This window comes from Lysinibacillus halotolerans (assembly GCF_003711845.1).
Classification (GTDB): domain Bacteria; phylum Bacillota; class Bacilli; order Bacillales_A; family Planococcaceae; genus Ureibacillus; species Ureibacillus halotolerans.
This window is the reverse complement of sequence record NZ_RHLQ01000024.1, coordinates 1-52,405: the sequence shown is the minus strand read 5'-3', so window position 1 is coordinate 52,405 and position 52,405 is coordinate 1. Positions and strand designations below refer to the sequence as shown.

Sequence of the window (52,405 nt, the reverse complement as noted above, 5' to 3'; positions counted from 1 at the left end):
GAACCAGTTTTTGGATTCTTGAAGGCTAATTTGCGTTTCACTCGATTTTCTGTACGAGGAAAATCGAAGGTAGAAAACGAAATGGGCCTCGCATTAATGGCTGTGAATTTAAGAAAATTCACGGCCATTAACTAAAGAAAAAAAAGAATTTACACACAAAAATAGCGAAAGGTGAATTTGAGTTTCCTCAAATTCACCTTTCTCACTATTTGAAGCTAGTTATGTCCCAGCCTCTTTTTATACCTAAAAAGCCCCCAACGTACAAAAAGCCGAAGGCTTTAATCGGCGCGTTTAAGGACAATCAAAAATACAGAAGGAAAACCTCGAGAAGTGGGAGGACCGAGGAAAACAAGGAATCAAGGAGGACCGAAGCGCAGTGTACTTGGTACATGAGCATCGGACTGACGCAGATGACGCAGTTTTCCGACGTGTCATCGCGCTTCGCAGAAAGCGTCGATGGTAGTTGAGGGGTACCCCCTGTGAGAGTAGGACGTTGCTAGGCAACAGAGACCACTGAAAATTCAGTGGTCTTTTTTATACCTAAAAAGCCCCCAACGTACAAAAAGCCGAAGGCTTTAATCGGCGCGTTTAAGAACAATCAAAAATACAGAAGGAAAATCTCGAGAAGTGGGAGGACCGAGGAAAACAAGGAATCAAGGAGGCCCGAAGCGGAGTGTACTTGGTACATGAGCATCGGACTGACGCAGATGACGCAGTTTTCCGACGTGTCATCGCGCTTCGCAGAAAGCGTCGATGGTAGTTGAGGGGTGCCCCCTGTGAGAGTAGGACGTTGCTAGGCAACAGAGACCACTGAAAATTCAGTGGTCTTTTTATACCTAAAAAGCCCCAATAATTAGAAGTTTCAGTACGCCGATGATTACAAAATAGAGAAAATTAAAGATAAAGGATTCTTCTAAAATACATTCAAAATCGTGCGTGAATTCTATAGAAGCACTATAATATAGAAAGAGAAATGAACGGAGTGAGACAATGAAAAGGGAAAGACCGATCGTTACGGCTTTACAACATTTCGTAGAACAAAAGCCGTTAAGTTGGCATGTTCCAGGACATAAAAGCGGTTTGTTATCGTCATTACCAAATGAAATAAAAACTGCCCTTACATATGATTTAACAGAATTAACTGGTTTGGATGATTATCACCATTCTGAAGAAGCGATAAAACAAGCCGAGATTTTATTAGCAAAAACTTATGGTGCTCAACGTAGCTTTTTTTTAGTAAATGGTTCAACAGTTGGTAATTTAGCAATGATATATGCAACGTGTAAAAGAAATGACAAAATCATCGTACAGAGAAACGCGCATAAATCTATTTTCCATGGGTTGGAGTTAGTCGGTGCTAAAGCAATATTTGTTGCTCCTAGATGGGATGAAGTGTCTTTAACAGCAGGAGAAGTACCAACAGCCACTTTACAGGAGGCATTGCAACTTCATCCTGATGCCAAAGCGGTTTTACTAACCTATCCAACTTATTATGGGGTAGCGGGAGAAGAAGCATTAAAACAGCAAATAGATATGTGCCACGAAATGGACATTCCTGTATTAATTGATGAAGCCCATGGTGCCCATTTAATAGCGAGTAAGAGTTTTCCTACTTCTGCTTTACAATTAGGTGCTGATGTTGTTGTGCAATCAGCCCATAAAACATTACCTGCTATGACAATGGCCTCCTTTTTACATGTAAATTCACAACTGATTGATGTAGAAAAAGTGAATCATTATTTAAGAATGTTACAATCTAGTAGTCCATCCTATTTATTACTGGCTTCACTGGATGATGCTAGAGATTATATAAGTAGTTATTTAGAGAGTGATGCCGTATATTTAATGGAAAAACGTAATCAATGGATTGAGGCATTACGCTCACTACATCCGCTTCAAGTAATTGAAGTGGATGATCCATTAAAACTTTTAATTCGTATACCTGGTAAAAGCGGATTCCAATTAAAGGAGGCACTTGAGCAACAAGGTATTTATGTAGAACTAGCAGACCTATATCAAGTGCTCGTCATATTACCGTTATTAAAACATGAACAGCCATATTCCTTTGCAGATGCTCGCATACGTTTTAAAGAGGCGTTATCAACATTAAAAAAGGAAAATGAGACGCTAATTCCATCAGTAGTACCTAGTCATAATCATACGACAGTTTCCATTCCAGAATACTCTTATGACGAAATAGAACAGTTAGAAAAGGAATGGGTGCCTTATATGCGTGCCATTGGAAGAGTATCAGCAAGTATGCTTATTCCGTATCCACCTGGAGTGCCATTATTTTTGCCTGGAGAAAAAGTTACTGTATCAAAATTAAGCCAATTAGAAGAGTTACTTGCAGTAGGTGCAGCTTTTCAAGGACAACATCGCCTAAATGAAAAGCTCATATACGTCATAAAGTAGCAGCCGGAGGAATATAGAAATGAAAAGAAACTTATTTATAACGTTTGAAGGTCCAGAAGGGGCAGGAAAAACGACGATTTTAACTAAAATAGTGGAACGTCTCGAACAACTAAAGATCGACATAATGGCAACAAGAGAGCCAGGGGGTATTGAAATTGCGGAAAAAATACGTGAAGTTATATTAAATCCGGAGCATACCGCTATGGACGAAAGAACAGAGGCTTTATTATATGCTGCTGCAAGAAGTCAACATTTCTTTGAAAAAGTTGAACCAGCAATCCAAAAGGGAAAGCTTGTATTATGTGATCGTTTTATTGATTCATCCTTAGCCTATCAAGGATATGCCCGGGGAATTGGAATAGATGAAGTTTTAGCAATAAATGAATTTGCCATCGGAAAACGAATGCCGGATTTGACAATATTGTTTGATTTAGAACCGAAAGTAGGACTAGCCCGAATTCATTCACACAATGACAGGGAAGTGAATAGACTTGATGTAGAGAGCTTATCTTTTCATGAAAAGGTAAGAGAAGGTTATCAACTATTAGTAAAGCGTTATCCTAATAGAATTAAAGTAGTTAATGCTGACCAGCCTATAGATAAAGTAGTAGAAGATGTTTGGCATCTTTTAAGTGAGACTTTAGAGGAAAGTAAATGAAGTAGGCATACTATGTATGCTATAATAAGAACACCAATTCAATATATGGGGAGTGAGTACGGATGAAGTTAGTTGTTGCAGTCGTTCAGGACCAAGATAGTAACCGTTTGTCTAGTGCATTAACAAAGAATAATTTTCGTGCGACAAAATTAGCAAGTACTGGTGGTTTTTTACGATCAGGAAATACAACCTTTATTGTTGGAACAGAGGATTCATCGATTCCTCAATTACTTGATATTATTCGAGATAATTGCCGTTCCCGTGAACAAATGGTGTCACCTGTATCTCCGTTAGGTGGTAACGCAGACTCTTATATCCCGTATCCCATTGAAGTTGAAGTTGGGGGAGCTACAGTTTTTGTATTACCTATTGAACAGTTCCACCATTTTTAAACCTATTCAGTTATAAAGATTGAAGGAATGAATAGGATTGGCTAGACTGGCTTAGATTCATGATTTTTTAAATCGATATCTCTGCTTTATATACTAGCCTTTTATGAGATTGGGTGGAGGCGAAAGGTATTGAAGATAGATCAAAATTTACGTGTAGGTTTAAAAGCGAATCCTAATGAGTTAAAACATATGCACCAATCAGGGAATCGTTTTGGTGAGATTCTTGTTAAACAAGGTTCGAAATTACAAACGGAACAGTTAACAAGATTAATGGGCGATATTTCTGCTGCTGGTGATCGTGTTGCTAGATCTCGTAACTTACGGGAACTTACTCGTTTTAAAATGCTCATCAAACGTTTTTTACAAGAGGCAGTTGAATATGGATTAGATATGAAACAGTCTCATACTTGGAATCGTTTTGGAGAAGGGCGCCGTCTAAAAATTGTGGAAACAATAGATGAACGTCTAGTTGAACTTGCACAAGATATTTTAAGTGAAGAGAAGGATACAATCGATTTGCTTGATAAAATTGGAGAAATTAAAGGATTGTTAGTTAATTTATATATGTAGAACCCGTGTCTTCTTTCCTGTATGGGACACGGGGTTTTTTCTAAAAGAAATAAAAAAGTAGAAATAGTCGTTTAAGAAAAAAGGTGAAAGAAATGGCAGGAAATGTGGAAGAACTGAAGGTGTTACAACCAGTAGTGATGAAGCAATTACAAACGATTTTTGAAAAAAATAGAACAGGCCATGCGTATATTTTTGATGGGGAAAAAGGAACAGGAAAAAGGGAGTTCGCAATATTCTTCATAAAACTATTATTGTGTCTGAACCCGTCGAAAAATGTTCCATGTGAAACATGTCGAAACTGTAAACGTATTGATACTGGCAATCATCCAAATGTAAAACAGTTAGAACCAGACGGACAATTTATCAAAATCGACCAAATTCGAAACCTGATTTCCGGTATGACGAAAACAAGTATTGAAGAAGGACGTAAGATTTATGTTCTTCACCATGCAGACCGTCTAAATATAGCTTCTGCTAATACATTACTGAAATTTTTAGAAGAGCCTGAGGGTGAAGTAACGGCTTTATTGCTAACGGAAAGTTATCAGTCTATTCTTCCAACCATTCAATCCCGTTGCCAGCATATAAAATTTGCTTCCATTCCGCGAAATATTTTATTAAAGCAACTACAGGAACAAGGTATCACTTTCTCAATGGCTTCAACAGTTAGTATGGTTACCAACAGTTTAGAAACTGCCATTTCATTAGCTAATGATGAGCAGTTTGCACATACAAGAAAAACAGTGTTAAAATTAGTAGAGACAGTAAGAAAAAATGTACACGAAGCTTTACTCGTTGTGTACGAAGATTGGATACCTTCTTTTAAAGAAAAAGAAGAGATGGAGCAAGCGTTAGATTTACTACTTTTTGCATATCGTGATATTGTAGCAATAAAGGCGAATCCTGAAAGTTCTTGTACATATCCGGATATGTTACAAAGCTGGAAGGAGCAAGCGTTACATACAACGTATAATCGCTTATCTAACCAAATGCAAGCAATATTGCAAGCAAGGCAAAATTTAGGGCGCAACATGAATCGAACGCTTATGATGGAGCAGTTAATGCTTAACCTGCAGGAGGGGTATACATTTGTATAATGTAGTTGGAGTCCGCTTTAAAAAAGCGGGTAAAATATATTATTTCGACCCCGGCGTATTTCTACTGGAAAAAGGGCAATATGTCATTGTAGAAACTGCAAGAGGGGTTGAATATGGAAAGATCGTCGTGCCAATGAAGCAAGTGGGAGAAAATGATGTTGTTTTACCTTTAAAACAAGTACTACGCCCTGCTGATGAACGAGATCGCATTCAAGTTGAGGAAAACACACAAGAATCACAACGAGCTTTTGAACTTGCTAGTACAAAAATTAGCGAACATAACCTTGAAATGAAACTTGTTGATGTTGAATATACATTTGATCGTAATAAAATTATTTTTTACTTTACTGCTGAAGGAAGAGTTGATTTCCGTGAGTTAGTAAAGGATTTAGCTTCTATTTTCCGCACACGTATTGAATTACGTCAAATCGGTGTACGTGATGAAGCAAAATTACTTGGCGGGATAGGTCCTTGTGGAAGAATGTTATGCTGTTCAACATTTTTAGGAGACTTTGATCCCGTTTCGATTAAAATGGCGAAAGACCAAAACTTATCGCTTAATCCAACAAAAATTTCTGGTCTTTGTGGACGCTTAATGTGTTGTTTAAAATATGAAAATGACGATTATGAAGTGGCTAAAGAAGGTATGCCAGATATCGGAGACTCTACGATGACGCCTGATGGCCCAGGTAAAGTAGTAGGGATAAATGTTTTAGAACGATTAATTCAAGTGTTTTTAGAAGAGCAGGAACGAACTGTTGAATATACATTAGACGAAATTATTGAATGCGAGAAAAATTTGATATAGATGAACAAGTGGGGTGGTTTTGAGTGAAGGACCGCAATTTCTTAGATTCGGTTATGGAATTCGAACGACAGCTCGAATCGCTACAGCAACAATATAATGACTTAAAAAAATATGTTGCACATATGGTGGAAGATCATCAGGCAATTCAAACGGAAAATCTTCACCTTCGTAGACGTCTAGAAGAGCTATTATCCAACGATACTTCTGATGAACGTAGCGAAAATGAAAAAATGAGCTTGTTAGATATTGGAGAAGGATATGATAATTTAGCGCGTCTTTACCAAGAAGGGTTCCACGTTTGTCACGTTCATTTTGGTAGTTCTCGAAAAGGTGAAGATTGCTTGTTTTGTCTATCGTTTTTAAATAAACAAAATGCTTAAACTTTATCCATTACAAAACCTAAAAAAGTTAGTAGTGTGGATAATGGTTAGTTTGGTGATGTCATAGATAACTATCTAGAGGCATACATAAATGCATCAAAGCGGTGCCGATACACCAAAGATTTTGTTCAAAAGGCTGATACCACAAATGTGGTTTTCAGTCTTTTCTTTTGATAAGAGTATTTTTGAATGGAGGATATTTTGTGGAGCAATGGTTAAAGGATGATGAGCGGCTGGATTATTTATTGGCTGAAGATTTAAGAATTATCCAAAGTCCGTCCGTCTTTTCTTTTTCATTAGATGCAGTGTTATTATCAAGATTTGTTAGTGTTCCAGTAAATAAGGGTAAAGTAGTGGACTTATGTTCGGGAAATGGTGTAATACCTCTATTTTTAAGTGCGCGTACAAAGGCAGACATTATAGGAGTAGAATTGCAGTATCGACTATATGATATGGCTGAGCGGAGTATAAAGTACAATGGGTTAGAAGATCAAATTAAAATGATTCAAGGTGATGTGAAAGAAATTCCACCCCAGTTAGGTATTGAAAAATATGATGTGGTTACATGTAATCCACCGTATTTTTTAGCCCATGAATTAAGCGATAAAAATGTTAGTGAACATTATGCCATTGCTAGACATGAAATTCATTTAACTTTAGATGAGGCAATCGAATCTGCCAGTCGGTTGTTAAAGCAAGGCGGAAAAGCTGCATTTGTTCATCGTCCGGGAAGACTTTTAGATATTGTTACTTCAATGAGAGCTCACCGTCTCGAACCAAAACGAATCCGCTTTGTGTATCCTAAATTCGAGAAAGAAGCAAATACTTTATTAATAGAAGGCATAAAGGACGGGAAACCTGATTTGAAAGTATTACCACCATTGTATGTATATGATGAGAATAATCAATATACGGATGAAGTGAGTGAAATTCTTTATGGAGACAAAAAATAGTCATATTTTTTATGTTTTAGAATGTGCAAATCAATCTCTTTATGCTGGCTATACAAACAATTTGGAGAAACGATTAGCAACCCATAATGCAGGAAAGGGTGCGAAATATACGAAGGCCCATCGCCCTGTTAAGTGTATCTATTTTGAAACTTATGCTACAAAGCAAGAAGCAATGCGAGCCGAGTATGCCTTTAAACAGTTAAAACGAAGCGAAAAATTGAAATATATTGGGAGAGACGTTTGATGAAATCACAAAAGAGCAGTCAACATGAACAGGGAAGCTGTCTTTATTTAGTTGCAACCCCTATAGGGAACTTAGAAGATATGACAGTACGAGCGTTGCGTATTTTAAAAGAAGTAGATGTCATTGCAGCTGAGGATACCCGTAATACAAAAAAATTATGTCATTACTTTGACATTCAAACCCCATTAGTAAGTTACCATGAACATAATTTAGAGAAAGGTGGGGAGAAACTTTTAGGGTATTTACGGGAAGGGAAATCGGTTGCTTTAGTAAGTGATGCAGGTCTTCCATGTATTTCGGATCCGGGAGCAGATATTGTTATGAAAGCTATAGAAGAGGATTTTGCCGTTGTTCCTATACCTGGTGCCAATGCAGCTTTAACAGCATTAATTGCATCAGGTATTACACCGCAGCCATTTTATTTCTTTGGATTTTTAAATCGTCATAAAAAGGAACGTCGACAACAGTTAGAAAAATTGGCGAAGCGGGAAGAAACAATCATTTTCTATGAGGCTCCACACCGTTTAAAGGAAACTTTAAAGGATTTGGAACTTATTCTAGGAAATCGAAAGATTGTGTTAGCCCGAGAGCTCACGAAAAAATTTGAAGAGTTTTTGCGCGGTACAATTTCAGAAGCAGTCCAATGGGTAAGTGAAAATGAAATACGTGGAGAATTTTGTGTCATTATTGAAGGGAATATAATTGGTGAAATCGAAGAGGAGCAAGAATCTTATTGGACAAGTTTATCTCTAGTAGAACATGTGGACTATCTAATAGAAGAAAAACAAATGAATTCAAAAGAAGCCATTAAAGAAGTTGCTAAACTTCGAGGGCTAGCAAAAAGAGATGTTTACCAGGAATATCATGTATAAAACAGTATGATAAAAATAAAAAAAGCGTATGCTATTTTTAATGATTTAAAAGTTAGCAACGCTTTTTTATAGTTCTTACTTAGAAATATGTTGTTGGATTTCTTTCATTAAAATTTCTGCACCTTCTGGACTTAAAATTAATTTGCCTCCAGCAAGACGGAAGTTTTCATCGGAAACTTCACCAGTTACAGCACAAGTCATGTTAGGCATATATTTTTTAAGAATGATTTTATCGTCATCAACGTAAATTTCTAACGCATCTTTTTCTGCAATGCCTAATGTACGACGAAGCTCGATCGGAATAACTACACGTCCTAATTCATCGACTTTACGAACGATACCTGTTGATTTCATGACAATATTTCCTCCTATGGATTGTTTATTATATTATTTTCTTTTGTTTCGCCAAAATTCGACATTATTCTCTGTCTGATTAGAATCATACCAAGTAATGCCATAAACGTCAATTATTTAGCATTAATGGTTTAATATTGATGTGAAATAGTTGTGAACATTTGATACATAAACGGGATTTCTGATTTAAAAATATAGATTATTAATATAAAACGTTCAATTTAGTTGGAAAGTTCCACCAAATTTACACCTTTTACTAATAGTATTTTTCGACAACATTCTGTAATAATATTCTTTCATTGAAACAATTTTCTTACTTCGATAAAATAAACACTATACAGTTTGACAATGGAGGCCATTTTAAGTGAGTGAAAAGAATACATTTTATATAACAACCCCAATTTATTATCCCAGTGGTAAGTTTCATATCGGTACAGCATATACAACTGTGGCATCAGATACGATGGCACGATATAAACGATTAAGAGGATATGATGTTCGTTTTTTAACGGGTATGGACGAGCATGGTCAAAAAATTCAAGAAAAGGCATCTGAAGCAGGGAAACATCCGCAGGAGTACGTTAATGAAATTGCAGATGCAGCAAAAAAACTTTGGTCTTTAATGGATATTTCTTACGATGATTTTATTCAAACTACACAAGAGCGCCATACAAAAAGTGTAGAAAAAATCTTCCAAAAATTCCTTGATAATGGAGACATTTATAAAGGGGAATATGAAGGCTGGTATTGTACACCTTGTGAATCTTTTTACACTGAAACCCAGTTAGTAGATGGAAACTGTCCTGATTGTGGACGTCCGGTTCATAAAGTAAAAGAGGAATCATATTTCTTCAACATGAAGAAATATGCGGATCGATTATTACAATATTACGAAAAAAATGTTGAATTCATTGAGCCAGAATCTCGTAAAAATGAAATGATAAATAACTTTATTAAACCTGGTTTAGAGGATTTATCTGTTTCAAGAACTTCATTTGATTGGGGTATTAAAGTACCTGGAGATCCAAAGCATGTTATTTATGTTTGGGTGGACGCTTTATCAAACTATATAACAGCTTTAGGATACGGATCAGATAATGAAGAATTATTCAATAAATACTGGCCAGCTGATGTACAAGTTGTAGGGAAAGATATTGTTCGTTTCCATACAATTTATTGGCCAATTTTCTTAATGGCTTTAGATTTACCATTACCTAAAAAAGTATTTGCCCATGGTTTTATCATGATGAAAGATGGAAAAATGTCGAAATCGAAAGGGAATGTCGTTTATCCAGAAATGTTAATTGAACGCTATGGATTAGACGCAACGAGATACTTCTTACTTCGCGAGCTACCTTTTGGTGCTGATGGCGTATTTTCTCCAGAATCATTTGTTGAAAGAACGAATTTTGATTTAGCAAACGACTTAGGAAACTTATTGAATCGTACCGTTTCAATGATGAACAAATATTTTGATGGTATTATTCCAACGAAAAAACTAGTAGAAACTGAGTTCGATGCTGCCCTTAAAGTACACGCAAAAGAAACTCGTTTAATTTACGAGCAAAATATGGAGAAAATGCAATTTAGCGTTGTATTATCCGATGTTTGGTCCCTTGTTTCTCGTACGAATAAATATATTGACGAAACACAACCTTGGGTATTGGCAAAAGATGAAGAAAATAAAGGTAAATTAGCGTCAGTCATGTATAATTTGGCTGAAAGTTTACGTCATATTGCCGTAATGTTACAACCATTTATGACGTCAACACCTAAACAAATTGTCGAACAATTAGGTTTAGACGAATCTTATTTAAATTGGGAAACAATTGAAACATTTGGGAATGTTATTCCGGAAAATATAAAAGTGGTAGAAAAAGGAATACCAATTTTCCCTCGTTTAGATGTTGAAGTTGAAGTTGCTTATATTAGAGAACAAATGAGAGCTTCGGTGAAAACACCTCAAGAAGAGGAGAAAAAGACAGAAGTTGAAGTTTCAGATGTTCCTGAAATTTCAATTGATGATTTTATGAAAATCGACTTAAGGGTTGCAACGGTAACAGCTTGTGAACCAATTCCTAAAGCAGATAAATTATTAAAGCTGCAAGTGGATCTTGGATATGAACAACGTCAAGTTGTATCGGGTATAGCTCAATATTACAAACCTGAAGAGTTAGTTGGGCAAAAAGTCATAGTTGTAGCAAACTTAAAACCAGTTAAGCTACGTGGTGAGCTTTCACAAGGTATGATTTTAGCAGGTTCCCATGATGGTGTATTAACCCTTGCTACCGTTGATCCGAAGTTGCAAAATGGAGCGAAAGTTAAATAAGGATTTTAACTTTTCAAGCCTGTTGAACAAGATAAGTTCAACAGGCTTTTCACTAGAAAAATTGTGACTTTAAAACTATATTGTCATAATAAAGGAGAAAACATAATCTGTCGAAATAGGTAAATTCTATCAAAAAAATGTAATGTAAAAATTGTTTTATGACATAAAAAGATATCCGTGTAACAAATCTGTAATTTGAATGTCAACTAAGAAATATTTTATTCCAATAAAATGAGTGAGGAGATTGAAGATGTTTATAGATACACATGTCCATTTAAATGCAGATCAGTATGAAGAAGATTTGCAACAAGTAATCGAGAGAGCAATTGAAGCGAAAGTTGAAAAAATGGTAGTAGTCGGCTTTGATCGAAAAACAATCGAAAAAGCCATGAAACTAGCAGATGAGTACGAATTTATTTATGCAGTAATTGGATGGCATCCTGTTGATGCAATTGATTGCACACCAGAAGATTTGGAGTGGATTGAACAACTTGCCGCTCATCCTAAAGTAGTCGGTATTGGAGAAACGGGTTTAGATTACTACTGGGATAAATCACCTAAAGATGTGCAACAAGAACTATTTCGTAAACAGATTCATCTAGCACAAAAGTTAAAACTGCCAATCGTTATTCATAATCGCGAAGCAACTGGGGATGTTGTAAAAATATTACGGGAAGAAAATGCTGCGTCGGTTGGGGGCGTTATGCACTGTTTTAGCGGTAGTGTTGAAACAGCTCATGAGTGCATTGCAATGAATTTCATGATTAGTCTAGGTGGTCCTGTCACATTTAAAAATGCACGCCAGCCAAAAGAAGTTGCAAAAGAAATCCCATTAGAGCATTTAATGATTGAAACAGATGCTCCATATTTGGCACCCCATCCTTATCGAGGTAAGCGGAATGAACCGTCCTATGTACCGTTAGTTGCTGAAGAAATTGCTCGTCAAAAAGAGTTAACAGTTGACGAAGTTGCAAGAGTGACAACTTCAAATGCTATTAAATTTTTTAAACTCGATGAATAAGAATCCGAAACGTCTCCAATACTGCGTTTAAGACGGATTAAAATAAATGGACTATTTTTTATAAAAATTTAATTGGTTGACAGCTAAAAAAGTAGCCCGTATAATCCAACGAGTGTCAAGGAGGCGTTTTTCATGTCAAAAATTTCCATGAAAAACTTGTTCTCAGGATCATTGAGGAGTAAGCGAACAGTGGTAGGAATTATATCTCTTATCCTGTTTGTTTCAGTAGTTTCTTTTGTTGCTTATCAAGGAACAAAAGAGTCGGTTGTTGTAAATGCAAACGGTAAAGAACAAGAATTATTAACACACGCAAATACAGTAGGCGAACTTTTACAACAAGAAGGTATTGCCGTTTCTGAATATGATAAAGTATCACCCTCACTGAACACCAAGATCGTCAGTGGAATGACGATTGATTGGGAACAAGCTAAAGAAGTAACTATTTCAGTTGACGGAAAAGAGTCAAAGGTTTGGACAACTGAAAGTAAAGTGAAGAACATTTTGGAAGAAGCAAATATCGAAGTAACAGAGCATGATAAATTATCAGTTGCTTTGGACGCAGAAGTAGGAGCAGATAACAAAATCGATATTCAAAAGGCGTTTCAGTTAACGCTTGTCGATGGTTTAGAGGAAAGACAAGTTTGGTCCACTTCGACTACGGTCGCTAACTTTTTGAAACAACAGGGAATTCAGCTTAATGAGTTTGATCGTGTTGAAAATGATTTGGAGGCTGTTATCACTCCAGAGGATAAAATCACAGTTGTTCGTGTAGAAAAGGTTACCGATGTAGTGGAAGAATCGGTTGATTTCGCAGTAGAGACGAAATCAGACTCTTCGTTACTAAAAGGAAAAGAAAAGGTAGTCACAGAGGGCGAGGAAGGAAAAATAGCTCGCACTTATGAAGTTACGAAAGAAAATGGTAAAGTAGTAGATAAAAAGCTAAAAACAGAAGAAGTTTTGAAAGAACCAAAAACAGAAGTTGTCGCAGTTGGTACAAAAGTAGTAACAGCTACAGTTTCTCGTGGTAATAGTTCTTCTTCAAAAAATAGCAAAGAATTTTATGTAACGGCTACTGCTTACACTGCAGACTGTAAAGGATGTTCAGGCGTTTCTGCCACAGGTCTTAACTTAAAAGCCAATTCTGGTATGAAAGTTATTGCGGTTGACCCAAATGTAATTCCATTAGGATCGAAAGTTTGGGTTGAAGGGTATGGTAATGCGATCGCTGCAGATACGGGTGGATCCATCCAAGGAAATAAAATTGATGTCTTTGTAAGCTCGAAACAAGAAGCCAATAATTGGGGACGGAAAAAAGTCCGCATTAAAATTTTAAATTAAGTCTATTAAGCTTTCAAAAGATTAGTTGATCAACCAAAATGTTTAAAAGAGTCTTCCTGTCTGTAAATGGGAAGACTCTTTTATTTTTTGGATGCATTATATACGTTGGTTATGAATTATAAATAAAACGACGTTTACACTATTGTATGTTATTATAGTCACAGATTGTTTGAAAAGAGGGGTATATTTTTGAATATACAAGAAATCATCGTTGTAGAAGGAAAAGATGATACAACGGCCATTAAACGTGCTGTTAATGCTGATACAATAGAGACAAACGGTTCGGCTATTTCGGAGGAAATCCTTCGACGTATTGAGCATGCTCAACAAAAACGGGGCGTTATCGTTTTTACAGATCCAGATTATCCAGGGCGGCGTATTCGTGCCATCATTGAGGAGAGAGTACCAGGAGTAAAGCATGCATTTTTAGCTAAAGAAAAAACCATTGCAAAAAACGGCAAAGGACTTGGAATTGAACATGCCCGGGATGAAGATATTCGAGAAGCATTAAGTAATGTTTATACACCGAATGCTCAAGGTCATATAGAAGCCGAAATTACGATGGAAGATTTATTAGTTGCTCGATTAATAGGACACCCCCAATCTAAAAATCGTCGCTTAAGATTAGGTGAAATTTTGAATATAGGAATGACAAATGGCAAACAATTGCATAAACGACTTACCATGTTTCAAATTACTGTTGAACAATTTGGTCAAGCAGTAGCCCAACTAGATCAGGAGGAGCAAAATGTATAAAGATATCGCAACACCTATTCGTACAAAGGAAATTTTAAATAAATATGGATTTTCATTTAAAAAAAGTTTAGGACAAAATTTTTTAATTGATCCGAATATATTACGTAATATTGTAAGTCATGCTAATTTAACGAAAGATAGTGGTGCGATTGAGATTGGACCTGGTATCGGGGCATTGACTGAACATCTTGCGCGGGCTGCCAAAAAAGTTGTATCTTTCGAAATCGATCAACGTTTACTACCGGTATTAGAGGATACATTAAGTCCGTACGATAACATTAAAATTATTCATTCCGATATATTAAAAGCAGATGTAGAAAAAGTAATAAAGAAAGAGATGCCAGGTATTGAAGATATTATGGTTGTGGCAAACTTACCTTATTATGTGACAACACCTATTTTAATGAAATTATTAAACGATCGTTTACCAATTCGCGGCTTTGTTGTCATGATGCAAAAGGAAGTAGCTGATCGTATAACAGCAAAACCTGGTACGAAGGAATATGGCTCCTTATCAATCGCTATTCAATATTATGTAAAAGCAGAAGTGGCAATGGTTGTACCAAAAACGGTATTTATGCCTCAACCAAATGTAGACTCTGCTGTCATTCGATTAATTAAGCATGATGAACCTCCAGTTAAAGTAATCGATGAAGATTTCTTATTTGAGGTTACCCGTACATCCTTTGCACAACGTAGAAAAACGATTTTGAACAATCTGCAATCGGGTCTTCCTTCAGGAAAGGAAAAGAAGCAACAAATATTAGATGCCCTTGAACAATGTGGTATTGAACCGGCAAGAAGAGGGGAAACTTTATCTATCCAAGAGTTTGCAAAATTAGCAGATGCACTTTATTCTCATTTTTGCAATACACAATAATATGAAACGTGTCATTTTTTTATTAAATTCCAATACTTTTTTATGCAAAAAAAGTTGACAACAATTTTATCTGCTGATAAAATATTATAATTTGTTGACAAGTAACCAATAATGGGCTATACTAGGTATAGTGAGGTGTATGCGAAAATGCCAAAAACGTTAGCTGACATTAAAAAGTCTCTAGATTGTCATTTGGGTAAACGTTTGCGATTAAAAGCAAACGGAGGTCGCAAGAAAACGGTTGAGTGTGATGGAGTACTTAGTGAAACTTATCACGCAGTATTTGTAGTTGAGCTCGATCAAGAAGATAACGCTTGTAAACGCGTTTCTTATAGCTACACAGATATTCTAACTGAAGCAGTAGAAATAACATTTTTAGACGATGTGCAAGTTGCCATTGCCAAATAGTTTTATTTGTATTTTTAAAACACTCATTTTTGAGTGTTTTTTGTTTTCTTTCGCACATACTACAGTTGTTAACCTACTTATTTTGAAGGAGGAATAACTGCATGGCCAGAAGAAAAGGAATCATGTCGAGTCGTCTAAAAGAAGAGATTGCCAAGGAACTCGGATTTTATGATGTAGTCGAACGTGAAGGCTGGGGCGGAATAAAATCACGTGATGCAGGTAATATGGTAAAGCGAGCAATTGAAATGGCCGAACAAGGTCTAGCACAGCAAAACCAAAACAATCAAAAGTAAGTAGTAGTTAACATTTTGCCAATAAATCCTGAAATGGATTTATTGGCTTTTTCATTGATAACTATTGAAAAAAACGTTTAAACTATTTCGTAACACGGGTTTGAGACACTTTTGATTCCGTTATGGTAAAATATATGGAAGTAATGAGACTGTCTACATAAGGGACCTTTTTATGGTTAACTTATACTAATTTTTAAAATGAAAACAAAAAGGGTTTCACTATAGATTTGGTTGCCAATTGAGGAGGACACGGTATGCTTTATGTGAAAGCGCCAGCGAAAATAAATTTAACTTTAGATGTTTTATATAAACGTCCTGATAATTACCATGAAGTAGAGATGATTATGACTACGGTTGACTTATCAGACCGTATTGGACTAGAGTCCCGTAAGGATGGGCAAATTAAAATCAATTCTACTAATGGATTTATTCCAGATGATAATCGAAATTTAGCTTATCAAGCTGCCCAATTAATTAAAGATACATATGGGATAAAAGAAGGCGTTACAATTGTAATTGATAAAGAAATTCCGGTTGCAGCTGGTCTTGCTGGTGGCAGTAGTGATGCAGCTGCAACGTTAAAAGGATTGAACGAGCTTTGGGGTTTAAATTTATCTATTGATACGTTAGCTGAATTAGGCGCTAAAATTGGTTCGGATGTATCCTTTTGTGTTTATGGGGGGACGGCATTAGCAACTGGACGGGGAGAAAAAATTCATCACCTTCCCGCACCACCAACATGCTGGATCGTTTTAGCTAAACCGAAAATTGGCGTATCAACAGCACAAGTTTATGGTGGACTGAATGTTGATGAGATTGAGCACCCTAATACAAAGCAAATGATTGAAGCGATAGAAAAAAATGATTATTTCATGATGTGTGAATCGGTAGGGAATGTTCTTGAATCCGTTACCTTTGAACTTCATCCAGAAGTTGTCATGATTAAAGAACAGATGAAACGTTTTGGCGCGGATGCAGTTTTAATGAGTGGAAGTGGTCCAACTGTATTTGGATTAGTTGATAACGAATCAAGACTTCCTCGTATTTATAATGGTTTACGAGGTTTTTGTGATGAAGTTTTTGCAGTTCGTTTATTAGGGGAAAGAAATTCACTTGCTTAAATGCGTACATTTATGATACTTTTTCTATAAATTATTCGTCTATTGAAAGTTGCTTGATTAATAAAAGTATGGGTATAAAAAATCAAAAAAGCTTGAAGTACAAATTTAATGTTTAGGAGAGGATCGCATGAAATGGAAGCGAAGTGAACGGCTAGTTGATATGACTTATTATTTACTTGAGCATCCACATCAGCTGATCCCGCTAACTTATTTTTCTGAAACTTATCAATCGGCTAAATCCTCAATTAGCGAAGATTTAACGATTGTAAAAGAAACGTTTGAAGAAAAAGGAATCGGGTTGTTGGTGACAGTACCTGGTGCGGCAGGTGGGGTAAAATATATTCCTAAAATGTCAAAGGAAGAAGTTCGGGATATTATTCAATTATTAATTTCAGAACTAAGCCAATCAGACCGCTTATTGCCAGGTGGATATTTGTTTATGACGGATTTACTCGGTAATCCGGAGCTTATGAATCGAGTAGGGAAAGTATTCGCTAGCATCTTTGCTGATCAACATATTGATGTCATTATGACAGTAGCGACAAAAGGAATATCTATCGCTCATTCAATTGCTAGACATTTGAATGTTCCAGTTGTCGTAGTCCGTCGAGATAGTAAAGTAACAGAAGGTTCAACAGTAAGTATTAATTATGTTTCAGGTTCTTCCCGTCGCATTCAAACGATGGTGCTTTCTAAACGTAGCATGAAGAGTGGGCAACGTGTGCTAATAACCGACGATTTTATGAAAGTTGGGGGTACGATGAATGGAATGAAAAATTTATTGGAAGAGTTTGATTGTGAACTTGCAGGGATTGCTGTTCTTGTAGAAGCAGAACATGCAGATGAAACGCTTGTTGATGATTATTATTCATTAGTAAAACTCCATGCCGTAAATGAAAAAGATCGTACCATTGCTTTAAGTGAAGGGAATTACTTTTTAAAGGAGGGCATATAAAATGAAAACTGTATCAACGAACAATGCACCGGCAGCAATCGGTCCATACGCTCAAGGAATTATTGTAAATGGAATGTTCTATAGCTCTGGTCAAATTCCGTTAACTGCAGCAGGTGAATTAGTAGAAGGCGACATTGTAGCTCAAACAAATCAAGTATTTGAAAATTTGAAAGCTGTCTTAAAAGAAGCAGGTAGTTCTTTAAATCATGTTGTAAAAACAACTGTCTTTTTAGCAGATATGAATGACTTTGCAGCAATGAATGAAGTGTATGCTAATCATTTTGGAGATCACAAACCTGCACGATCAGCAATAGAAGTAGCTAGATTACCAAAGGATGTAAAGGTAGAAATTGAAGTAATTGCAGTAGTGGAATAAACTAGTTTACAAGAAAAAGTGGTGAATTACTTTAGTAGTAGTTCGTCATTTTTTTTATATAAAAAATATTTCTCATTTTTTCGAAAATTTTATAAAAGAAGAAGGAAAAAAGAAATTTTTGTAGAATCATATCTTTAAAAGGCATCCTAGATGAGAGGAGTGAGAGAATGGAAGTTACTGACGTAAGATTAAGACGTGTTCAAACTGATGGGCGCATGCGAGCAATTGCTTCCATCACACTAGACGATGAATTCGTGGTTCATGATATTCGAGTGATTGATGGAAATAATGGGTTATTTGTTGCTATGCCAAGCAAGCGTACACCCGACGGAGAATTCCGTGACATTGCACATCCTATTAACTCTGAAACAAGAAATAAACTTCAAGATGTAGTATTAGCTGCTTATCATGCTTCTAGTGAAGAAGAAGCACTTCAACTTGAAGAGGCAAATGCATAATGTAAAGATGAAGAGACTACTTACCTAGAGTAGTCTCTTTTTTCATGTATAAAAGTAATAGAAAAAATGAAGGAAATACCAAATAAGGATGTCATGGATTTGTCAAGTCTGGAAGCCTTGAAAATCGGGTGAATTTACTATATAGTCATAAGAGAATATGAGGAAAATTGGAGGACTTAGAATGACGAACATTTTTGCAGTCATTTTGGCTGCTGGTCAAGGAACTCGCATGAAGTCCAAATTATATAAGGTGCTCCATCCTGTATGTGGAAAACCAATGGTAGAACATGTTGTAGAAAACATTCAAACTTTGAATGTGAACCGTATTGTTACTGTTGTTGGTCACGGAGCGGATAAAGTAAAAGATCAATTGGGCGATAAAAGTGAATATGTACTTCAGGAAGAACAACTTGGTACGGCTCATGCCGTTATTCAAGCTGAGGCGATTTTAGGTTCATTGGAAGGGACAACGTTAGTTGTTTGTGGAGATACTCCTTTAATTCGTCCTGAAACGATGAAAGCGCTATATGAACATCACCAAAATCAAAAGGCAAAAGCGACGATTTTAACGGCAGTTGCTGACAATCCAACAGGTTATGGTCGTGTAATTCGTGGTGCTAATGGCCAAGTAGAACAAATTGTAGAGCAAAAAGATGCTTCACCTGAACAACAGTTAGTTAATGAAATTAACACTGGAACTTATTGCTTTGATAACAAAGCATTATTTGAAGCATTAAAGCTTGTTAAAAATGAAAATGCACAAGGTGAATATTATTTACCAGATGTCATTGAAATATTACAACAACAAGGTGAAATTGTATCAGCATATACTTGTTCCAATTTTGATGAAACGTTAGGTGTTAATGATCGTGTAGCATTAGCACAAGCGGAAGAAATTATGCGTGCTCGTATTAATGAGAAGCATATGCGAAATGGTGTAACGATTATTAATCCATCTACTACTTCTATTAGTGCAGATGCAGTAATTGGTAGTGATACTGTCATCAAACCTGGTGTAATGATTGAAGGAAAGACGATTATTGGTAGTGATTGTATTATCGGTCCGAATACTACAATTGTTAATAGTCAAATTGGTGATCGCTCTATCGTACAAAATTCTGTTGCAACAGATAGTGTAGTAGGAGAAGATACTGCGGTTGGTCCATTTGCCCATTTACGTCCTGATTCTCAATTAGGAAACCACGTGAAAATTGGTAACTTTGTTGAAGTGAAGAAAAGCACGCTAGGTAATGATACAAAAGTTTCCCACTTAAGCTATATTGGTGATGCGGAAGTAGGGAACAATGTAAACATCGGTTGTGGTTCAATCACAGTTAACTATGATGGTAAAAATAAATTTAAAACAGTAATTGAAGATAATGTTTTTGTAGGATGTAATTCAAATTTAGTGGCACCCGTTAAATTAGGTGCTGGTTCGTTTATAGCAGCTGGTTCAACGATTACGAAAGAAGTACCAGAAGACGCGTTGGCAATCGCGCGTTCTAGACAAGAAAATAAACTTGATTATGCAAAGAAATTAAATTCAAAATAAATTTGTAAAACTATTAGGAGGCCATCATGCCGTATCAATATGCTGACACAAAACTTAAAATCTTCTCTTTAAATTCTAACTACCCTTTAGCACAAGAAATTGCGGAATTGATGGGTGTTGAACTTGGGAAATCATCTGTTAAACATTTCAGTGATGGAGAAGTTCAAATTAGTATTGAGGAAAGTATCCGCGGTTGTGACGTTTTCATCGTTCAATCGACTTCTGCCCCTGTAAATGAACATTTAATGGAACTTTTAATTATGATTGATGCTGTTAAACGTGCTTCTGCTCGTACAATTAATGTAGTCATCCCTTATTATGGCTATGCACGCCAAGACCGTAAAGCGAAGGCTCGTGAACCAATTACAGCGAAATTAGTAGCGAATTTATTAGAAACTGCAGGTGCTGACCGTGTAATCGTATTAGATTTACACGCACCACAAATTCAAGGTTTCTTTGATATTTTAATTGACCATTTACAAGCAGTACCGATCTTATCTACTTACTTCAAATCCAAAAACTTAAATCCAGAAGATCTTGTCGTTGTATCTCCGGATCACGGTGGAGTTACTCGTGCACGTAAAATGGCAGAGCGTTTAAAAGCTCCAATTGCTATTATCGATAAACGTCGTCCAAAACCAAACGTGGCGGAAGTTATGAACATTGTCGGGAACATTGAAGGAAAAGTTTGTATCTTAATTGATGATATTATTGATACTGCAGGTACAATTACAATTGGTGCAAATGCATTAATTGAGGCAGGTGCAAAAGAAGTTTATGCATGTTGTTCTCACCCTGTATTATCAGGTCCAGCTATTGAGCGCATTGAAAACTCAGCAATTAAAGAATTAGTAGTAACAAATACAATTCAACTGACTGAAGATAAAGTGTCTCCAAAAATTAAACAACTTTCAGTAGCGAATTTAATGGCAGAAGCAATTTCTCGTGTATATGAAAACAAATCTGTAAGTACATTATTCGATTAATCCTATATAGATAGACAAGGCTATATTAGTAGCCTTGTCTTTTTTATGTTCTAGTATAATTGAGATATAAATAAATTGGAATTTAACACGTGAATCTAATATACAAATTTGTCCAATAAAAGAGTTTAGTATTCAGAAAAATAGACATAATAGTATAAGTCATGATTTTCTGAAAGGAGCGATTTTTTTGGATATAGTATTACAAGCGACTCGACGTGATAAAGGAGCTCGTTCTTCTTTAACGAAATTACGAAATGAAGGGAAATTACCAGCAGTAATCTACGGATATAATGTCGATACGATTCCTGTATCAATTGATTACAAGGATACTGCAAAAGCTGTCCAACAATATGGACGTACAGCAGTATTTAAAATTGATGTTGAAGGAAAACAATTAAACGCTATTTTAAATGAAGTACAAAGATGTGCACTAAAAGGGACAGTAAAACATGTAGATTTTTTATCCATTAATATGTCAGAAGAATTAGAAGTGGAAGTGCCGATTACTCCTATTGGCGAAGCAATCGGTGTAAAAGAAGGCGGCGTTTTAACTCAACCATTACGAGTATTAAAAATTAAAGTGAAACCGTCCGACATTCCAGAGTCAATTGACGTGGATATCTCCAATTTGGCAATGAATGATTCCATCTCTGTAGGGGGTATTCGTAGTAGTGTCCAATACGAAATATTAAATCAAGATGAAGAGACGGTAGTGACCGTTACACCTCCAGTAGTGGTTAATGATGATACAGCTGGACAAGGTGACGATGAAAATCAAGATATTAAAGCAACAGAAGCACCCGAATCAGAAAGTTAATCAAAAAATGTATGAGTTGATGCTCATACATTTTTATTTTGAAAACAAAAGGAAAATTACATAAACAAAACTTGTTTTTTCTTTTTCAACACAGCGTATGATAAAATAAGCTACGATTAGTGAAAAAAGGATGAGTCAATTATGAAATTAATTATTGGATTAGGGAATCCCGGGAAACAATATGAACATACACGACATAATATTGGCTTTGAATGCATTGATGCATTAGCTGAAAAATGGGATTCTCCGTTAAATCAATTAAAATTTAATGGAATGTATGCCATTGTTCATCGGCCTGAAGGGAAAGTCATTTTGTTAAAACCTTTAACATATATGAACTTATCAGGTGAATGTGTTCGCCCGTTAATGGATTATTTTGATATTGATATAGAAGACATCATTGTAATATATGATGATTTAGATTTAGAAACAGGAAAACTCCGGTTAAGACAAAAAGGTAGTGCTGGAGGCCATAACGGAATTAAATCGTTAATACAACATTTAGGATCACAAGAGTTTAATCGAATTCGAGTAGGGATTAACCGACCACCTGCTGGTATGAAAGTAACGGATTATGTATTAGCAAAATTTTCAAAAGAAGAGGATCCAATTATTGATGAAGCCGTTAATAAAACCGTCGCTGCAGTAGAATCATCACTATCCAAAAAATTTCTAGATGTGATGACTGAATTTAACGGTGCATAAATAGGCAAAATTAGGTCAATACTTTGAGTATTAGAAAGCGTATGCTTTTACATACTTAAAGGAGGACGATACTAATGCCTGTTCGTTATCGTTGTCGTCATTGTGAAACGGAAATTGGGACATTACCCTTTGATGCGGATGAAACTATACGTAAGTTGCATTTATTCGAAGTGGGAGAAGTAGACGATTATATTGAAAAAAATGAGCACGGTGATACAACAGTGCATTGTATTTGTGAACATTGTGAAGATTCATTGAGACAATTTCCCGATTATTACGCACTGAAAAAATGGTTGCAATAAAAGTAGTTTAAAACATAGAAAAACCATTTTTTGTATTACTGCAAATATGTGGGCGACTTATTTTATTAAAGTCACCCACTTTTTCCGCTTTGTTTATGAAAATAAAAATAAAGCGGTTATTTTACATGTAATTGATTAATGATTACATAAATTAAGTATGAATGATGGAAGGAGGTTTATGAATGAACGTATTTCATCAACTATTCTCTCAAGATAAACATATAAATAGTTTAATTAATCAAATTGGAGAAAAAAATTATGATTCTCAACTTATTACGGGCTTAACAGGAAGTGCAAGGCCAGTTTTTTTTCAATCAATATTCAAGGAAACGAATAAGCCTCTTTATATATTGTCGGCCAATCTTTTACAAGCTCAAAAATTAGTTGATGATTTATCCTCCTTAGTTGGGGAAGAGTTTGTTCATTATTATCCTGCAGATGAATTTATCGCAGCGGATATGACAATTGCATCGCCGGAATTGAAGGCGCAACGTATCGCAACCCTTGATCTATTAGTGAAGCAGGAGAAAGCAATATATGTCATTCCGATTGCTGGAATGCGAAAAATGATGACACCGGTACAACAGTGGAAAAATTATTATTTAGAAGCTGTAATAGGGAAAGATATCGAAATTGAAGAATGGCTATTACATTTGGTGACGATGGGATATACAAGAAGCCAAATGGTTACAACACCTGGTGAGTTTGCATTACGTGGAGGGATTTTAGATATTTATCCTCCATATGCAGAGTCGCCTATTCGTATTGAATTATTTGATACAGAAGTCGATTCAATCCGTACTTTTTCTGCAGACGATCAACGATCCATAGAAAAATTGGACTCCGTACGTATTTTACCGGCTTCAGAACTATTGTTAACAACAAGTCAACGGGCTGAATTAGCAGAAAGACTAGAGAACTCCTTAAGTAAAAGTTTGAAGAAAATAAAAAAACAAGAAACGCAAGAACTGTTATATCAAAATATCCAATATGATATTGAAATGCTACGACAAGGAAATATTCCTGATCATATTACGAAATATGGATCCCTTCTTTATGATGAACAAACTTTCCTAGGGGATTATTTTGCGAAGGATGGCATTGTTTTATTCGATGAGCTTGGACGAATTCAAGAAGTAATGGATGCATGGGAACGGGAGGAAGAAGAATGGTTTATTTCCCTAATAGAAGAAGGGAAAATTGTTCATGACGTTAAATCTTCCTTTTCTTTTAAAGAAGTTCATTCGATGTTAGACCAGCAAAAAATATACTTTGCTTTATTCGCTCGAACGTTTTCGGGTATTACCTTTAAAAAAACAACAAACTTTTCTTGTAAACCAATGCAACAATTCCACGGGCAAATAAGCCTTTTACAAAATGAAATAGAGCGATGGACACAAGAGAAATTTACAGTATTGTTTGTAGCAGATGGGAAAGAACGAATTAAAAAACTGCAAAGCATGTTGGAAGAATACAACATTCATAGTTTGCTAGGGGCGCCCACAGAACCAGGCATTTATTTAGTTGATGGGGTGTTAACTTCTGGTTTTGAATTGCCATTACAACGAATTGCGGTAGTAACCGATGATGAGCTGTTTAAACAACAGGAAAAAAGAAAGCCCCGTAGACCGCAAAAAATGTCTAATGCGGAACGGATTAAAAGCTATACCGAAATTAAACCTGGTGATTATGTCGTACATGTTCATCACGGTATAGGGAAATATATTGGTATTGAAACCCTTGAAGTAAATGGTACTCATAAAGATTATTTAAATATTCGCTATCGAGCAGATGATAAGTTATATGTGCCTGTTGAACAGATTGATTTAATTCAAAAATACGTTGCTTCTGAAGGGAAAGAACCGAAGCTTCATAAACTTGGTGGTGCCGAGTGGAAAAAAGCGAAGGCAAAAGTATCCTCTGCTGTTAAAGATATTGCGGATGATTTAATTAAACTTTATGCAAAACGGGAAGCAGAGAAGGGATATGCCTTTTCTCCTGATACAGATGAGCAGCGTGCTTTTGAAGACGCTTTCCCATATGAAGAAACAGAAGATCAATTACGTTCAATTCTCGAAGTAAAACGGGATATGGAACGGGAACGTCCAATGGATCGCCTTGTGTGTGGTGATGTTGGTTATGGTAAAACAGAAGTAGCTATTCGTGCAGCGTTTAAAGCAGTAATGGATGGGAAACAAGTGGCCTTTCTTGTACCGACAACAATTTTAGCCCAACAGCATTTTGAGACAATGCAGGAACGCTTTGAGGACTATGGGATTCATATTGGTCTATTAAGCCGTTTCCGTACGAAAAAACAACAAACGGAAACGTTAAAAGGTTTAAAAGACGGAACCGTTGATATTGTAATCGGTACGCATCGGGTATTATCGAAAGACGTTGTGTTCCGTGATTTAGGTTTATTAATTGTGGATGAAGAACAACGATTTGGGGTAACCCATAAAGAAAAAATTAAACAGTTGAAAACAAATGTTGATGTTTTAACATTAACTGCTACACCAATTCCACGTACATTACATATGTCGATGGTCGGGGTAAGGGATTTATCGGTTATCGAAACGCCACCACAAAATCGTTTCCCAGTTCAAACATATGTAATGGAATATAGCGGTGCCCTTGTGCGAGAAGCGATTGAAAGGGAAATGGCGCGCGGAGGACAAACGTTTTACCTTTATAATCGGGTAGAGGATATGACTCGAAAAGTGGAGGAAATCCAAATGCTTGTGCCAGATGCAAGGGTTGGATATGCCCACGGTAAGATGACGGAATCCCAATTGGAGTCCATCATTTTAAACTTCCTTGAAGGCGAATATGACGTACTTGTAACGACAACGATTATTGAAACGGGTGTAGATATGCCTAACGTCAATACACTGATTGTCCATGATGCAGATCGTATGGGTCTATCCCAGTTGTATCAATTACGTGGTCGAGTTGGTCGTTCAAATCGCATCGCTTACGCTTATTTCATGTATCAAAGAGATAAAGTGCTAACAGATGTAGCGGAGCAAAGATTGCAAGCTATAAAAGAATTTACAGAGCTTGGTTCTGGCTTTAAAATTGCGATGCGTGATTTATCGATTCGTGGCGCGGGAAATCTATTAGGATCACAACAACATGGGTTCATTGATTCGGTCGGATTTGATTTATATTCTCAAATGTTAGAAGAAGCAATAGCAGAGCGTCAAACTGGAGTAGTAAAAGAAGAAAGACCAGATGTAGAAATTATTTTACATGTGGATGCATATATTCCGGATCAATATATACCAGATGGCTATCAAAAAATTCAAATGTACAAACGTATAAAATCGATGGAACAAATAGAAGACTATACGGAAATAATGGATGAGATGTTAGATCGATTTGGTGATTTACCAGTAGAAACTGAAAAGTTATTACGTATTGCCCGTATGAAAGTGTGGGCAATAGAAGCTGGAATAACAGCTATTAAGGAAAAACAAAAAATGATTTCGATTTATTTTTCTGAAGAAGGAACAAAAAATGTGGATGGTAGTTACATCGTCTCTGAGTCAATGAAATTTGATCGAGCAGTTGGTTTTATCATGGACGGTGCCAAATTAACTTTGACGATTGATGAGAAAAAATGTGGAAGCTACCAACCTTTTGATGTTTTAGAACAAATGATTGAAATCGCTGCAAAATCTAAAAAAGAAACTGTCCAAAAATAGAAAAGCTTATTTATCTATATCGATATAGCAAAAACTTGTCCATGTTTTCCATTTTATTGCCCGACATTAGAATTTTATCCTCTTCATTCACTTTTTGCATACATTGACCAATTAATAACCATACTATCAATGTAAAGGAAATTTGATTCTGAAAGAGAGGCAATAAAGTATGAAAGCAACGGGAATTGTCCGTCGTATTGATGATTTAGGTCGCGTAGTTATTCCAAAGGAAATTCGTAGAACAATGCGTATTCGTGAAGGAGATCCTTTAGAAATTTACACAGACCGTGAAGGAGAAGTTATCTTAAAAAAATATTCACCAATAAATGATTTAAGTGAATTTGCAAAAGAATATGTTGAGTCATTATATGAAACGGTAGGTACACCTGCCTTAATTAGTGACAGAGATGAAATGATAGCAGTAGCTGGATTATCGAAAAAGGAATATACGAACCGTCGATTATCCGTATTCGCGGAAGACTTTATGAAGCAACGTTCTGTAGTTTTAGAAAAGACAGAAGCGACAATTGAACTTGTGCCAGGACAATATGAACAAGTGAAATCCTATTGTGTAGCACCTATTATTTCTAATGGGGATGCTATTGGCGCGGTTTATTTATTATCAAAAGTCCATTTTATAAGTGAAGTGGAACAAAAGGCTGCTGAAACAGCAGCAAACTTCCTTGCAAAACAAATGGAAAACTAATAAAGAAAAAAACGTCTCTAATGATATAGAGGCGTTTTTTTATGTTTTAAAAAACATGAAATATTTACGAAATAGTCGTATCTCTTGTAAATCGAGTTTGTTTCACATTTCATGTTATACTATTGGCATTGTTATGGAGGATAGGGTGAATATGGCAGATAATTTTGGCATGAAAGGATATATGAAGGGAGCGTTGCTATTAACGATTGCTGCCTTAATTGTTAAAGCATTAAGTGCAGTTTATCGGGTACCTTTTCAAAACTTAGTTGGAGATCAAGGGTTTTATATATACCAACAAGTCTATCCATTTATTTCTTTCTTTGTTGTTTGGGCATCTGGTGGTTTTGCCGTTGCCATTTCTAAAATGTTAGCAGACGCTGAATCAAGTATTCATCCAGTTGAAAGAAAAGGGTTTATCTCTCGAACAATCTTTTATTACTTAACACTGTTGTCTATCATTTTCTTTTGTTTATTATTTTTCGGAGCTAATATTTTATCGGAATTAATGGGTGATCTACAGTTGGCTCCACTTCTTAAAACGGGTTCTTTTGTGACACTCTTTATGCCGATGTTAGCTTTAATGAAAGGGCGTTTTCAGTCACAAGGTAAAATGGAGCCGGTTGCGTATGCACAAGTATTTGAACAATTTATTCGAGTCGCATTTATACTAGTCGGGGCAATCATTATTATGCATACAAATAAATCATTATATGCGGCTGGAAACGCGGCAGTTTTTGGAACAGTGATAGGTGAAATAGCAGCGGTTATTTTATTACTTTATTACAGTAAAAAAGTCCAAATTGTTCCGAAAAAATTAAAAAAAACAGAGCGAACTTGGCCAATACTGAAAGAAGTAACGATATTAAGCTTAAGTGTTAGCATGAGCAGTTTACTTCTACTTTGTTTTCAATTAATCGATTCCTTTACCGTTTTTTCTACTTTGCTCCATAATGGAATGGAATCTATTAAGGCAATGGAGATGAAGGGAATATACGACCGAGGACAGCCACTTGTTCAACTTGGGATTATTATCGCTTCTTCCCTTTCCCTTGCCATTGTCCCTTTAGTGGCACTCCAGTCAAAGAAAAAGGGCGGTAGAGGACCTAATCCGTTTATCCAGTTAACCTATCGCGCCTCTATTTTACTTGGAGTTGCCGCGTCTATTGGATTAGTAATTGTTATGCCTTATGTAAATCAAATGTTGTTTGAAACAAATGCATTATCCAATGTATTAATGGTATATGTTTTACAAATCGTCCCATTATCGGTCATATTACCGTTAACCGCGATTTTACAAGGAATGAATAAGCTGAAAATTCCAGCTCTAATATTAATTGGTGCAATACTTCTTAAGTATATAGGGAATTGTTATTTTATACCGAATTGGGATGTGTTAGGGGCGGCGATAGCAAGCAATATTGCATTATTTTTAAGCGCCGGATTACTTATGATTTATTTAAAACAATTAGTCCATAGTAAACTAGCAACTAAAGCATTCTACATAAAATTATGTATAGCAAGCGGTAGTATGATATTCGTTGTTGCTTTGGTGGATCAAGTGATCCAGGCAGTTATTCCTATTGTCACAGGTAGAATGGAATCAGTCATTATTGGGGGATGCTTAATTTGCATTGGAGCATTTGTTTATTTAACGATTGTGGCAAAGACGAAAATGCTAGCGGTAAAGGAATGGTTTTTATTGCCCTTTGGAAGAAAAATGGCTCGTTATCAGTTATTGTTAAATAAAAAGAAGTAGGTGAAAAGATGCATCAATTAACCATTATCGGCCTAGGAGCAGCTGAACTTGATCAGCTACAAATGGGTGTTTATAAAAAATTAAAAACAGTTGAAAAAATTTATGTTCGAACGATAGATCACCCAGTTATACAAGATTTACAGAAAGAGGGAATGGCGTTCATTAGTTTTGATGCTGTTTATGAAAAATATGATACATTTCAACCGGTTTATGAAGAGATTGCGGAACAATTAATTAGTGCTGTTAGTAAAGAACCTATTATGTATGCTGTCCCTGGACATCCGTTAGTGGCAGAACAAACAGTGCAATTATTAATTGAAGCGGAGAGACAAGGAAAAGTTCAATTGAACATAGAAGGTGGCCAAAGCTTCTTAGATCCAATTTTTGGTGCATTAAAAATTGATCCAATTGAAGGGTTTCAATTATTAGATGGGACGAGTTTTTCGATTCACGATGTCAACATGCGAGGACATGTGTTAATTGCCCAAGTTTACGATTCCTTTAGTGCTTCAGAAGTGAAGTTAACCCTTATGGAAAAATATCGTGATGATTATCCTGTTACAGTCGTAACCGCTGCAGGCTCTTCTTTAGAAAGTTTAACAACGGTTCCGTTATATGAATTGGATCAAGCGGTCGAAATAAATAATTTAACGACGATTTATGTACCACCGGTTGAAAATGATTTAGACGCGCTACGCGATTGGACGACATTTAGACGTATTATCGCTACGTTACGTGGTCCGAACGGTTGTCCTTGGGATCAAAAACAAACCCATGAAAGCTTAAAAAAATATTTATTAGAAGAAGCCCATGAGTTTTTAGCTGCCATAGATGAAGAGGACGATTTTGGAATGGTAGAGGAACTTGGTGACGTATTGTTACAAGTCTTTTTACATGCCCAAATCGGGGAAGATAATGGTTATTTTAATTTAGAGGAAGTATTGGAATCAATTAGTGAGAAAATGATTCGTAGACATCCTCACGTGTTCGGTGACGTCAACGTTGAAGATGCGGATGAAGTAGTTGCAAATTGGGACGCTATTAAAAAGAAAGAAAAGGGCGAGCAAAAGGAGTCACTATTAAAAGGTGAGTATCGTCCAACCTCTGCCTTACAAACATCTTATAACTATCAAAAGAAAGCGGCCTCTGTAGGTTTTGATTGGCCAAATGCAGAAGGAGCATGGGAAAAGTTTTTAGAGGAATGGAAAGAGTTCAAGGATGAAGTTGAAAAGGGTGCTCCTCAATCCCGTTTAGACGAATTTGGGGATGTGTTATTTACCCTTGTTAACATTGCCCGTTTTTACAAAATTTCACCAGAAGAAGCTATGAGTCATGCGAATGAGAAATTTCTTCGTAGATTTCAATATGTGGAACAAAAGGTATTAGAGAGCGGTAAAACCTTTGCTGATTTTACGTTACAACAATTAGATGAATTTTGGAATGAAGCAAAAACGTTAGAAAAAAAGGAGAACTAGTCGATGCGAATAGATAAATTTTTAAAAGTTTCTCGATTAATTAAAAGACGTACTTTAGCAAAAGAAGTAGCAGATCAAGGAAGAATTACAATCAATGGAAAAGTTGCAAAGGCAGGTAGCACGGTAAAAGTTGGAGACGAATTAACTATTCGATTTGGTCAAAAAGTTGTGACTGCCCGTGTTGAAGATTTGAGGGAAAATGTGCGTAAAGAAGATGCCCAAAACATGTTCACAATTCTTAAAGAAGAAAAACTTGATAAGATTGAACCTCAATTTATTGATGATGAAGAATAGATAATTTTCTTATTTGCTGACATTTCCTGTAAGAGAAAAAATAGTAAATTTCTAGAGCATGACAAAATTTATTGTCATGCTTCTTTTCTTTTTAGCATAAAGTGAACAGAACAATCACAATAACACTAAAAGGAGGAACGATATGACACTACATCAAGAAAGTAATCGTTACACAATGACATCTGGGGACCATCTTGTGACAGTGCGAAATCGAAAAAGAATGGACATGACTTCAGTTAAGGAAATTGAGCGTTTTGACCAAGAGGAATTTTATATTAGAACAGCACAAGGCCACTTATTAATCCGTGGCGAGGAATTACGAATTGTCCATTTAGACGTCGATAAAGGTTTACTGACTTTGGAAGGAAATGTAAAACTACTACAATATGATGATGAAGAAAATGGTTTATCAAAAGGCTTCCTCCATAAATTATTTGGATGACCATTAATGAACAAGTTGTTAGTATATTAATAATGGTAATTAGTGGCTTATTTGTAGGCGCAATAGTGGATTTTACACGCTATCTACTGAGCGCCTTAAGCCCGAAGTCTATTATAAGAAAAATGGGGTATGGAGTAGAGCTAATTGTATGGGCACTATTAGGTGCCCTGACATTTTATATTTTATTTATTATAAAGGGTGGAGAATGGCGTTTAGTCGACCCATTATCACAATTGCTAGGTATTTTTCTTTACGAATCTATTTTTCAGAGACCAATTCGTTTTATTGGACGAGTATTTATTATTCTTATAATTAAACCAATTGTTGCTATTATTCGATTCATTTATTCGATTATTACTGGTATTCTTAAACTAATTGTTCGTATTATTTTATTTATCTTAAAACCGTTTTACAAACTATATAATAAATTCCTAGAAAAACATTTACGAAAATTTTATACAAAAATTAGAAGGACTATCTTTAAAAAGAGTTGAATTAAAAGTATAATATAGAGTACAGAAATTTGAGGAGGTGACGGATATGGTGAAGCGTTATAATCGACAACGACAACAAAATAATGTTCGAACGCTTGAAAATGACTATGTCCGATCATCAGATAGCAAAGCCCAATATAAAAAAAGACAAAAAGTTCTTTTCCGTAGAAGGATGGTTGTATTTGGTTTACTTGCCACAGTGACGTTAGTGTTTTTAGTTAGTTCTTATATAACACAACATCACCGTTTAGAAGAGAAACAACAGCAAAAAGAAGAAATTGTTGCTAAGCTTGATACGGTTAAAGAACTGCAGGATATGCTTAAATTACAAATTGCCAAACTAGAAGATGATGAATATATTGCGAAATTAGCACGTAAAGAATATTTTTTATCTGATGATGGTGAAATTATTTTTACTATCCCGAATGAAGACAAAGATGATGGTGAAAAGGCTGACGGAAATAACAAATAATGGTTATGGATGTATAGTTCTTTCGTTTTAAGTTAAAAATAAAAGTGTTTTTGGGTCGATAGAAAAAGAGTTGTCTTGTTGACACTCTTTTTTTGTTGGCTATAATAAAAGAGAAACGTGAATTGATTTATTGCACGTAACACTAAATTTGATTTCGGGCTAAATAGCCGCTTAAATTTTAAGGAGGAGCATTTTTTTTATGTCAATTGAAGTAGGCAGCAAAGTACAAGGTAAAGTAACAGGAATCACAAATTTTGGAGCATTCGTTGAGCTGCCAGATGGCAAAACAGGCCTAGTTCACATTAGTGAAGTTGCTGATAACTATGTGAAAGATATCAACGAGCATCTTAAAGTTGGGGATGTTGTTGAAGTAAAAGTGATGAATGTTGAAGCGGATGGTAAAATTGGTTTATCAATCCGAAAAGCGAAGCCTCAAGCTGAAAAACCTGAACGTCCAAGTCGTCCACGACGTGATAATCGCTCAAACGATCGTCAAGGTCCATCAAAAGAAAGCTTCGAGCAAAAAATGGCACGATTTTTAAAAGATAGTGACGAGCGTCTTGCAACATTAAAACGTGCAACTGAATCAAAACGCGGTGGCCGTGGAGCTAGAAGAGGGTAGTTTGCTGTCTGTTTTAATCGTAGAAAAAGTGTAATATAGATTAAAGACTATTAGTGATAACAACGTCACTAATAGTCTTTTTTATTTTTAACTTTTGTTATGTAAATTTGACGCTACGAGCAAAGGTGCTCTTCGTTTATTTACTTTTTTCGTCTAATAAAGATTTTATTAATGCAAAAATCCCTACAACACAAAGGATTAATCCGCATAATAACATAGCGAGCTGAAGGATAACGTGTACTTTTAGAATGCTACCTAAAACGACTAAAATCGAGCCGGTTGAACATAAAAGAGCAAGCACCCATAATTTTTTTAACATAAAAATGGCCTCCAAAAAATCAATCAATCTTTTCCCTATGTTAGTGTACTCTTGTAATCGCTTGAAAGAAAGAGTTTCTCTACGATCGTTCAATATTCCGACAGTTATTTTGGAGTTGTTGTCTTACCAAAGATTACGTCGAACAATTTTAATTCTATTATTTCACTACTAGACAAATTTTACACAATCTCTTTTATATAATAGGCGCTAACACTATAAATTAAGGGAGATGTAAAAATGGCTAATATTGAAATGATCAATGAAAAATCTTCATGGCAAAATTTAACGGAGCGTTTCTCTATTAAAAAAGTAAATTTCTTTATTCATATTTTCTTTTTTTTGTTAGCGTTGTTTCTATCAAGAGCGGTAATGTTTGAAGCGGCCGTTCCGTTTTTATTACCTCTTTGGGCAATTGTGAAACAACGATACGAAAATGAAAAATGGACTGTGTTAATCGGAGGCTTACTCGGTGCATTTACGTTAAGTTTAGGACAAGCGCTAATTTTAGGATTGCAGCTCGTTTTGTATGAACTCATTACTCGATTTAAATTTTGGAAATTTCCGACGAGTGTATCGGTTGGGTTAGCAATCTTTTTTGGACAATTTATTTGGCAAGGCGTTGTCCACCTTGGTATACCACCTTTAATTGTTCAACTTTATATTTATTATGAAGTTATTTTAGCTTTTTTAATGACTATTTTTGTAAAGCTCTTTTTTGTCCAACCTCACCGCTTTTGGACGATTGGTTGGAGCTATGAGCGAGTAGGAGCTGGCCTTGTAATCTTGGCGATGGTTTTAACCGGTGTTCAATCGGTTGTCGTTTCTTATTTTGGATTGTATCCGTTTTTACTACATTTAGCTATTTGTATTGCTGCTTTCGCAGGGGGGGTTCCTATTGCAGCCATGGTGGCAACTATCGTCGGAGCCCTAGTAGGAATAGCGAAGCTCTCCTTTACTGGAATGATATCGGTTTATGCAATGACCGGTGTTGTAGCAGGTTTGTTTAGTGGTCTTGGACGAATAGGCGTTGTAATAGGAAGTTTAATACCAAGTATATTCTTTTTCTTTTACGATGCCACCTTACCACTTGATACGGTCTACTTTGTTTCCATTGCGGTTGTCGGGATTGTGTTTTTCGCACTCCCTCAAAGTATGTTTACATTTTTACATGATATGATTCATCCTAAACGAGATGAAGTATTACTCCAGCGACAACAATGGCTCACTGAACATACGAGTGAAAAATTAGAGTCCTTTCAAAACTTTGTTTTATTTATGAAGGAGTTAGTATTTGACCGATTTACTTCCACTGAAACAATAAGTGAAGCACGAAAAATTGAACCGTGTGCGACTTGTATGAGCTGTTTTCGTTACGATCGCTGCTGGGGAGAGAGCAATTCAATGGAACCGTTGATTGAAGATTGGTTCGTTGCAAAGTCTGGAATAAAAGAATCAGAACAAATGATGGCAGAAGAGCGAATTAAGCTTAAATGTATAAAGTCTACAAAATTGTTGGAAGAGTTAGATCATCAATTATATAACGATAAAATGAATGGTCAATTTTATCATGGGAAGAAAATGATTGCCCTTCAATTAAGGGATTTAAGCAATCATTTAAATAAATTAATGGAAGATATGAAGGACGAAACATTATCTTTCAAAACAATTGAAGAGGAATTAGAATACCAACTAAAAAGAGCACAAGTTCATTGCTTCCAAATTGATGTGTTAAATAATACAGTTGGTGAGCGAGTTGTTATTTGTTCCTTTGCCAATAAAAATAAAACCCACGAGGATCAATATTTACTATGTGAGAGAATTATTTTGCCTATTTTATATGATGTATTTTCAGAGCCGTTTCAAGTTGAAAAAATATCAGATCAAAAAGTACCATTTGCCCACGTACAAATACGTTTTCGTTCAGCGGTTCGCTATGAAATAGAGTATGATATATATAGTAGAGCTAAAAATTCTGCTTGGGTATCCGGCGACACCCATGCCATTTTCCATATTCACCCTGGACTTGTAGCTGTTATGTTATCTGATGGTATGGGGCAAAGTAGGGAGGCGCAGCGTGAAAGCAGACGATTAGTCCGTTTAATGAGAGAATGTTTAAGCTATAATATGAATCCAGAGACGGCCATGCATACGTTGCATTATGTCATGTCTTTGAATAGAGAAGTCGATATGTATGCAACGATTGACTTTGCCCTTGTGGACTTACAAAAGGGTGCATTATGGTCATGGAAAGCGGGCAGTATGTCTACCTACATTTTACGTGGAGAGAGGTTATTAAAGGTAGATGGGGCAGCAGCACCCGTTGGATTTATGCCTGTGTTTTCAATTGAAACTGAGAAAGTCAATTTATTAGCCGATGATTTTGTTGTGATGGTATCGGACGGTGTCTTTTCTAGTGAGTTTGATTGGGAGGAACAAGAAAAATATTTAGTTAACTTATTAAAATCTCGTATTCAAAATGAAATACCGATTGAAGCTATTTTGTATGATGTAATGGAGGAGTTTGGGAATTTATATCCAGTAGATGATGATTGTACGGTGATTATGTTCTCAGTTTCCCATGTAGTTCCGAAGTGGGCTGTATTTAGCCCTTTAAGTAAAGGAATATCATGAAACAGTTAAGTAAGATTATAGAGAGGTGAGAAGATGTGTCGTTCGAATTAAAAGTACAAAAATATATAAATGAACAACAATTAGTAAAAAAAGGAGACCGTCTTCTCATTGCTTGCTCTGGTGGCATTGACTCAATGGGGTTAGTACATTTTTTTAAGAAGTTTCAACATAATTTAGAAATTGAATTATTTGTTGCCCATGTAGACCATATGCTTAGAGGAGAGACATCTGCAGAAGATCGATTATTTGTAGAACAGTTTTGCCATCAACATAATATTCCTATTTTTAGTACCGCAATTCCGATTCCACAATTACTACAGGAAGAGGGGGGCAACTCCCAGACCATTTGCCGTAGAGAGCGTTATGCGTTTTTTGAAGAGATGATGAAAACCCATCAAATCAATAAACTAGTAACCGCACACCATGCAGACGATCAATTGGAATCAATTTTAATGGCTTTAACTAAATCCGGTAACATAAGTAGTATGAAGGGAATTTATTCTAAAAGGGATTTTTCCTTTGGAACAATTATTCGCCCTTTTTTAGCGGTTACAAAAGAAGAAATAAGGGAATATTTAGAAGGGAATGGAGGGTCTTACAGAGAAGATGCAAGCAATGAGAAGGACGATTATACTCGTAATCGCTTCCGCCACCATATTGTACCGTTATTGAAAAAGGAAAATGTGCATGTTTCTTCCCACGCAGTCCACTTTGCTGAAACTTTACAGCAAGATGATGAATTATTAAACCGTTTAGCGTTAGAGCGTTTCCCCCATATTGTAAATCAAAAAGACAATCAGATATACACATTATCTGTTCCCTTGCTACAGAAAGAACCAGTTGCTTTACAAAGAAGAATCATTTTAATACTATTAAACTATATTTATAATAATTCTAATTTTACCCAAGGGCTTACAATGGCGTCCTCTATTTTAAATTTATGCAAATCAACAGATGGTAGTGCAAAGGTTGACTTACCGGAGCAAATTATCGCAAATCGTAAATACGATGAAGTTGTATTTGAAAAATTAAGTGAAAAAATAAATGTAAATGACAACATTCAACAAGTTGTCATGAATCAATGGATCCAACTGCAAAATGGCATTCGATTATACATAGGAGAAGCCTCAAAAGTAGTACACACTCCGGAGAATAACTCCACTACGTATTACTTCAGTTCGGAATTGATTAGTACACCGCTTTATATAAGAACTAGAAAAAGCGGAGATCGTATTTTGTTAAAAGGTATGGAACAACAAAAAAGATTATCTCGACTCTTTATTGATGAGAAAATACCTTTGGAAGATCGAGAACAATGGCCAGTACTTGTCGATGCGAACGATGAGGTACTTGCCGTTATTGGTGTTCGGGTTAGTAAAAAACTATCGACAAGAAAACAAATCGTGGATGATTTTATCCTTATTGTTGAAAGAAAATAGTAACGATTTTTTACTTAATTAAGGTATTATTAAATAGAACGATTTTCATTAATTTTTGGGTATAAAGTTAAACAAAAACGATTAAAGTTTTGAACAGATGAACAGATTTTATTAAGGAATGTGCAATAAATCATTTTATTGCTTTAGGTGTTTGAACAATTCAAGGAGGAACCACCCATGATTCAAAATGATATTGAAAAAATTATAATTTCAGAAGAACAAATTCAAGAAAGAATTGCTGAACTAGGAGCTCAGTTAACAGAAGAGTATAAGGAACAGTTCCCGTTAGCAATCGGTGTTTTAAAAGGTGCAATGCCTTTTATGACAGATTTAATGAAGCGTTTTGAATCATATGTAGAGATGGATTTTATGGATGTATCTAGCTACGGAAATGCGACGGTATCTTCTGGGGAAGTAAAAATCTTAAAGGACTTAAATACAAGTGTTGAAGGTCGTGATGTCATTATTATTGAAGATATTATCGATAGCGGCTTAACTTTAAGCTATTTAGTAGATTTATTCAAATATCGTAAAGCAAAGTCGATAAAAATCGTTACGCTTTTAGATAAACCATCTGGACGTAAAGTGGACTTGAAAGCGGATATAGTTGGTTTTGAAGTTCCAGATGGATTTGTTGTTGGATACGGTTTAGATTACGCAGAAAAATATCGTAACTTACCATACATCGGTATCTTAAAAAGAGAAGTTTACTCATTCTAATAGAGATTTGTAGAATTTTCGACAAAAAATGTAAATAACGCATTTTACCGGTGCTTTTCGTTGTATGATGAAATAATGATATGATAAGATTTTACTTATAGTTTTTCTGTTATGTTGTGAGGAGGCTGGGGATGAATCGAATATTTCGATACACCATATTTTATTTATTAATTTTTCTCGTAATAATCGGTATTTTCGGTACTTTTAATGGAGGTAATACACCTTCTAAAGAATTAACTTATCATGAGTTTTTAAATGCGTTGGATACAGGTAAAATTGAATCTGCAACTATTCAACCTGATGCAGGAGTGCTTGTAGTAGAAGGATCTTTAACAGGAGCAAAAGATGGTGAAACATTTACTGTTAATCTTCCACAAGATAATCAAGCTTTAATGACAAAATTAACAGATGCTGTTGAAAATGATCCAGATATCAAATTTTTACCAGCACCTGAAACGAGTGGTTGGGTACAGTTCTTTACCGGGATTATTCCATTCGTAATTATTATCATTTTATTCTTCTTCCTATTGAGTCAATCTCAAGGTGGCGGTAATAAAGTGATGAACTTCGGTAAAAGTAAAGCGAAATTATATGATTCCGAAAAGAAAAAAGTACGCTTCAATGATGTTGCTGGTGCAGATGAAGAAAAAGCTGAACTAGTGGAAGTAGTTGATTTCTTAAAGGATCATCGTAAATTTACTGAAATGGGTGCGCGTATTCCGAAAGGGATATTATTAGTTGGTCCTCCGGGAACAGGTAAAACGTTACTTGCCCGTGCTGTAGCAGGTGAGGCTGGCGTTCCTTTCTTCTCAATTTCAGGTTCTGACTTTGTAGAAATGTTCGTTGGTGTCGGTGCGAGCCGTGTTCGTGACTTATTTGAAAACGCTAAGAAAAATGCACCATGTATTATCTTTATTGATGAAATTGATGCAGTTGGTCGTCAACGTGGAGCTGGTCTTGGTGGCGGTCATGATGAGCGTGAACAAACGTTAAACCAATTACTTGTTGAAATGGACGGTTTCGGCGTAAATGAAGGGATTATCATTATTGCTGCTACAAACCGACCAGATATTTTAGACCCAGCGTTACTTCGTCCAGGACGTTTTGACCGTCAAATTACGGTTGGTCGTCCAGATGTTAAGGGACGTGAAGCGATTTTAAAAGTACACGCACGTAACAAACCATTACGTGATGATGTAGATCTTAAAGCGATTGCTCAACGTACACCTGGTTTTTCAGGAGCCGATTTAGAAAACTTATTAAACGAAGCGGCACTTGTTGCAACTCGTCGTAATAAGAGGAAAATTGATATGGCTGATATCGATGAAGCTACTGACCGCGTTATAGCAGGTCCTGCTAAATCAAGCCGTGTCATTTCTGAAAAAGAACGCAAAATCGTTGCCTTCCATGAAGCTGGTCACGTAGTTGTTGGATTAACTCTTGATCAAGCAGAAAAAGTGCATAAAGTAACAATTGTACCTCGTGGTCAAGCTGGTGGTTATGCAGTAATGCTTCCAAAAGAAGATCGTTACTTTATGACAAAACCGGAGCTTTTAGATAAAATTGCTGGACTACTTGGTGGTCGTGTTGCAGAAGATATTACTTTCGGGGAAGTATCGACAGGGGCACATAATGACTTCCAACGTGCTACAGGTATTGCTCGTTCTATGGTTACAGAATATGGTATGAGTGATAAACTAGGACCGATGCAGTTTGGCTCAAGCCAAGGTGGAAATGTATTCTTAGGTCGTGACTTTAATTCTGAACAAAATTATTCAGACTCTATTGCTTACGAAATTGATAAAGAAATGCAATCCATTATTGTTGAGCAATATGAACGTACAAAACAAATTCTAACGGAAAAACGCGATTTATTAACTTTAATTGCAGAGACATTACTCGAAGTAGAAACTTTAGATGCTCAACAAATCGAGCACTTACGAGATCACGGAACTTTACCGGAGCGTAAAAGTTATTCTAACGTAGATAATGAAAATGCAACGAATGAAGATACACAAGTTGTTTCTACTGATGAAGCTGGTACTACAGAAGCAGCAGTTGAAACATCAGGTTCAACTTCGTTAGAAAAACAAATTGTTGGTGAAACGACAGATCCGACAGTTTCAGATTTACCAAAGGAAGATAGTTCTTCTAAACCAGCTGATGGTATTCAAGAAGATCGTAATAAATAATATATGTACGTTTCCGAAAGGAAAATGATGTATAACTGGATGGGTAGCTAGGTTGCTGCTCATTCAGTTTTTTATACATTGCTTTCTCGTCTAAAAAAATCATAAAAAGTACCATTCAGATTGAAAGCTGAATGGTACTTTTTCGTTTTGCAAATATTAAATTTTAAATCGATCTACTAATTGTTTTAACTCGATGGCCAGTGTATCCAACTCGGCTGTATTTTTCGATACTTCGTCAATGGAACGAGTAAACTCATTCGAAGTAGCAGCTGTTTCTTCAATTGCTGCTGCCGATTCTTCTGACATAGCGGCCATTTCTTCCGTTGCTTCACTCATTGATTTTGCCCGGGAAACATTTTCTGATAGATAAACGATTATTTCTTCTACGTTATTTACCATATTGGAAACTGAATGGCTAATTTGCGTAAACGTTTCACTTGTTGCATGAATTTGTGTTGTGCCAAGACGTACTTCTGAATATCCGTCTTTTAATGATGTTTCAACCATTGCTGTTTCATTATGAATATTTGAAACGATTTGCGTAATGTCTGTTACGGATAAAGATACTTGTTCTGCTAGTTTCTTTACTTCATCAGCGACAACGGCAAATCCTTTCCCATGTTCACCGGCTCTTGCGGCTTCAATCGCTGCATTTAACGCTAGAAGATTCGTTTGGTTTGCGATTTGTTCAATGATTAAAACTAACTTTTCGATTTCTTTTGTTTGACTTTCTAAATGCCCCATTTTTCCAACGGCATCTTGCATAATTTGATTAATATTATTCATCTGCGCGTTCGATAATTGCATTAATTTAGTACCTTCGTTTGTTAATTCAAGTACCTTTAAAGAATCTTTATGAACTTGCTCGCCCTTTTCATTTGTCTTTTCAATACTTTCTGTGAAGTTACTAATATTCGACGCTAGATCTGCAATGTTTTGGGCTTCACCTTCAGTTCCAGATGCCAATTCCTGCATAGTGGAAGAGATTTGTTCCGAACCAACTTGTATTGTAGTCGATAATTGTTTTAAAACATCGCTTTTTTGATTGACGCTTGTTGCTGCCTTTGCAACTTTTCCAATTGCTTCGTGCAGGTTTTCTTGCATCGTTTTCGTTGCATTAGTAAGTAGACCTATTTCCCCTTTTTGTGAGCTTTCTTTTATATTCAATTGTAAGTTACCTTGAGAAAGCTCATTCATGACATTGGCAACTTCTACAACAGGCTGTGAAATTCTTTTACTCATAAAGAATGAGATAACGAAAACAATAATGATGGTAATGGCGATTAAAATGACTGCGAATAAAAAGATATTTTGTTTTGATTCTTGAAGAATAGATATATCTTGCTCAATACCGATCGCTGCAATGATTTCATTTCCTGTAGGATCATAAATTGGCAAAATGGATTCTATTATTTCTTCATTTTGGTAGGAAGATAGTTCACCTTCTTTCACCGATGTTAGGAGATTACTTTTCATTTTAGTGTTAAGTTTTGACTCATCGGAAGATTGAACGATAAGTCCTTCCATATCGTATAAACTAATTGTAACCCCCTGTAACATTTCGCTTAAATCCTTAATAAATTGACCGTCCACACCTGTTTGTAAAGTGCCAATGACTTCGTTATTTGAAATAATAGGAGTAAAGGCGCGAACGGATAATCCGCTATTACCAAATTCAAATCCTGCTACGGATTCGCCCTTTAAAGCTTGTTGAATCGCTGCTAAATCACTTTTATCATCACCATACTTCTCTGGGTTATGGGCACGTAACATGACAGTTCCAGTAGGATCTCCAAATTCAAAAACAGATAATTGATGTTCTGCTGATAGACGGGAGTAGACATCTTTCACAGAACTTAATAATTGTTCCCGATCACCATTTTCGAAGGTTGTTATAATCTCATCATTTTGAGAATACATCTCCGTAATTTTTAATAAGTTTTCGGATATGTTGTTTAATTCTGTTTGTACAATATGTATCATTTTGTCTTGCTGGTTTTCTGTCACTTTGCTAAATCCATTATTCGTTGAAGCGAAGATTGTAGTTGTTGCGATAATTAAAGGGATCACCGAAAGTGTTAAGAAAACGACGATTAATTTACTTTTTAAGCTATGTAATTTTACCTTACCCATAGAAACTCCTTTAATATAGTATTTTCCTACATAGTATCACAAAATATTGAGTTGAATTGTTAATTTTATGTATCGAAATGACTATAGAATTGTTATAACAATATTCCTATGCTCGTGAATATTTATCGAATAGATTTAATTGCTATCACTGTTTAATTTAGCCAGTAATGTGATATGATTTTTTCAAATGGACTTGAATTGGGTGTGAAGAAATGATTCTAGTGCTAAATGTAGGAAACTCTAATATTGCATTAGGGATATATGTAAAGGATAAACTAACTTATCATTGGAGAATGGAGACGGATCGCCATAAAACCGAAGATGAGTATGCAATGCAAATAAAGTCCTTTTTCGCGCATGTCGGGATTGAATTTGAACAAATTGAAGGAATTATTATTTCTTCTGTAGTTCCTCCAATCATGTATGTATTGGAGGAAATGTGCCGAAAGTATTTCCACATTAAACCTTATGTCGTTGGTCCTGGCGTGAAGACAGGGTTAAATATTAAGTATGACAATCCTAAAGAAGTAGGAGCGGACCGTATTGTCAATGCGGTAGCAGCTTTAAATGAATATGGAGGTCAGCCGTTAATTGTTATAGATTTCGGTACTGCCATTACGTATTGTTACATTAATGAAAAAGGTGACTATATGGGAGGGGCAATTGCTCCTGGTATTGCCATTTCTACTGAATCCCTTTTTACAAAGGCTTCGAAGCTACCGCGTATTGAAATATCGCGTCCTTCAAATATTATTGGAAAGAATACCATTTCCGCAATGCAATCAGGTGTTCTTTATGGGTTTGTTGGACAAGTAGAAGGAATTGTCGGTCGAATGAAAGAACAGTGTAAAGAGGAGCCCCTTGTTATTGCAACGGGAAGTTTGGCGAAATTGATCTCAAACGAAACAAAGATAATCGATGTCGTAGACCCATTTTTAACGTTAAAAGGGTTGCATGTTATTTATAAAAGAAATCAATAAGAAATGAGGAATGACAACATGAGTGATTACTTAGTAAGGGCTTTAGGTTTTAATGGGAAGGTACGAGCCTTTGCAGCTAGAACTACAGAAACAGTAGGGGAAGCTCAACGCCGACATAATACATGGCCAACGACGACGGCAGCACTTGGTCGATCCATGACAGCAGCAGTGATGATGGGGGCTATGTTAAAGGGTGAAGATAAGCTAACAGTAAAAATAGAAGGAAATGGTCCAATCGGTCCAATGATAATTGATTCTAATGCGAAGGGAGAAGTACGTGGTTTTGTCACGAACCCTCAAGTTCATTTCGAATTAAATGACGTTGGTAAACTAGACGTTCGTCGTGGTGTAGGAACAGAAGGATCGCTTACCGTTGTAAAAGATTTAGGGTTACGGGACATGTTCTCCGGTCAAACACCAATTGTTTCCGGGGAAATTGCCGAAGATTTCACTTATTATTTTGCTGTTTCTGAGCAAGTACCCTCTTCAGTAGGATTAGGGGTTTTAGTGAACCCTGATAATACGGTACTAGCATCTGGTGGTTTTATTATTCAATTAATGCCTGGCTGTGATGAAGAAACAATTTCACAAATCGAACAGCATTTAAATAATATTGAACCGGTTTCTAAGATGATCGAAAAAGGATTAACTCCTGAAAAAATACTAGAGGTAGTACTTGGGGAAAACAATGTGCAAATATTAGATAAAACTCCTGTTCAATTTAAATGTCAATGTTCGAAAGAGCGATTTGGTGCGGCTATTATTAGTTTAGGTGTGCAAGAAATTCAAGAAATGATAGATGAAGACGGTGGTGCAGAAGCGCAATGTCATTTCTGCTTAGAAAAATACCACTACAATCAACAAGAGCTTGAAGGTTTTATCAATGAAATCAAACAATAATAATGTAAATAAGCCAACGAACCAAATACCTCTTTCTCAAAGACGTTTAAAAACAAAACCGGTATTAACTTTATTAGCTATACTATTTATTGGTAATATTTTTTGGTTTATTCTTTGGCTATGGCCAGATGGAAATAATGAAAATGGTGGCGACGAAGTAGTCGCTACCATTGATGGGGAAAAAATAACCCGTCAACAGTGGATGGCAGCTATGGAGAGTCGATACGGAAAAGAAACATTACAAACACTCGTTAATGGGGCTGTCATGGAGAAAGCTGCGAAGGAATATGATATTAAAGTTACCGATGAAGAAATAGATTTAGAAATTGCGTTGATGCGCTCTGCTCAGGATAAGACGGATACAGCGATACAAGAATTAACGGACAAAGAGTTACGACAAGAGGTCCGTGCTCAATTAATACTTGAGAAAGTACTGACAAAGGATGTTGTAATCGATGAGCAACAAATAGAAGAATATTATAAAGAGAATCAATCATTATATAACATCCCTACTACATACAGGACGAGCATTATCGTTGTAGAATCCGAAGAAGATGCTAAAAGTGTTCAAAAGGAATTGGAAGAGGGGTCAGATTTCTCCGTTCTTGCTCGAGAACGTTCCCTTGATACAACTTCAGCTAGTTTAGGTGGCGATATCGGATTCATTACGACAACACAAACGAATATAGATAAAAGTATCCAAGAAGCGGTGGAAAAATTAGACTCAGACGAAACAAGTGAACCTTTTGTCATGAATGATGGCCGCTATGGTATTGTGCATGTGAAGGAAGTAAATGATGGAAAATCCTTTGCTTATGAAGAAGTGAAAGGTCAAATTGAACGGGTGTTAGCCTTAGAACAATTACCGTCAACTATTACACCAGAGGCCTTTTGGAAAGAATTTGATGCAACTTGGTTTTATGGAGAAGCGTCATCTTAAAAGTGTAAAATATTCTCAATATTTAGTTCCAATCTATTGACATAAAGGATAGGAAGTTGGTAATATACTAAATAGGTAAAACCTATAAAAATAGTAGGTATTAAGGAGAGGGATGACAATTATGAGTAAATTGGCAAATTCAGTTGCTGAATTAGTCGGCCGCACACCAATCGTTAAATTAAACCATGCAACAAATGAAAATGAAGGTAATGTATACGTTAAATTAGAATTTTTTAATCCGGGAAGTTCAGTAAAAGATCGTATCGCCCTAGCAATGATCGAAGCTGCTGAAAAAGACGGCACTTTAAAACCAGGTGGTACAATTATTGAACCGACTTCTGGTAATACAGGTATTGGTTTAGCTATGGTCGCAGCTGCAAAAGGTTACCGTGCAATTTTAGTAATGCCAGAGACAATGAGTATTGAACGTCGTAAATTACTTCGTGCATATGGAGCTGAATTAGTATTAACACCTGGACCAGAAGGTATGAAAGGTGCTATTGCAAAAGCAGAAAGTTTAGCAAAAGAAAATGGTTACTTCTTACCACAACAATTTAACAATCCTGCTAATGCTGAAGTACACCGTTTAACTACAGGCCCAGAAATTGTAGAAGCATTTGACGGGTTAAAATTAGATGCGTTTGTAGCTGGTGTTGGTACTGGAGGTACAATTACTGGTGCTGGTGAAGTATTAAAAGAGAAGTATCCTGATATCGAAATTATCGCAGTTGAACCAAAGGATTCTCCAGTATTATCTGGCGGTAACCCTGGTTCCCACAAAATCCAAGGTATCGGTGCCGGCTTTGTACCAGAAGTATTAAATACAGAAGTTTACACTTCTATCTTCCCTGTAGATAACGAAACTGCTTTTGAAGTAGCTCGTAAAACAGGTCGTGAAGAAGGTATTCTAGTAGGTATTTCTTCAGGTGCTGCAATTTATGCTGCAATTGAAACAGCGAAACGCCTTGGTAAAGGTTCTAACGTTTTAGCGATCGTCCCATCCAACGGTGAACGTTACCTATCTACAGCTCTTTACAATTTTGAAGACTAATATTAATAATTAATTTTGGCATTACCTCTAAAGGGTGATGCCTTTTTATATTTCTTTAATATTTAGACGAATGAAGAAATATAAAGTAAAATGATATGATAAAAAGAGAAACAAACTTAGCTATTTTGAACGAGTAAATAAAGTGATTTACATAGATTGAAGTGAAAGAGGGGTTTAGATGCTTTCTAAATATCCAAAACCATTAGTATTTAATAATATAGAGCTTGACTATACAAAAGAAACCGTTGTAATGGGGATTTTAAATGTGACCCCCGACTCTTTTTCAGATGGAGGAAAGTATAACTCGATTGAAGCTGCCGTTCAACATGCAAAAGAAATGGTCACAAATGGCGCGAAGATTATTGATGTAGGTGGGGAATCGACTCGTCCTGGTTATACTCGAATATCCGATGAAGAGGAAATTGAGCGGGTTGTACCTATTATAAAAGCGTTATTGAAAGAAGTACCTGCTATTATTTCGATTGATACATATAAATCAGCTGTTGCCCGTGCAGCAATTGAGGCAGGAGCCCACATAATTAATGACATTTGGGGTGCGAAGGCAGATCCGGAAATGGCAAAAGTTGCTGCGGAGCTGCATGTTCCGATTATTTTAATGCATAACCGTAAAGAGGAACAGTATAACGATTATTTTGAAGACTATTTAAACGACTTAAAAGAAAGTATAGCCATTACAAAAAATGCAGGTGTTCCTGATGAACATATTATATTAGATCCAGGTATAGGATTCGTGAAAAACTTGCAGCAAAGTATTGAAACGATGCAACGTTTAGACGAGCTAGTTGAGTTGGGCTACCCTGTATTACTTGCAACTTCTCGAAAACGAATGATTGGTACAATATTGAATTTACCATTAGAGGAACGGGTAGAAGGAACCGCAGCAACATGTGCTTATGGAGTGATGAAAGGTTGTCATATAGTGCGTGTTCATGATGTTAAAGAAGTGGCCCGGACTGTAAAAATGATAGATGCCTTAATGGGGAAATTTACGATAAGTGAAGAACTACCTAAAAGACACTAACCGCTTTAAGGAGAATGAAGATGGATTATATACATTTAAGAGAAATGCAGTTTTTTGGATACCACGGTGTATTACCAGAAGAAACGAAGTTAGGTCAACGTTTTCGTGCATCTGTTTCGTTGGCAGTAGATATTCAACAAGCAGGTCTAACCGATGAATTGAATGATACCGTAAGTTACGTGGGTGTTTATGATATATGTAAAGAAATTATTGAAGGCACGCCATATAAGCTAATTGAAGCCGTTGCGGAAAAAATTGCAACGACGATTTTATCAATATATGAAGGACAAGTATTCGGCTGCAAGGTGGAAGTTATAAAACCAGATCCGCCTATCCCAGGTCACTATAAGGAAGTAGCAGTTGAAATTGTAAGAGGGCGTTTTTATGAATAACGTTTATTTATCTATTGGAACGAATATCGGAGATCGGGAACAAAATTTAAAGCAAGCTATAAAAATGCTACAAGGCAAAAAGAATATCACGGTAAAAGCGATTTCTTCCATTTACGAAACGGCTCCCATAGGTTATATTGATCAGCCATCATTTTTAAATATTGCGGTATTGATTCAAACATCCCTTTCTGCTTATGAAACGCTAGAAGTATGCCAATCGATTGAAAATGAATTAGGAAGAGTACGAGAAATTCGATGGGGTCCACGAATCATTGACCTTGACATTTTGCTGTTTAATAACGAGAATATTGAAGTTGAGAATTTAATTGTTCCTCACCCTAGAATGTATGAACGAGCTTTCGTTTTAGTTCCTCTCCGTGAAATCCTTCAATATCCTTTGACTGACAAGCTTCAATTAGTAGAAACGAGTGTTGAAAGTATGGATTTGCAAAAGGAAGGCATTCTTAAGTGGAAGCATATTAACAATGTGGAAGAATTTTTGATAGCGGAAGATTCTAGGTAGGAGTATTAAATCTTACTTAATTTAAAATGAAACGATGAAGATTCAAATCGTTCAATATAAAGGGTTTTTAATATAAGAGGAGGAGTCCCCATTGACTACACAAAATAAGCCGTTTCAAATCGGTAATATAGTTATGGATAACCGTGTTGTTTTAGCACCGATGGCAGGCGTTTGTAACTCTGCTTTTCGTTTAACAGTAAAAGAATTCGGTGCCGGCTTAGTATATGCAGAGATGATTAGCGATAAAGGTCTTGTACAACGCAATAAAAAAACATTAGATATGCTTTATATTGATGAACGTGAAAACCCACTTTCATTACAAATTTTCGGTGGAGATAAAGAAACGTTAGTAGAAGCAGCAAAATATGTAGATAAAAATACGAATGCAGATATAATTGATATCAACATGGGGTGCCCTGTAAACAAAATTATTAAATGTGAAGCAGGGGCGAAATGGCTATTAGATCCTAATAAAATTTATGAAATGGTTTCAGCGGTAGTTGATGCAGTAGATAAACCTGTAAGTGTAAAAATGCGTATTGGTTGGGATGATGAGCATATTTTTGCTGTGGAAAACGCTCAAGCAGCTGAACGTGCCGGTGCATCTGCCATTGCGATGCATGGCCGTACACGTGTACAAATGTACGAGGGTCGTGCTAATTGGGATATTATTAAAGAGGTAAAGAAAAACATTCATATCCCATTCATTGGTAACGGGGATGTGGAAACACCTCAAGATGCAAAACGTATGTTAGATGAAACGGGTGTTGATGCAGTCATGATTGGCCGTGCTGCTTTAGGTAATCCGTGGATGATTTACCGAACTGTACAATACCTTGAAACAGGGGAATTAAAACCCGAACCATCTGTACGTGAAAAAATGGATGTTTGCTTACTTCATTTTGAACGTTTAATGCAACTAAAGGGTGAAGGTGTGGCAGTACGTGAAATGCGTAAACATGCATCCTGGTACTTAAAAGGTATTCGTGGAAACGGAAAAGTTCGAAATGCTATTAATCAAGTAGAAACAGCTCAGGAACTTCGGGCGTTACTTAATGGTGTAGTCGATGAATTAGAAGAGCGACAACAGGCGGAAGCTATTTAAAAGGAAAAGAGGCTGGGACAAAAGAAAAATGTTAGACCAAAATTGTAAATGGTCTAACATTTTTTTGCGGTATAAAGGCGTAATCGAAGTTTTAAATCAGAAAGTTAATGCCCGACTTTTAGATTTCCTCAAAAATTCGAGTTATGTCCCAGCCTCTTTTTGTTTATTTTGCTAATTGTTCTTTTGTTGGACCCATGACGCCAGGAACAGGTAGTCCCGCTTGTCGAAGGAGTACTTGCATTTGTGCACGGTGATGGGTTTGATGATCGACCATCATACGAAGAATTGCTCCGATTGGCGTTAGTTGGCCGTGGCTATTTACTTCATTAAGAAGTGCTTCGTCAGATAATTGTTCTTTTGCAATTTGAATGATGTTTTCACTTACTGAACGATACGTATTCATGATTTCGCTCAATTTATCTGGAGTATTCTTTGGATTTAATTCCACATTAAGTGCTATACCGATTTGCCCCATAAAATATGCTGGTGCAGTAGTTAAGTGCCAGCTTAACCATTCGAGAGAACTATGACCTTCTACAATTGAGAAATGCTTTTTTTCTTCTGTAATAGATTCAAAAATAGCTAATGTACCTGAGCTATTGCGCTCCCATTCTTGAATAAAATCGTTTATATTACGATACATACTAAATCCCTCCTTTTATCAGAAATTTTAGCATGTCTAAGGATGAAATATGTAATAATCAATCTTGAAAAAACAAAACTCGTAACATTTTCAATCGAAAGAGGTGAATAGAACGAAGAAATTGTGTACAATAGGTACATTATGGATTAAATGATCGCTAACGGCGGAAAATGAATTATACATGGATATAATTGTTTTTAATTGAAGTAATACCGCTATATTCGGTTGTCTGTTGTCATTGTGAAAGCAAAACATATAAACTAATTTTGTTTTGTTACAGAATGATATCCGTCGAAGCTTTATCTTCAGTTTTATTAAAATGAACTGAGCAAGGAAATGTCCAAGTTACCATGCCGTAATAGCTGGTGTTATACTGAATAAAGGAAAATAAGGAGTGATAAACGTGTCAAACATTGAAGATTTAAACGACCAACTTTTGGTGAGACGCCAAAAGATGACGAATATTCGTGAAAATGGAATGGATCCATTCGGTAGTCGATTTGAACGTACGCATTTATCTTCAGAGATTCGTGAACAATTTGGAGAACTTACGAAAGAGCAATTAGAAGAGTCGCCACAAGAAGTGACAATTGCTGGTCGTATTATGACAAAACGCGGAAAAGGAAAAGCTGGTTTTGCTCATATTCAAGATTTAGGTGGTCAAATTCAAATCTATGTACGTAAAGATCGTGTCGGTGATGAAGCGTATGAATTATTTAATACTGCCGATTTAGGAGATATTGTCGGTGTTCGTGGTAATTTATTCGTAACGAATGTTGGAGAACTTTCTGTTAAGGCAGAAGAATTTACGTTCCTAACTAAATCTCTTCGTCCAATGCCAGAAAAATTCCATGGTCTACAAGACGTTGAACAACGTTATCGTCAACGTTATCTAGACTTAATGACGAATGCAGATAGTAAACAAACATTTATTACTCGTTCAAAAATCATTCGTGCTATTCGTAATTACTTAGATAACCATGGTTATTTAGAAGTTGAAACACCGATGTTACATTCTATTGCAGGTGGGGCAGCAGCTCGTCCATTTATTACGCACCATAACGCATTAGATATGGAACTTTATATGCGTATCGCAATTGAACTTCACTTAAAACGTTTAATTGTTGGTGGTCTTGAAAAAGTTTATGAAATTGGACGTGTATTCCGTAATGAAGGTATTTCAACTCGACACAATCCAGAGTTTACGATGATTGAGTTGTACGAAGCGTATGCGGATTATCGAGACATTATGGCATTAACTGAAAACTTAATTTCACATGTTGCACAAGAAGTTCTCGGTACAACAACTGTTCAATATGGCGAAGATCAAATTAATCTTGCGCCAGGTTGGAAACGAGTACACATGGTTGATGCAGTAAAAGAGGCAACAGGTGTAGACTTCTGGCAGCCAATGACGAAAGAGGAAGCACAAAGCTTAGCGAAAGAGCATGGCGTTGAAATTAAAGAAGCTCATGAAGTGGGTCATATTATTAATGAATTCTTTGAACAAAAAGTAGAAGAAACTTTAGTACAGCCAACATTTGTATTTGGTCACCCGGTTGAAATCTCACCACTTGCAAAGAAAAATCCGGAAGACCCACGTTTTACAGACCGTTTCGAATTATTCATTGTACGTCGTGAGCATGCAAATGCATTTACAGAATTAAATGATCCGATTGACCAACGTGAGCGTTTTGAAGCACAGCTTGCTGAAAAAGCAGCTGGTAACGATGAAGCTCATGAAATGGATAATGATTTCATTGAAGCATTAGAATACGGTATGCCGCCAACAGGTGGGTTAGGTATCGGTATTGACCGTTTAATTATGCTATTAACAAATGCACAATCGATTCGTGATGTATTATTATTCCCAACTATGCGTCACCGTGATTAATAATTAGTTTTAGCAAAGGAGCGAGGGAGTGATTATCCCTCGCTTTTTATTATGACGATATAATTCAATCGTATGGTTTAAGAGAGTAAAAAGCGGATATAATAAGTTATATTCAACTTTTTTCGTTTTTCTATTAATATTTTAAAAAAACACTTGCATTCAAAAAGAAATGATGTTAAAGTATTATACGTCGCTAAAAGCGGTGAATAAAATGATAATGCTTTCTAATTTGTTATTGACAACTAGAATTGAAAGTGATAGTATTTAAAAGTTGCTATTTCGTATCGGCAAAAAACTTTTTTAAAAATATGTTGACTAATATAATGTTGGTTGATATAATATAAAAGTTGTCATTGAAACGGCGACGAAACGTGAACCTTGAAAACTGAACAACAAAACGTTAATGAAATACAGTTTCAACTTAACAGTTGAAACAAAATTTTGGACATCATTATGATGCCAGTGTAAATTTAGAGCTTTATCAAATTTTCTT

General features: G+C 36.0%; 53 protein-coding genes. 49 read left to right on the top strand and 4 right to left on the bottom strand.

The window, feature by feature from the left end; translation table 11 throughout:
• The 11 genes from EC501_RS10790 to rsmI form a co-directional block, all read left to right on the top strand.
• On the top strand, nucleotides 1–135 hold a 135-nt coding region (locus EC501_RS10790), incomplete at its 5' end, for a transposase (protein ID WP_148037824.1).
• A gap of 855 nt (nucleotides 136–990) precedes the next feature.
• On the top strand, nucleotides 991–2,415 hold the full coding sequence (locus EC501_RS10785) for an aminotransferase class I/II-fold pyridoxal phosphate-dependent enzyme (protein ID WP_122972306.1): 1,425 nt from the start codon (nucleotides 991–993) through the stop codon (nucleotides 2,413–2,415).
• Between the two features lie 19 nt (nucleotides 2,416–2,434).
• A complete protein-coding gene (gene tmk, locus EC501_RS10780) occupies nucleotides 2,435–3,073 on the top strand; it encodes a dTMP kinase (RefSeq protein WP_122972305.1) in 639 nt (212 codons plus the stop codon).
• A gap of 62 nt (nucleotides 3,074–3,135) precedes the next feature.
• On the top strand, nucleotides 3,136–3,465 hold the full coding sequence (locus EC501_RS10775) for a cyclic-di-AMP receptor (protein ID WP_122972304.1): 330 nt from the start codon (nucleotides 3,136–3,138) through the stop codon (nucleotides 3,463–3,465).
• A gap of 129 nt (nucleotides 3,466–3,594) precedes the next feature.
• The gene (locus EC501_RS10770) at nucleotides 3,595–4,035 is read left to right on the top strand and encodes a YaaR family protein (protein ID WP_122972303.1); all 441 of its coding nucleotides are present in this window, start codon (nucleotides 3,595–3,597) and stop codon (nucleotides 4,033–4,035) included.
• Nucleotides 4,036–4,127: 92 nt separating this feature from the next.
• Entirely contained in the window at nucleotides 4,128–5,132 is a 1,005-nt protein-coding gene (holB, locus tag EC501_RS10765; RefSeq protein WP_122972302.1) for a DNA polymerase III subunit delta', read from the top strand.
• Complete coding sequence (locus tag EC501_RS10760) at nucleotides 5,125–5,940, top strand: PSP1 domain-containing protein (RefSeq protein ID WP_122972301.1); 816 nt, start codon at nucleotides 5,125–5,127, stop codon at nucleotides 5,938–5,940. The genes holB and EC501_RS10760 overlap by 8 nt, the downstream gene beginning before the upstream one ends.
• Before the next feature lie 23 nt (nucleotides 5,941–5,963).
• On the top strand, nucleotides 5,964–6,320 hold the full coding sequence (yabA, locus tag EC501_RS10755) for a DNA replication initiation control protein YabA (RefSeq protein ID WP_122972300.1): 357 nt from the start codon (nucleotides 5,964–5,966) through the stop codon (nucleotides 6,318–6,320).
• A 203-nt stretch (nucleotides 6,321–6,523) separates the two neighbouring features.
• A complete protein-coding gene (locus tag EC501_RS10750) occupies nucleotides 6,524–7,273 on the top strand; it encodes a tRNA1(Val) (adenine(37)-N6)-methyltransferase (RefSeq protein WP_122972299.1) in 750 nt (249 codons plus the stop codon).
• Nucleotides 7,257–7,517, top strand: coding sequence for a GIY-YIG nuclease family protein (locus EC501_RS10745; protein WP_122972298.1), 261 nt, complete (start codon nucleotides 7,257–7,259; stop codon nucleotides 7,515–7,517). The genes EC501_RS10750 and EC501_RS10745 overlap by 17 nt, the downstream gene beginning before the upstream one ends.
• Nucleotides 7,517–8,389, top strand: a complete 873-nt coding sequence (rsmI, locus tag EC501_RS10740; RefSeq protein ID WP_122972297.1) for a 16S rRNA (cytidine(1402)-2'-O)-methyltransferase — start codon at nucleotides 7,517–7,519, stop codon at nucleotides 8,387–8,389. The genes EC501_RS10745 and rsmI overlap by 1 nt, the downstream gene beginning before the upstream one ends.
• A 75-nt stretch (nucleotides 8,390–8,464) precedes the next feature.
• Here the strand turns inward: rsmI and EC501_RS10735 are convergent, their stop codons facing one another.
• Nucleotides 8,465–8,743 carry an AbrB/MazE/SpoVT family DNA-binding domain-containing protein gene (locus EC501_RS10735; protein WP_122972296.1) on the bottom strand — a complete coding sequence of 93 codons (279 nt, stop codon included), beginning with the start codon at nucleotides 8,741–8,743 and terminating at the stop codon, nucleotides 8,465–8,467.
• A 364-nt stretch (nucleotides 8,744–9,107) separates the two neighbouring features.
• Between EC501_RS10735 and metG the strand changes: the two genes are divergently transcribed.
• From metG to EC501_RS10610, 25 genes are all read left to right on the top strand, one after another.
• Nucleotides 9,108–11,072, top strand: a complete 1,965-nt coding sequence (gene metG, locus EC501_RS10730; RefSeq protein WP_122972295.1) for a methionine--tRNA ligase — start codon at nucleotides 9,108–9,110, stop codon at nucleotides 11,070–11,072.
• 250 nt (nucleotides 11,073–11,322) lie between these two features.
• Nucleotides 11,323–12,093: a TatD family hydrolase gene (locus EC501_RS10725; protein ID WP_122972294.1), complete on the top strand. Its 771-nt coding sequence runs from the start codon at nucleotides 11,323–11,325 to the stop codon at nucleotides 12,091–12,093.
• Between the two features lie 132 nt (nucleotides 12,094–12,225).
• Entirely contained in the window at nucleotides 12,226–13,431 is a 1,206-nt protein-coding gene (locus tag EC501_RS10720) for a G5 and 3D domain-containing protein (RefSeq protein WP_122972293.1), read from the top strand.
• 189 nt (nucleotides 13,432–13,620) lie between these two features.
• Nucleotides 13,621–14,187, top strand: coding sequence for a ribonuclease M5 (gene rnmV / locus EC501_RS10715; RefSeq protein ID WP_122972292.1), 567 nt, complete (start codon nucleotides 13,621–13,623; stop codon nucleotides 14,185–14,187).
• Nucleotides 14,180–15,067, top strand: a complete 888-nt coding sequence (gene rsmA / locus EC501_RS10710) for a 16S rRNA (adenine(1518)-N(6)/adenine(1519)-N(6))-dimethyltransferase RsmA (RefSeq protein WP_122972291.1) — start codon at nucleotides 14,180–14,182, stop codon at nucleotides 15,065–15,067. Before rnmV ends, rsmA begins: the two co-directional genes overlap by 8 nt.
• A gap of 147 nt (nucleotides 15,068–15,214) precedes the next feature.
• On the top strand, nucleotides 15,215–15,475 hold the full coding sequence (veg, locus tag EC501_RS10705; RefSeq protein WP_122972290.1) for a biofilm formation stimulator Veg: 261 nt from the start codon (nucleotides 15,215–15,217) through the stop codon (nucleotides 15,473–15,475).
• Between the two features lie 101 nt (nucleotides 15,476–15,576).
• A complete protein-coding gene (locus EC501_RS10700) occupies nucleotides 15,577–15,768 on the top strand; it encodes a small, acid-soluble spore protein, alpha/beta type (protein ID WP_122972289.1) in 192 nt (63 codons plus the stop codon).
• 254 nt (nucleotides 15,769–16,022) lie between these two features.
• Nucleotides 16,023–16,889, top strand: a complete 867-nt coding sequence (gene ispE / locus EC501_RS10695) for a 4-(cytidine 5'-diphospho)-2-C-methyl-D-erythritol kinase (protein WP_122972288.1) — start codon at nucleotides 16,023–16,025, stop codon at nucleotides 16,887–16,889.
• A 127-nt stretch (nucleotides 16,890–17,016) separates the two neighbouring features.
• On the top strand, nucleotides 17,017–17,844 hold the full coding sequence (purR, locus tag EC501_RS10690; protein ID WP_122972287.1) for a pur operon repressor: 828 nt from the start codon (nucleotides 17,017–17,019) through the stop codon (nucleotides 17,842–17,844).
• A 1-nt stretch (nucleotide 17,845) separates the two neighbouring features.
• Complete coding sequence (locus EC501_RS10685; protein ID WP_122972286.1) at nucleotides 17,846–18,220, top strand: RidA family protein; 375 nt, start codon at nucleotides 17,846–17,848, stop codon at nucleotides 18,218–18,220.
• A gap of 167 nt (nucleotides 18,221–18,387) precedes the next feature.
• Complete coding sequence (spoVG, locus tag EC501_RS10680) at nucleotides 18,388–18,678, top strand: septation regulator SpoVG (RefSeq protein ID WP_122972285.1); 291 nt, start codon at nucleotides 18,388–18,390, stop codon at nucleotides 18,676–18,678.
• 181 nt (nucleotides 18,679–18,859) lie between these two features.
• The gene (gene glmU / locus EC501_RS10675; protein WP_122972284.1) at nucleotides 18,860–20,230 is read left to right on the top strand and encodes a bifunctional UDP-N-acetylglucosamine diphosphorylase/glucosamine-1-phosphate N-acetyltransferase GlmU; all 1,371 of its coding nucleotides are present in this window, start codon (nucleotides 18,860–18,862) and stop codon (nucleotides 20,228–20,230) included.
• Nucleotides 20,231–20,256: 26 nt separating this feature from the next.
• A complete protein-coding gene (locus tag EC501_RS10670) occupies nucleotides 20,257–21,216 on the top strand; it encodes a ribose-phosphate diphosphokinase (protein ID WP_122972283.1) in 960 nt (319 codons plus the stop codon).
• 187 nt (nucleotides 21,217–21,403) lie between these two features.
• Nucleotides 21,404–22,033 carry a 50S ribosomal protein L25/general stress protein Ctc gene (locus tag EC501_RS10665; protein WP_122972282.1) on the top strand — a complete coding sequence of 210 codons (630 nt, stop codon included), beginning with the start codon at nucleotides 21,404–21,406 and terminating at the stop codon, nucleotides 22,031–22,033.
• Nucleotides 22,034–22,174: 141 nt separating this feature from the next.
• Entirely contained in the window at nucleotides 22,175–22,738 is a 564-nt protein-coding gene (pth, locus tag EC501_RS10660) for an aminoacyl-tRNA hydrolase (RefSeq protein WP_122972281.1), read from the top strand.
• 74 nt (nucleotides 22,739–22,812) lie between these two features.
• Nucleotides 22,813–23,040, top strand: coding sequence for an anti-sigma-F factor Fin (locus EC501_RS10655; protein ID WP_122972280.1), 228 nt, complete (start codon nucleotides 22,813–22,815; stop codon nucleotides 23,038–23,040).
• A 182-nt stretch (nucleotides 23,041–23,222) separates the two neighbouring features.
• Entirely contained in the window at nucleotides 23,223–26,747 is a 3,525-nt protein-coding gene (gene mfd, locus EC501_RS10650; RefSeq protein ID WP_122972279.1) for a transcription-repair coupling factor, read from the top strand.
• A gap of 169 nt (nucleotides 26,748–26,916) precedes the next feature.
• Nucleotides 26,917–27,453, top strand: coding sequence for a stage V sporulation protein T (gene spoVT / locus EC501_RS10645; protein WP_122972278.1), 537 nt, complete (start codon nucleotides 26,917–26,919; stop codon nucleotides 27,451–27,453).
• A gap of 151 nt (nucleotides 27,454–27,604) precedes the next feature.
• Nucleotides 27,605–29,209, top strand: a complete 1,605-nt coding sequence (locus tag EC501_RS10640) for a putative polysaccharide biosynthesis protein (RefSeq protein ID WP_122972277.1) — start codon at nucleotides 27,605–27,607, stop codon at nucleotides 29,207–29,209.
• A gap of 8 nt (nucleotides 29,210–29,217) precedes the next feature.
• Entirely contained in the window at nucleotides 29,218–30,684 is a 1,467-nt protein-coding gene (gene yabN, locus EC501_RS10635; RefSeq protein WP_122972276.1) for a bifunctional methyltransferase/pyrophosphohydrolase YabN, read from the top strand.
• Nucleotides 30,685–30,687: 3 nt separating this feature from the next.
• A complete protein-coding gene (locus EC501_RS10630) occupies nucleotides 30,688–30,978 on the top strand; it encodes an RNA-binding S4 domain-containing protein (protein ID WP_122972275.1) in 291 nt (96 codons plus the stop codon).
• Between the two features lie 142 nt (nucleotides 30,979–31,120).
• A complete protein-coding gene (gene yabP / locus EC501_RS10625) occupies nucleotides 31,121–31,420 on the top strand; it encodes a sporulation protein YabP (RefSeq protein ID WP_122972274.1) in 300 nt (99 codons plus the stop codon).
• Nucleotides 31,417–31,914 carry a spore cortex biosynthesis protein YabQ gene (gene yabQ / locus EC501_RS10620; RefSeq protein WP_122972273.1) on the top strand — a complete coding sequence of 166 codons (498 nt, stop codon included), beginning with the start codon at nucleotides 31,417–31,419 and terminating at the stop codon, nucleotides 31,912–31,914. Before yabP ends, yabQ begins: the two co-directional genes overlap by 4 nt.
• A 46-nt stretch (nucleotides 31,915–31,960) precedes the next feature.
• Nucleotides 31,961–32,386 (top strand): FtsB family cell division protein, encoded by a 426-nt coding sequence (locus tag EC501_RS10615; protein ID WP_122972272.1) that lies wholly within the window; start codon nucleotides 31,961–31,963, stop codon nucleotides 32,384–32,386.
• 199 nt (nucleotides 32,387–32,585) lie between these two features.
• Entirely contained in the window at nucleotides 32,586–33,008 is a 423-nt protein-coding gene (locus tag EC501_RS10610) for a S1 domain-containing RNA-binding protein (protein WP_122972271.1), read from the top strand.
• A 136-nt stretch (nucleotides 33,009–33,144) separates the two neighbouring features.
• Here EC501_RS10610 and EC501_RS10605 read toward each other — a convergent pair whose 3' ends face one another.
• Nucleotides 33,145–33,327 (bottom strand): hypothetical protein, encoded by a 183-nt coding sequence (locus EC501_RS10605; protein ID WP_122972270.1) that lies wholly within the window; start codon nucleotides 33,325–33,327, stop codon nucleotides 33,145–33,147.
• A gap of 237 nt (nucleotides 33,328–33,564) precedes the next feature.
• Here EC501_RS10605 and EC501_RS10600 point away from each other — a divergent pair, with 237 nt between their 5' ends.
• The 4 genes from EC501_RS10600 (at nucleotide 33,565) to ftsH (ending at nucleotide 40,309) form a co-directional block, all read left to right on the top strand.
• Nucleotides 33,565–35,958, top strand: coding sequence for a SpoIIE family protein phosphatase (locus tag EC501_RS10600; protein ID WP_122972269.1), 2,394 nt, complete (start codon nucleotides 33,565–33,567; stop codon nucleotides 35,956–35,958).
• A 35-nt stretch (nucleotides 35,959–35,993) separates the two neighbouring features.
• Entirely contained in the window at nucleotides 35,994–37,397 is a 1,404-nt protein-coding gene (gene tilS / locus EC501_RS10595; protein ID WP_122972268.1) for a tRNA lysidine(34) synthetase TilS, read from the top strand.
• 177 nt (nucleotides 37,398–37,574) lie between these two features.
• Complete coding sequence (gene hpt, locus EC501_RS10590) at nucleotides 37,575–38,117, top strand: hypoxanthine phosphoribosyltransferase (protein WP_122972267.1); 543 nt, start codon at nucleotides 37,575–37,577, stop codon at nucleotides 38,115–38,117.
• Nucleotides 38,118–38,248: 131 nt separating this feature from the next.
• The gene (gene ftsH / locus EC501_RS10585) at nucleotides 38,249–40,309 is read left to right on the top strand and encodes an ATP-dependent zinc metalloprotease FtsH (protein WP_122972266.1); all 2,061 of its coding nucleotides are present in this window, start codon (nucleotides 38,249–38,251) and stop codon (nucleotides 40,307–40,309) included.
• Nucleotides 40,310–40,465: 156 nt separating this feature from the next.
• Here ftsH and EC501_RS10580 read toward each other — a convergent pair whose 3' ends face one another.
• Nucleotides 40,466–42,442 (bottom strand): methyl-accepting chemotaxis protein, encoded by a 1,977-nt coding sequence (locus tag EC501_RS10580; RefSeq protein WP_122972265.1) that lies wholly within the window; start codon nucleotides 42,440–42,442, stop codon nucleotides 40,466–40,468.
• Between the two features lie 212 nt (nucleotides 42,443–42,654).
• Here EC501_RS10580 and EC501_RS10575 point away from each other — a divergent pair, with 212 nt between their 5' ends.
• From EC501_RS10575 to dusB, 8 genes are all read left to right on the top strand, one after another.
• Nucleotides 42,655–43,422 (top strand): type III pantothenate kinase, encoded by a 768-nt coding sequence (locus tag EC501_RS10575; protein WP_122972264.1) that lies wholly within the window; start codon nucleotides 42,655–42,657, stop codon nucleotides 43,420–43,422.
• An 18-nt stretch (nucleotides 43,423–43,440) separates the two neighbouring features.
• Nucleotides 43,441–44,322 carry an Hsp33 family molecular chaperone HslO gene (gene hslO / locus EC501_RS10570; RefSeq protein ID WP_122972263.1) on the top strand — a complete coding sequence of 294 codons (882 nt, stop codon included), beginning with the start codon at nucleotides 43,441–43,443 and terminating at the stop codon, nucleotides 44,320–44,322.
• Nucleotides 44,306–45,262, top strand: coding sequence for a peptidyl-prolyl cis-trans isomerase (locus EC501_RS10565; protein WP_122972262.1), 957 nt, complete (start codon nucleotides 44,306–44,308; stop codon nucleotides 45,260–45,262). Before hslO ends, EC501_RS10565 begins: the two co-directional genes overlap by 17 nt.
• A 121-nt stretch (nucleotides 45,263–45,383) precedes the next feature.
• A complete protein-coding gene (cysK, locus tag EC501_RS10560) occupies nucleotides 45,384–46,313 on the top strand; it encodes a cysteine synthase A (protein WP_122972261.1) in 930 nt (309 codons plus the stop codon).
• Nucleotides 46,314–46,491: 178 nt separating this feature from the next.
• Entirely contained in the window at nucleotides 46,492–47,355 is an 864-nt protein-coding gene (gene folP / locus EC501_RS10555; RefSeq protein ID WP_122972260.1) for a dihydropteroate synthase, read from the top strand.
• 20 nt (nucleotides 47,356–47,375) lie between these two features.
• Entirely contained in the window at nucleotides 47,376–47,747 is a 372-nt protein-coding gene (folB, locus tag EC501_RS10550) for a dihydroneopterin aldolase (protein ID WP_122972259.1), read from the top strand.
• On the top strand, nucleotides 47,740–48,270 hold the full coding sequence (gene folK, locus EC501_RS10545) for a 2-amino-4-hydroxy-6-hydroxymethyldihydropteridine diphosphokinase (RefSeq protein ID WP_122972258.1): 531 nt from the start codon (nucleotides 47,740–47,742) through the stop codon (nucleotides 48,268–48,270). The genes folB and folK overlap by 8 nt, the downstream gene beginning before the upstream one ends.
• A gap of 91 nt (nucleotides 48,271–48,361) precedes the next feature.
• Nucleotides 48,362–49,375 carry a tRNA dihydrouridine synthase DusB gene (gene dusB / locus EC501_RS10540; protein ID WP_277749718.1) on the top strand — a complete coding sequence of 338 codons (1,014 nt, stop codon included), beginning with the start codon at nucleotides 48,362–48,364 and terminating at the stop codon, nucleotides 49,373–49,375.
• Nucleotides 49,376–49,538: 163 nt separating this feature from the next.
• On the opposite strand, the gene EC501_RS10535 is transcribed toward dusB, so the two are convergent.
• Nucleotides 49,539–50,018, bottom strand: coding sequence for a DinB family protein (locus tag EC501_RS10535; protein WP_122972257.1), 480 nt, complete (start codon nucleotides 50,016–50,018; stop codon nucleotides 49,539–49,541).
• A gap of 394 nt (nucleotides 50,019–50,412) precedes the next feature.
• Here EC501_RS10535 and lysS point away from each other — a divergent pair, with 394 nt between their 5' ends.
• Nucleotides 50,413–51,912, top strand: a complete 1,500-nt coding sequence (lysS, locus tag EC501_RS10530; RefSeq protein ID WP_174232682.1) for a lysine--tRNA ligase — start codon at nucleotides 50,413–50,415, stop codon at nucleotides 51,910–51,912.
• Nucleotides 51,913–52,405: the final 493 nt, after the last annotated feature.

Excerpts from the sequence above, each read along its gene's own strand:
- EC501_RS10700 (WP_122972289.1), top strand. The coding sequence starts at position 15,577 with ATGGCCAGAAGAAAAGGAATCATGTCGAGTCGTCTAAAAGAAGAGATT.
- cysK (WP_122972261.1), top strand. The coding sequence starts at position 45,384 with ATGAGTAAATTGGCAAATTCAGTTGCTGAATTAGTCGGCCGCACACCA.
- EC501_RS10630 (WP_122972275.1), top strand. The coding sequence starts at position 30,688 with ATGCGAATAGATAAATTTTTAAAAGTTTCTCGATTAATTAAAAGACGT.
- EC501_RS10655 (WP_122972280.1), top strand. The coding sequence starts at position 22,813 with ATGCCTGTTCGTTATCGTTGTCGTCATTGTGAAACGGAAATTGGGACA.
- EC501_RS10725 (WP_122972294.1), top strand. The coding sequence starts at position 11,323 with ATGTTTATAGATACACATGTCCATTTAAATGCAGATCAGTATGAAGAA.
- EC501_RS10685 (WP_122972286.1), top strand. The coding sequence starts at position 17,846 with ATGAAAACTGTATCAACGAACAATGCACCGGCAGCAATCGGTCCATAC.
- purR (WP_122972287.1), top strand. The coding sequence starts at position 17,017 with ATGAAATGGAAGCGAAGTGAACGGCTAGTTGATATGACTTATTATTTA.
- hslO (WP_122972263.1), top strand. The coding sequence starts at position 43,441 with ATGAGTGATTACTTAGTAAGGGCTTTAGGTTTTAATGGGAAGGTACGA.
- mfd (WP_122972279.1), top strand. The coding sequence starts at position 23,223 with ATGAACGTATTTCATCAACTATTCTCTCAAGATAAACATATAAATAGT.
- rsmA (WP_122972291.1), top strand. The coding sequence starts at position 14,180 with ATGTATAAAGATATCGCAACACCTATTCGTACAAAGGAAATTTTAAAT.
- yabQ (WP_122972273.1), top strand. The coding sequence starts at position 31,417 with ATGACCATTAATGAACAAGTTGTTAGTATATTAATAATGGTAATTAGT.
- spoVG (WP_122972285.1), top strand. The coding sequence starts at position 18,388 with ATGGAAGTTACTGACGTAAGATTAAGACGTGTTCAAACTGATGGGCGC.
- EC501_RS10535 (WP_122972257.1), bottom strand. The coding sequence starts at position 50,018 with ATGTATCGTAATATAAACGATTTTATTCAAGAATGGGAGCGCAATAGC.
- folB (WP_122972259.1), top strand. The coding sequence starts at position 47,376 with ATGGATTATATACATTTAAGAGAAATGCAGTTTTTTGGATACCACGGT.
- EC501_RS10640 (WP_122972277.1), top strand. The coding sequence starts at position 27,605 with ATGGCAGATAATTTTGGCATGAAAGGATATATGAAGGGAGCGTTGCTA.
- ftsH (WP_122972266.1), top strand. The coding sequence starts at position 38,249 with ATGAATCGAATATTTCGATACACCATATTTTATTTATTAATTTTTCTC.
- glmU (WP_122972284.1), top strand. The coding sequence starts at position 18,860 with ATGACGAACATTTTTGCAGTCATTTTGGCTGCTGGTCAAGGAACTCGC.
- EC501_RS10735 (WP_122972296.1), bottom strand. The coding sequence starts at position 8,743 with ATGAAATCAACAGGTATCGTTCGTAAAGTCGATGAATTAGGACGTGTA.
- tmk (WP_122972305.1), top strand. The coding sequence starts at position 2,435 with ATGAAAAGAAACTTATTTATAACGTTTGAAGGTCCAGAAGGGGCAGGA.
- hpt (WP_122972267.1), top strand. The coding sequence starts at position 37,575 with ATGATTCAAAATGATATTGAAAAAATTATAATTTCAGAAGAACAAATT.
- spoVT (WP_122972278.1), top strand. The coding sequence starts at position 26,917 with ATGAAAGCAACGGGAATTGTCCGTCGTATTGATGATTTAGGTCGCGTA.
- folK (WP_122972258.1), top strand. The coding sequence starts at position 47,740 with ATGAATAACGTTTATTTATCTATTGGAACGAATATCGGAGATCGGGAA.
- EC501_RS10600 (WP_122972269.1), top strand. The coding sequence starts at position 33,565 with ATGGCTAATATTGAAATGATCAATGAAAAATCTTCATGGCAAAATTTA.
- EC501_RS10720 (WP_122972293.1), top strand. The coding sequence starts at position 12,226 with ATGTCAAAAATTTCCATGAAAAACTTGTTCTCAGGATCATTGAGGAGT.
- EC501_RS10580 (WP_122972265.1), bottom strand. The coding sequence starts at position 42,442 with ATGGGTAAGGTAAAATTACATAGCTTAAAAAGTAAATTAATCGTCGTT.
- holB (WP_122972302.1), top strand. The coding sequence starts at position 4,128 with ATGGCAGGAAATGTGGAAGAACTGAAGGTGTTACAACCAGTAGTGATG.
- EC501_RS10775 (WP_122972304.1), top strand. The coding sequence starts at position 3,136 with ATGAAGTTAGTTGTTGCAGTCGTTCAGGACCAAGATAGTAACCGTTTG.
- ispE (WP_122972288.1), top strand. The coding sequence starts at position 16,023 with ATGCTTTATGTGAAAGCGCCAGCGAAAATAAATTTAACTTTAGATGTT.
- EC501_RS10610 (WP_122972271.1), top strand. The coding sequence starts at position 32,586 with ATGTCAATTGAAGTAGGCAGCAAAGTACAAGGTAAAGTAACAGGAATC.
- EC501_RS10565 (WP_122972262.1), top strand. The coding sequence starts at position 44,306 with ATGAAATCAAACAATAATAATGTAAATAAGCCAACGAACCAAATACCT.
- yabN (WP_122972276.1), top strand. The coding sequence starts at position 29,218 with ATGCATCAATTAACCATTATCGGCCTAGGAGCAGCTGAACTTGATCAG.
- yabP (WP_122972274.1), top strand. The coding sequence starts at position 31,121 with ATGACACTACATCAAGAAAGTAATCGTTACACAATGACATCTGGGGAC.
- pth (WP_122972281.1), top strand. The coding sequence starts at position 22,175 with ATGAAATTAATTATTGGATTAGGGAATCCCGGGAAACAATATGAACAT.
- EC501_RS10605 (WP_122972270.1), bottom strand. The coding sequence starts at position 33,327 with ATGTTAAAAAAATTATGGGTGCTTGCTCTTTTATGTTCAACCGGCTCG.
- EC501_RS10575 (WP_122972264.1), top strand. The coding sequence starts at position 42,655 with ATGATTCTAGTGCTAAATGTAGGAAACTCTAATATTGCATTAGGGATA.
- veg (WP_122972290.1), top strand. The coding sequence starts at position 15,215 with ATGCCAAAAACGTTAGCTGACATTAAAAAGTCTCTAGATTGTCATTTG.
- folP (WP_122972260.1), top strand. The coding sequence starts at position 46,492 with ATGCTTTCTAAATATCCAAAACCATTAGTATTTAATAATATAGAGCTT.
- EC501_RS10745 (WP_122972298.1), top strand. The coding sequence starts at position 7,257 with ATGGAGACAAAAAATAGTCATATTTTTTATGTTTTAGAATGTGCAAAT.
- EC501_RS10670 (WP_122972283.1), top strand. The coding sequence starts at position 20,257 with ATGCCGTATCAATATGCTGACACAAAACTTAAAATCTTCTCTTTAAAT.
- EC501_RS10785 (WP_122972306.1), top strand. The coding sequence starts at position 991 with ATGAAAAGGGAAAGACCGATCGTTACGGCTTTACAACATTTCGTAGAA.
- rsmI (WP_122972297.1), top strand. The coding sequence starts at position 7,517 with ATGAAATCACAAAAGAGCAGTCAACATGAACAGGGAAGCTGTCTTTAT.
- EC501_RS10615 (WP_122972272.1), top strand. The coding sequence starts at position 31,961 with ATGGTGAAGCGTTATAATCGACAACGACAACAAAATAATGTTCGAACG.